This window comes from Micromonospora sp. NPDC047620, from assembly GCF_043205005.1.
Classification (GTDB): domain Bacteria; phylum Actinomycetota; class Actinomycetes; order Mycobacteriales; family Micromonosporaceae; genus Micromonospora.
This window is the reverse complement of the sequence record NZ_JBIDDG010000028.1, coordinates 1-52,909: the sequence shown is the minus strand read 5'-3', so window position 1 is coordinate 52,909 and position 52,909 is coordinate 1. Positions and strand designations below refer to the sequence as shown.

Below are 52,909 nucleotides of genomic sequence, written 5' to 3'. Positions count from 1 at the left end.
GTGGACAGCTCAACCCTTAATGCTGTAGGATTATAAATGTGAGGGAGGGGATAGCAGCCCCCAACCACACAACCAACAGCCCCACAACGAAAGGCAACGCCAGTCATGACCACCCTCGCACTGCCGGACGTCAACCAGAAGTTCGCCGACGAGCGGGCCGCGCAGATCAACCGGGCCGCCGACAAGCAGGCCGCAATTGACAGCCAGGTCGCCGCCGGAAAGCTGCGCAACCTCGGCAACGGCCGCTACCTGATCACCGACCCGGATAGCTGGGACAACGGCGAAGTCCTCACCATGAACCAGGGCGAGTTGCTGCCCGAACACGGCCTGGACGAGACCACCGGTCAGGTCGCGCTCTACACCACCACGCCCGCCTGGCACCAGCTCGGCAACGTCATCCCCGGCGGCACCACCGACATCGACCAGGTGCTCACCCTCGGCGGCATCAACTTCAACGTCAGCCGCCGCCCCGTGCTCTACCAGGCCAGCCCGACCGACCAGCTCCGGATCCTGCCGGACCAGTTCGTCAACATCCGTGAGGACACCAACGCCGGTCTCGGCGTGGTCGGAGCCCGCTACGAGGTGCTCCAGAACCGGCAGGGCTTCGAGTTCCTTCAGGACCTCGTCGACGACTACGCCGTGACGTGGGAATCCGCCGGAGCGCTGCGCGAGGGCCGCAAGGTCTTCATCTCCATGCGCCTGCCGCAGACCGTCACCATCGACGCCGGGGGCGTCAACGACGAGATCGTGCCGTTCATCGTCGCCCTCAACAGCCACGACGGGTCGAGCCTGTTCCAGGTCGTCGTCACCCCGTGGCGTCCGGTCTGCGGCAACACCGAGCGGTTCGCCGTCCGCGACGCCCTCACCCGCTGGGGCGTGCGCCACACCCGCAACGCCCGCGACCGCATCGAAGAGGCCCGCCGCACCCTGCGCCTGTCGGTCGACTACTTCGACCACTTCGCCGCCGAAGAGGAAGCCCTCGCCCGTACCGAGATCGCCATCAACGAGTTCCACGAGGTGATCGGCGACCTGTGGAAGACCCCCGACGAGGACGCCCCCGTCCGCACCCGCAACAAGCACGCGAAGCGGCTGGACCTCCTGACCGACCTCTTCGACACCAACGCCGCGCGCCTGGGCCGCACCGCCTACGCCGCCGAGCGCGCCATCACCGAGTTCGCCGACTGGAAGACCACCATCCGCCCGACCGGATCCCTGCGCGGCAACAACCTCGCCGCCCGCGCCACCGCCATGGTGGAGGGCAGCGCCGACGAGCTGAAGAGCAAGGCCCACCGCCGCCTGCTCACCCTCACCCACCGCTGACCCCACCCGGGGCGGGCACCGGCCATCCGGTGCCCGCCCCGGCCGCGCGACCGACACCGCGTCGGCGCGCATCGAGCGCGCCGACGCGGGCTGCCGCGCCGCGCCGCACGGCCGCACCACGCGCAGGAGAGACCATGCCCAAGCCCATCGGACTGCCCCACGGCGTACGCCTACCCCGCACCTTCACCGAAACCGACGCCCGCGACGTGTTCGCCGCGCTCGCCCGCGCCTACGGCTGGACCGGCTACCTGTTCGGCCGCGCCGAAGCACAAGCCCGAATCAGTCCCCTCACCCTCACCGATGCCGAATGGCGACACCTGCACACCACCGAAGAGTGGACCCAGGTCAACACCACGGCACGCCGCGCCGTCGACCACGCCGACGCCATCGGACACGCCCTACGACAGGCCGGATTCGGTTGCATCACCTGCCCCGAATTCGTCACCGGGTCGCCCGCCGCAACCTGGCGACGGTGCCCGCGCTGCCTGGCAACCACCACCCTGGCCGAGCTGCAACGCCAACCCTGCCCGGCCGCCAGCGATCCGCCCGCCGCCCACACCTGGCACGCGGGCCGGTGCAGCGCCTGCACCATGCCCGCCCCGACACTCCGCCTCACCGCCGTACCCGACGCCGCCTAACACTCTGGTGGACACCGGCTACCGCCGGTGTCCACCACCCACCCGCCGCCGCCCGGTCACCCCGCCGCGGTCCGGACACCCGGGAGACGAGATGCACAGTCAGCCCCAGCAACCAACCGCCGACGTCATGGACGACCTCACCCACGCACTACCACTCATCGGCCTGCACCTGGCCGCGCCCGCCGCCGGCACGGTCGACGGCGTGGCAACGCCAGTCGTCGCCATCACCGGACCGCACACCACAATCACCGTCGAGCGCGGCCCCAATGCCAGCCATCGAATCACCATCGACATCCACACACCACAGGCCGCCTGACCACCACACCGGCAACCCGCTGGCCACCCGGCGCCGCCGAGAATCCCCAACCCGGTTTTTGTTCCTCGGTGCGTCGTGGTGGCGACCGTTGCTCCCGCGAGCACCGGGCAGGCCGGACGCTCGCTACGCTCGCACCCATCCGGCCCGCCCTTCCAACTCCGCACACAGTCACCCTCGTGCCTCAAGGCCGGCACAGGGCCAAGAACCTCACAGGAGCGGCCTACGGCCGCGCTGCCCAACCCCTTTTCGGCCGCCGGCTGCGCCGGTGATTATCGGTCCCAAACGTCGGAAGTAAAATCCGCCGCGGGCTCAGAAAACATCATGCAAACCCCGCATGATCTTTTCCTCGAAACCCCCGCGTCGGATTTGACTGCCGCCGTCCGGTACCTGGGCGAGCAAGCTCGCCCCCGACGGCCGAAAAAGGGGTGGGGCCGTGACGTTATCACCGCGCCGAGCTGATCGCGGCCGACACGGTCCGCCGGGTGATCTTGGAAAACCACTCGTGGGGAATTGGATCCCGGGTGGACAGCTCAACCCTTAATGCTGTAGGATTATAAATGTGAGGGAGGGGATAGCAGCCCCCAACCACACAACCAACAGCCCCACAACGAAAGGCAGCACGATGGGCGAATCTCCCGCCACCTACGAACAGGCCGACCGGATCGCCGCGCTCGTCCGCGTCGTCCGCGCCCGCCACCTCGCGCACCTGCGCCTCACCACCGAGGCAATGCGAGACATCCTGACCGTGCAGGACATCCACGAGCGCAGCCGCCGCGTGGTGGTCGTGTTCCTGCACCTGACCATGAGCAAGACCCACCCCGTCACCCCCGAGTGCGCCAATCAGATCATCACCGCCGCCGCCTACGAGGCCAACGGCATCGATTGGGCCGCCACCGAGTTCACGATCCGGTGGACCGAACACGGACGGTTCTACCTCGACACCATGAGCGGCGGAGCAGGCTTCTGCATGCCCGTCAACCTCACCGCTGACCCCGTCAACATCGAGCGACACCCGAACGTCTACCTCGCCCCGGCCACCCAGAGCTGACGCCTACGCCAGGCGGCCGGGACCGCCCCCGCGCCCCGGCCGCCTCCGGCCCAGCCAGCCACACCCCACGCGCCCCGGCCGCCCACGCCGACGACGCGCCGAGGTGAACACCCCGGAGGCTCCCCCATGCTCGCGTACAGCCTTACCGCGCTCAACCTCGCCTTGACGATCACCATTACCTGGCTCGCTCATAAACAACGACTGACCATCATCAGGCTCAACACGCAATTGACGATCGCGCAGTACGACGCCGCCCACGACGACCTCACCGGCTTACTCAACCGTCGCGCCATCCTCGCGCACCTGGAAAAGCAACTCGACGCCGCGCGCCCCGTTTCCGTCGCGCTACTCGATCTTGACGACTTCAAGGGCATCAACGACACCCACGGCCACGACGCCGGAGACGCCGCACTCACCGAGGCCGCACGCCGACTCAAGGCCCTGCCTGTGACCATCGGTCGTCTCGGTGGCGACGAATTCCTCATGGTCACCACTGCCGATGAGCGAACCGGATTCGCTCACGCCGCCGCCGCGCAAGCCGCAATCGCCAACGCCCGAATCGACGCGGCCGGGCAGACCGTCCAGTTGTCCGCCACCGCTGGCGTGGCCCACGCCACCGGGGGAGTCAGCGCGCCGGAACTCCTGCGCCGCGCCGACCGCGCGATGTACGGAGCCAAGATCGCGGGCGCACCGATCCGGGCCTACCACGACCAGATCCCCGACGTGCCGGCCCACGTCCCCCAGCGCCGCCGCACCTACCGCCCGTAACTCATGCCGGGCCGGTGGCCGGGCACCAGCGCCCGCCCACCGGCCCACCACACGAGGAGCCCGCATGAACGCGCTCACCGCGCCAACGCGCATCCTGCCCGCGCTGTCCGCCCCCGACCGCCGCCGGGATGTTCGCCCCCTGCTCGACACCGCTACCCGCACCGTCGCCACCGCACTGGGCCGACTCGACCTCTGCGCCCACGTTCCCTCGTGGCCAGCAGATCCTACGGCAGCGACCTACCACCTACCCACCATCCGCGCCGCCGCCGTCCAGGTCGCGCTGCACGCCCGCGACGACCGGTGCGACCGATGCGCCGACCGCCCCCATCAGATGCGCGCCGCCGCCCGACTCGCCGAACTCTGGCTAGAGCTGCTGCGCGCGTGCATCCGCTACGCCACCCAGCCCCAACGGTTCCCGCTCCACCTCGCGCAGCGGGCCGCCGGATGCCTGGCCGATTACGTCGCGTGGGTCATCACCGGACGGCCCCACTACCTGCTAGGCCAACCCGCCTAACCCGGGCGGCCCGGCCGGGCCAGGCCGCGCACCGGCCAGGCCGCGCGCGGGACGGCGTCGACGCGCATCGAGCACGCCGCCGCCGGCTGCCGCTCCCGCCCCTCACCCACCGAGCACCGATCCGCAGCCCCACCCGGAGCGTTCTGATGAGTTGGCACATCCGCCACCCCCGCGACGTACGCCAATCTGTATGCGGCCTGCCCGCCGCCGACGTACGCCGCTGGGAGACCGAACACCCACCACGCATCGACTACACCTGCCCGGACTGCTACACCCTGCTACCCGAGGCAGCGCGACCCGACGACGCCAACCACCCGCCAGGCGACGCCACCCTCATCGACACCCTGCGCCGGATCGCCGCCGACCACCAATGCGCCAAGATCGACGGCGCGATCGTCGACACCTGGTCGGCCGCCGTCACCGTCCTCATCTGGGACCACCTCCACGACGACAAACGACAGCGGCTCCTGACCCTGCCGTCGCACGAACTGATCCTGCGATGCGTCGCGATCTACACCCGGCTCAACGCAAGGAACAGCGACCAATGAACCACAGCCGGCTACCCCAGTGGTTCCACTTCGGGCCGTGGGTGTTCGACATCGACGCCGCCCAAGCGCTGATCGCCGCGACCCCCCGCGACACCAACACCGTCGACGTCAACGCCTGGGCCACCGCCTACGGCCTCGTGCACCTCGACAACCCGAACCCCTACGCAATCAGCCTCATCGGGCCAGCCCACAACGCCCTCAACCGCGCCCACGCCATGACCACAGACCTAACGCGACCGCTGATCGTGGCTCAAATCGACATCCCCGACGCAGCACCCGCACCGCTGCTCATCGACGGAACACACCGGCTATACCGAGCCTGGCGCGAACACCTGCCACAGCTACCCGCGCACCTGCTCACCGTCGCAGAAACCCGCCAAATCAGAACCGAGCGCTAGCCCACGCGGTCGCCCGACGACCAACCCAACCCGGCGCGCGCCCGGCCGTCCACGAGGCGGCCGGGCCGCCGCACCGCTACGGCATCGGCGCGCATCGAGCGCGCCGTCACCGGCTGCTGCTCCCGCCCCTCACCCCACGTCGCACCGTCAACCGAAAGGCAGAACCTTGAGTTCCCTCAGCCGCGCCGATCGGATCACCATCGCTCACGTCTGCCAGGACTGGGCCGCCGCCTACTCCGCCCCTCCAGTGAACCTGCCGAAGACCATCACCGTTCGCTACCTCACCGACGACCACCTTGAAGCCCTCACCGCGCGCCACGGCCGAGAAACGATCTCGCGTGCCGTCGCCGCACACCTCGACGCCCACCCCGAAGACTTCACCGCGCCCCGCATCAACCACCGGGAACGCCATACCCGCCAGGCCGCCCGCAACGCCCGCGCGGACGCCCACCTCAGCGCTGCACTACATCACCACAACGCAGCCCAGCCGTACGAAACGCTCGCCCTGATCGACCGCGCGGAACTCGCGTCACCCACCTACAAGGACTTCGACCGGTTCCGCCGCGCCGTACACGGGAATCTGCCGCCCCTCACCCCAACCGACCTCACCGGCACCAACCTGCGCCACCGCGCCACGCTGCCCCTGGCCTACCCACACCCCGGACCGCCCGTGATGTACTACGGCAGCACCGCCCGACGCTGGGTCTACCCCGGCCACCGGGTCATCGAAGGCAACTGGCCCGCCGCCATCCCAGAACACTGCACCGCCACCGACGACGAACTCATGGAATGGAACATCGACGGAACGGTTCACGTCTGCACCGGCTGCGGACTCGACTGGACCTAAACGCAGCAACCCCAACGCTGGCCGGCTCGCATCACAGCCCGGACCGGCCAGCCACACCAGCTCACGACCCGACGCCCCCAGAGACACCACCAGCAGAACCCGAGCCCACATTCCCAGGCACCGGAACAGCCGTACGCCGACGACGAGGCACCACCTCACCAAGCTCAGCAATCCGCGCACGCACCGCAGCACCATCCGCGCCACGCCGACACGACCGCACGCGAGCGACATCCACCCCGGTCAAGTCCGCCGCCAGGCCGTCATCCCGCAGCACCGTCGCCAGCACCGCCACGGCCAGACCGTGCGCCGCCGCAGCCGCGCCGACCTCCTGATCCAGCCGCGCCACGGCTTCATGCCGCCGCCGCTGCGCATCCTGCACGGTGCCGGCGGCCTGCTCGACCGCCCGCACCGCCCGCCTCTCCAGTTCCTGCCGTCGCCGCAACGCCCGAGTTGCATCATTCCCCGTTTTACTCGTCATTCCTCGACAGTAACGACTGCCCAGATGCACCCACCAGACCAAACCCCACACCAATTAGCAGAACCGTTCGAACCTAGCCATGATTCCTAACCCACTCACCGCACCTGTTCAGTTTTGGCTACAGCACGGCTGGCCTGCCCAGACCTTTACCGACCCGCCTCTTGTTCAGTTACAGGGGACACACCCCCTTGCATTCTCGACTGCCGAATCCCTAATTGATCTTCTACGGTCGAGGCATGTTGACCGTCACGCGCATCTCGCCCGGCGACGGTTACCGCTACGTCATGGAGCAGGTCGCCGCCGGCCGTCATGACCTGCGCCCCCTCGGCGACACCGGCCCGACGCCCTACTACATCAACCACACCGCACGCGGTGAAAGCCCCGGCTGGTGGGCCGGCAACGGCGCCGCAGTCCTCGGCATCAGCGGCTGGGTCACCGAACAACAGATGCGCTATCTCATCGGCCAGGGACGTCACCCCACAACGGGGTTCCGGCTTGGCCAGAAATGGCGGATCTACACGCCGATGACCGACGAATACCGCGACGAAGCAGTACGACGCGCGCTGATGCACCTACCCGATGACGCCACCGTGGAACAGCGCGACAGGGTGTGGCACCGCATCATGAACGCTCCCGAAAGGCGGGCCGTCTCCGCCTACGACGTCACCGTCTCCCCCGTGAAGTCGGTGTCGCTGCTGTGGGCTTTCGGCGACGACAGGATCAAGCAGGATGTCGTGGCCGCTCACCATGCCGGGGTGCGCGCGCTGCTCGATCACCTCCAGCGGCACGGGGCCTTCACCCGCGCCGGCGCCGCCGGTGTCCGTCAGCTCGACACCGCAGGTCTGGCCGCGCTGGTCTTCGACCACCGGATGAGCCGCGAGCGCGACCCGCAGCTGCACTCGCACATCGTCGTCTCCGCGAAGGTCAAAACAGTCGACGGGAACGGTGAACCGCAGTGGCTGGCATTGGACGGGCGTGCCTTCTACCGCGCGACCGTCGGCGCCCGCGTCGCCTACGAACGCGCAGTGGAACTGGAGTTGCGGCAGCGCCGCGGCGTCACCTTCGCCGCCCGCGACGACTCCGGAATCCGGGAAATCGTCGGCTTCAGCGAGGCGTCGTTGCGCCACTACGGCAAGCGGCGCGGCGCCATCACCGAGGAGATGGACCGCCGTGTCGACCGCACCCGACCGGCCGCCCGTTCGGCAGCGGCGCAGTGGCGTCGACGCGCCCAAGACGCGACCCTGCGGACCCGCCGCCCGGCCAAAGGCGCGGAGTCCACCGACCAGGCCATGCAGCGATGGCAGGCCGAGGACCGCAAGGCCCGGCTCGACACCCCCGGTCAGGTACGCCGGATTCTCACCGGCAATGTGTACGACGACACCGCCGACACGGCGCGGCGCGTCCTGCGCCGCGCCCGCCAGCTCAACCCGGACGGCGTGGACGAGGAAGCGCTGCGCACGGCCGCCGCCCAACTGCGAATCGCAGCCCCTGAACGCGACCGGGTCATCGACGCGGCAGTACGCAGCGACGTGCACCTGGCGCTCGCCCGCGCCGTGCACACCCTCGGCCGCGAGCGGGCCGTGTTCGGCCGCGAACACCTCGAACTGGCCATCGGCCGGGTCCTCGACATCACCCCCGGTGACTCGCCGCACGCCGACTGGCGGAAGGTGCAGACCCTCGCCGGTTCGGCCATCGCGCAGAACCTGGGTGGGTTACGGGTGCTGACACCACCCGCCCTCGTGCAGTGGGGGCCGACGCTGCTGCGCAGCAGCGACCAGCACAGCGAATACACCCGCCACCGCGACCTGCAGATGACCACCCAGACCGTGCTCGCCGCCGAGAAAGAAGTCATCACCTACGCCAGCCGCCGCGGCGCCCGCCCCGCCTCCGACACGGCGATCGACGCCGCCGTCACCGCATTCCGGTTGTCGCCGGAGAAGGCCGCGGCGCTGCGTTTCCTCGTCGGCGATGACCGGCGCGTCACCGGCGTCGTCGGACCCGCCGGCACCGGCAAGACCTACCTCCAGCGCGCCGTCGTCGCCGTCGCCCGGCACACCGGCGTGCCGGTGCTCGGCCTCACCGTCGGACAGTCCGCCGCGCAGCTGCTCGCCGACGCCACCCGCCAGCCCGACGGGACGACGCTGCGCACCGAGAACATCGCCCGGTGGCTGCGATCCCACGACCGGCCGCCGCCCGGCACACGCGCCGCCGACTGGCGCTTCGCACCCGGGCAGTGGGTCATCATCGACGAGGCGTCCCAGGTCTCCAGCCACGACCTCGCCCGCCTCGTCACCCACCTCAACGCCGTCGGCGGCAAACTCATCCTCGTCGGTGACCCCGCACAGATCTCCGCCGTCGGACCCGGCGGACTGTTCCGCTACCTCGACAGCCTCGGCGCCACCACTCACCTCTCCCAGGTGCACCGCTTCACCCAACCGTGGGAAGGAACGGCGTCGCTGCGGCTGCGCACCGGCGACCTCACCGTCCTGGCCGAATACGACCGCCGCGGCCGGCTCGTCGGCGGGCACCGCACACTGCTCATCGGCCAGATGCTGGACCGGTGGGCCGCCGACATGGCCACCGGGCATCCCAGCATGATGCTCGTCGAGACCGGCGACGAAGCCGCCGACATCGCCCGCCGCGCCCGCGACATCCTCCTACGCGCCGGCCTCGTCCAAGCCGGCCCCGCCGTGCGCCTGCGCGACGGCAACCACGCCAGTGTCGGCGACACCATCGTCACCCGCCGCAACGACCGTCGCCTCGGCGCCGGCGCCGCGTTCGTCGCCAACCGCGACCAGTGGCGCGTCGACGCTGTCACCCGCAGCGGGCGACTACACATCACCAACCTGCGCACTAACGCGGGCGCCGTCCTGCCCGCTCCGTACGTCGCGCGGCACGTCCAGCTCGCCTACGCCCTCACCGTCGACTCCGTCCAAGGGCAGACCGTGCACACCGCCCGCGCGCTCGTCGACGACAGCACAACGCTGACCCGCCTGTACGTCATGCTCACCCGCGGCCACACCCTCAACGAGGCGTACGTCGTCACCGACGACCACCCCCGCGAAGGCACCCCACCACAGCCGCCCACCGCCCGCATCGCCGTCCTGGCCGACATCATGCGCCGCGCCACACCCGACCGCTCCGCCACCGAAACCGAACACCAGCTCTGGGCCGACGTCGACGCCCTGCACGCCTGGACACCCATCTACGACGACCTGTCCGCCCGCGCCCGCATCCCCGAATACCTCGCAATCGTCGCCCGCATCAGCGGACGGACCGTCGCCGACCGACTCGCGCAGGACCTCGCCTTGCCCGCGCTCATCGCCCGGCTCACCACCCTGCGAGAAGCCGGCCATGACCCCGCCGATGTCCTGCGCCGCGCGATCCGGCCCCGGGAACTCGACTCCGCCGACGACATCGCCGCGGTGCTGTCCTGGCGCATCGACCGCATCATGAACCGCGCCACCGCCGACCCCACCATCGCCACCACACCGGCGCTCGCCGCGTCCTACACCGACCGCATGCCCGCCGACCTCACCGGCGACGTCGGAGACGCCCTGCGCCAGGTCGCCGCCATCTGCGACCGCCGCGTCAGCGCTCTCGCCGACCTCGCCGCCGAGCAACAACCCACCTGGGCCCGCGCCCTGGGAGCCGTACCGCACGACGAGGCGGGCCGCGACCAGTGGCTCGCTCGCGCCGAGATCGTCGTCACCTACCGCGACCGCTACCAGCTCACCAGCGACCACCCCATCGGGCCCGAGCCCTCCACCGGTGACATCACCCGCTGGAACACCTGGCACCGCACCCGCGTCGCGCTCGGCGCCGCCACCCTCGCCGGACACCTCACCACCATCGACGACAACGAACTCGCGCAACTCGTCACCGCACAACAGGCCATCGACGCCACCGCACCGACCTACGTCGCCGACCAACTCCGCAGCGCGCACCTCGACCTCACCGACGCCGAGCACCGCCACCACGACCTCACCCTGCTCCTCGCCGCCATCAACACCGCCGGCCAACGCGCCGCCACCCACGCCCAACACCAGCAACCCCGATGGTGGCAACGCGGCCCCTCCCGCGCCCGCATGCTCACCGCCCAGCAGGAAGCACACCAGCGCGCCGTCGCCGCAGCGGGCCACCACGCCAGCCTGAGCGCGCAGCTCGCCACCCTCAGCGCCGGCATCGACCAGCACCGCGAACGCGTCACCGAACTCGAGGCCCGCCACGGCCAATGGCAGCGCTGGTACACCAACGCCCTGCCCACCCGCTACGCCGGACTCGCCGCCGCCGCCGAACAAGCACGCCGCGCCGCAGCCCGCCGCGCCGACCTGGCCAACGCCGTCGCCGCCACCACCGCGCGGGTCCGCGCCATCGACGACACCCGCCCACAACCCCACACCGCACCCGTCACCGAACACCTCACACACCACGCCGACGCCGCCCGCCGCCGCACCGACCCCACGCCCGACCACACCGACGCCGAGGGAACGGAGCTCGACTGATGCCCACCCACCCGACAGCCTTCGTCGACGAATCCTGGCTGCAACAACGCGGCAGCCCCGGCGCCTACCTCATGGCCGCCGTCATCATCGATCAAGACGACGTCGCCGCCGCCGAAGCCGCCGCTACCACCGCCGCCGGCATCCACGACGCATACCACTCCAGCGTGCTGTATCACCGGGGGCACGTCGGCACCATCGAAGCAATGCTCGACGTCGTCGCCGAACACGCCGGCTGGAGCGTCGTCTCCGCGCAGGTCCCCCTCAACGCGGGCACCCCCCGGAACCTCTCACCACCCGGCCCTCAGCACATCCGCTCCCACCTTGAAGACCAACGCGAGCACGCCCGACAGGTCAGCCTGGAACGCCTCCTGCGCTACCTCAACAGCCAGCGGGTCCGCGACGTCTACCTCGAAAGCCGCGCCAGCCCCACAGAGTGGCAGCAAGCACGCGACGCCGGTAGCCGCCTTCCCAACACCGACCGCAACGACATCCGCGCCTACCGTCGGCTACTCGACCACGGCGCCATCAGCCACCGCATGCGCCTCATCCACGTCGACGGCCGCAACGACCCGGGACTGTGGATGGCCGACGCCGTCGCCTGGTCCGCCGGCCGCGCCATCCGCACCGACGAACCGCAATGGTGGAACCGCATCGCCGACGTCGCCACCATCATCGAAGCGAACACCGGCACCGAACTGCGCCTCAACGCGAGAGGGGCCGCTCCACCAGATGGCGAACGCGACCCCCACAACCTGAGCCAAAGAGCCCAGACCATGTCCTCACCAGCAGTGTACTCCGCCAGCCCGGAACCGCACCAGGCCGGCGCGATCTTGCAAAGCCTCGTCGCACAAGCCGACCAGGCCAGAACACCAGCCCCCGATCAATTGACCCGTCAGATGCTCGGCTACGTCCAGCAAATCGCCGCACGCGTTGAACAACTCAGCGAAACCGTCCACCAAATACTTCCGCGACCCACCACAGCGCCGGAGACACCGTCCACACGACCGCCGGCACCCCACCCCCGCAGCGATCTGCGCGATGACGTCAGGCCGGCCAGTCAACCTGAAATCGGAGAATAGAAACATCGCCCGGCCTCAGCCAGATGCCGCCTCACCAATAGCCGACGTTGCGGCACTTCTCCGGCAGACCTGGACCGAGGAGCGCCGCGCCGCACGGATCGTTGTTGCCTACCGCGGCGATGGAGGCTAGCCCTCGATCGCCGGCGGCTGCTCCGGATCGGGATCCGATCGCCGTGGTCCTTCGGGGCCGCCTGCGGACATGCGGAGCAGGGTTTCGATGCGGGTGACCCGGAACTGGCGTCCGAGCACGGTGAGGTCGTCAACGGGGTTGGCGTCGAGGTCGTCGGCGGCCTGCTGGTAGAGGGCCGCCTGCTCGTCGGTGAGCCGGAGCAGGCGCGGTTCGAGGTAGCGCAGACCGAACGCGATCTCGTCGCGGGCCAGCTGCGGCGTGGCCACCGCCCGGCTGTAAGGCCGCCACGACCCGCCAACGCTCTCGGCAGCGGTGTAACGGACCGGCAGCACCACCCCGATCGGATAGGACGTGACGGCGCCGACACTGTCGGCGTAGACATCGGCGGGCACCTGCGCGCGGGGATAGTGCGCGGTCATCAGCTCCGCCCGCAACATCGCCTCACTCGCTCCGGTCGGCGCGCCCGGGTCGACGAGAATCTCCTCGTCAAGGAAGCTGTCGTGGTCGTCGGCGCCACGGGGATCCCGGTCGGTGGGCCGGGGCGGCTCAGGCCCGTCCGGACCAAATCTCGCGAACGTGTCCACTCGCACGATCCGATGCTCCCTGCCGGCCACCACCACCTCGTCGGGCTTCTCCCGGTCCAACACGTTGACCACGGCCGTCAACTCCGCGGCCAGCCCGGCGTCGTCGGCCTCATCCAGTCGCTCCCGCAGCCGATGCGCGAGGGTGTCCCGCGCCGCCTGCGGCGTGTCTGACACCACGGCGTACACCTGCCAGCACCCGGCATCGGCCTGTACCGCATGCCCGAACAACGGGGCGCCGATCCGGATCCGCGGGTAGGCGACAGACCGCCGCGCCGCGTCGTCCTCCGTGACCGCACCGACCGGGTCGTCGCGCCGATGAACCCGCAGGACTACCGGCATGGCCTTCTCCTCGTCACCCATGGAGACCATTCTGTGACGGCTACGGGCAATCGGAGGCGCTGGCGCGCCCACGCGGCGTCGCCTCCTCGTCACGCGGTGGCGGACCGACCGTTGGCGAGCGGGAAGCAGACGCTCGATATCCTCGCTGGCCGGGCGCCGACGAAAGCCTCATCCTTGCCGAAACGTGCTGGCCCGCGCGCACCGCGAGATGTGCTGGCCTCGCTGACGGCAAACCGATACTGCACCCGAGTTCTGAATCTGAGAAGGTGTGCCCGCACGAGTCGGACCGGCGTGGACGGAGCCACCACCCTTGATCATTCTGGACACCAACATCCTCTGGGGCATGAAGCCAGACAGCAGCACCGCCGACCTCCTCCGGGCGCTCAAGGCAGCCGGAGTCCGCGTCGCTGTCCCGTGGGTGGTCTTGGAGGAACTGGCCTCACACCGGGCTCTCGCGTACGCCGCGGCTCACGCTGAGGCGACTTCGAGGCTCAACGAACTGAAGGGGCATGTTCCGTGGGGAGGAGTGCCCAGCCTCGGCCAGGTCGACACGGAGCGGCACCGGATGCACTGGCGAAACATGTACCGGCAGATGGTCGAGGTCATCGAGCCGAGCGTGGAGGTACTGCGGACCGCGCTCTTCCGGGAGTCCAACGTCCTCGCGCCGTGCAAGCGGGTCGGCCAGAAGGGCGACAAGACTGGTTCCCGGGATGCTGCAATCTGGCTGACGGCCATCGAGTACGCACGTGACCACAAGGACGAAACGGTCTACTTCGTTAGCGAGAACACGAAGGACTTCGGCGACGGCACGGAGTACCTGGAGCCAATGAAGAGCGACCTCGCGAGCATAGAGGACCACTTCTATCACCTCACCGCGCTGGACGCCGTGGTCGAGCGCTTCGCGAAGCCGGCCGAGGTCGACCCAGAATTCCTCCCTGCGCTCCTGGCAGGCAAGGATTCGATCGAACTACTCACGGACGCGCTGTCCGAACATCTGCCGACGTTCGCCCACAAGAACGACTCGGGATGGATGAACGCGGGTCTTGCCCACACCCGACTCGGGGACGGCGAGAACGTGGGGGAAGTCCCCGCCGGGTTGAGGTGGGTCTTCTCGCCCTCGCTCACCTTCGATGGTGTCTCGGACGTGACGGCCCACAGTATCGGCGGACAGGACTGGTACATGGCCACGGTCCGGTTGATCGCCTCCGGCTTGATGGTGCTGCCCGGACCAAACCTCATCCCCGCGGCGAACGCTCTGGAGGCCCGCGTACTCGTGACCCAGGACGAGACTGGCGCACGCCCGTCGGTGCTGCGATGCAAGCCGCCCCGTGCACTTACGGCCGAGGAAGTCAGCCGGGTTCCGAGCACGGAGGTCAACCAACGACAGAAGTTGGCAGCGCGATTCCTATCCAACGGGCTGTCAAGGCAAGCCTCCGCCGCGACATCGGAATTTCCGCAGCCCGGCTCGCCAATCGACGTTCTCTCCACTCTGTCCATGTGGGCCATCGCTGCCTGGGCGGTTCGGGATGGGTTGAAGTAGGGCCGTCTCCTGGAATCCTTGGGCTGCGACTAGGGCCTGTGTCAAAGTCCCTGGCCAGCCTGCGGCGGGCCCAGACGACGACTGGCTGGACTCCGCCTCACTCGACCGAGGACTTGACACAGGCCCTAGTTCGGGAATCGCTGGAGCTGGAGCTTGATTCCAGTGTCCTTGACCAGCTGGAAGGGCTCGCCGGTGAAGGCCTGAACGGCGTCGAATAGCTCGCGCTCGTTCCGGCCGGTGAGCTTGTGCTCGATGATCTGGAGGAGCTGGGCCCACTGCTGCTTGCACAGCGGCCGGTGCAGCTTGGCTATGACGTCGGGATCCGTGAACGACCTGAGCGCCAGCGATGCCTGCTCAGGGGTGAACTTTTCGATCAGCCCCTGATAGATCGAGTCGGCGTTGACCGCGACACCGTTGCCATTGGTCAGGAAGACCTCGACGAGATCGAGGACGTATTTCCGGTTCAGCCTGGCTGGGATGTCGCTCCTCATGCCGACGAGCTCATGGAGACGGCGGGCAATCGGCGGCTCGTTGTAGAAGTTGTTCCAGGCGTAGTGCGCGTCGCGAAGCTCGTCGAGGGTGCTGTCGATCTCCCAGAACCGCTCCTCGGTCGGCAGGTACGCGGCTCCGTTGACGAGATCGATCAACTGCCGGGCGAGTGCCGCCTTATCCTGGTCGCCGTTGGCGCGGAACCGGCCGAGCCTCAGCCCGAAACTGTAGCGAGTCTCCTCGGAAACCCGGTTCCAGAGCTCGGGCCAGAGCCGGCGGATGTTGTCCAGGGTGTCCTGTGTAGTGGTCAGATCGGTGTATCGGCCGAAGAGGCCAGAGGCGAGCGGGTCGGCCTGGACAGGCGGGAGGTTCACGAAGAAGGTAGTGATCTCCCTGATCGTGCTGTCGTCCAGTCGCTGCTCCCGAACCTTCACCAGGAGCCGTTTCACCTGGGCGGTGATCTGGTCGTAGGGCAGCGTGATGACGTGCCTGATGCAGACGCTCAGCCAGTTGGCCAGCTGGAGGCCGTTCAGCTCGGCCTGGTTGGGATGGGCAGCGCTGGCCCAGTTCCGCATGTAGCGAATCAGTTCCAGCTCCTGGAAGCCGATTTCGCTGATCAGACCGATCTCACGGCAACCAGTGAGAAGCTTCTGGTCGTCGAGCTTGGGCAGGTCGTCCTCGGTCTTGAGCTCCTGTCGCCTGCTGTCGGACTTCTCGGCGACCTCGTAGAAGTACTGCAGGTCGAAGTTCACGACGCGCTTGCGGAGTTCCTGGACGGTTTCATCCCAGAGGTAGTTCAAGGCCGCGTCGAACAGGCCGACGGACCCGGCGATGATCATCTTGGAGATGTAGCTGGACTGGCTCAGCTTCTCGGGAGTCAGCCCCGTGAGCGCGAACGTGGTGGTCTGCATCAGCACGTGCCGCTGGCTGAGATCGACCAGGATCCCTTTGGTCGGGAGGCCGGCCGCGGCAAGGCGACCGAGGACCATGACCTCGAAGGACTCCAGTCCTTCCAGGGCAGCCTCGGGCGACACGGTCGTGACAGCGCCGGCCGGGCGGGGCTCCAGTGATCCGCTCATGACGCCGAGGGTAGTACCCTCGACCAGGCTCGGACGGAGCTGACCATCGGACGCCGTGGTGGGTCGAGTCCCGGCCCCCTGTCACCGCCGATCGGGGGGGGCCGGGGGCCGTCATCTGCGCCGGTTCAGGCTTGACACCAGCTCGCGGTTTACTCTGCGTGGATGTCGGCCGTACCCGGCCGACCAGGCCCCACAGCGCCGGTACAGGCGTCGACGGTGGCGCTGTATGTGGGGTCCGGCGTTGGCCGCCGGGCGCCCAGTGGAACAACCTCACCCATCGCGGGCGTCATCAATGGTCTCACCGAGGGCGGCGCCGAGGCGATGCAGGTGATGCGAGGTCCGCAGCAGCATTTCCGGCGTGTGGGCGGGCTGCGTAGGTGCGTGTTGTCGCGGCTGGTCGCGGTGAGCGTGCGCCCCTCGCCGCCGGCGACCTTCACGGTGACGATGTCGTCGGTGAGGGCGTCAGGGTTGCGGGTCACCTCTATCGCCCCGGCGAACGCGGCGACCGGCGCGACCGCCTTGATCTGGATGGAGAAGCCCCCGGTAATGCAGTTAACCCTCCATGGCGGGGGCCGCCCGGCAGAACGCGTGCGGACCTGATCCGCCGCCGGCGCCGGACGACGGCCCCATTACCGTCGTAGTCATGACGCGACGTCCCGACCTGGTTCTGCTTGGCGATCGGATCTGGTACATCCCGGATGGGGTGTACGACCTGCAGTGCATTGCCCGCACGCGCCGGGGACTCCGCTGCCGACGGCCTGTGGAGTCGGGCCAGATCACCGGCTGGACGGAGCTGCGCTCGACTCACGGCCTCATCACTGTCTACGACCTCGGTGGATTCGAAGCCGCGACGTTGCGGCGTTGGCGGGAGCAGCACTGCGAACTACACGACACCCCTGACGTGGTGGATTTCTCGGCGCCAGAGTGGGAGCCGTTCGACCCGGTGCGACACGCCGCCATGGTCACCACTTTGGACGAGAAGATCGCGGAGTACACCCGCCAGCTGCGCGAGGGCGCGACCGAAGAGTGGCAGCCCTGGTATCCGGCTCCGATCTAGCTACCCTCCCCGTGATCTATCACCCTCGTGGCAGCATCCGCCCCCGCTCCGTACTGGACGGGACTCCCCGGAGCCAGATGACCGTCTACCCGACGGGCCACTAGGCTACCGATCGTGGGCAGCATCGGTGTAGAGCAGGCGCGGGCGGCGGTGGAGACGGCCGAGCCGGGCACGACGTTCACCTTCGACGAGGGCGACTACGTGGTGGGTCTGCGAGTCCACCACGAATACCGGTACATGGAGCCGGGCGGCTCCCCCGTCGTCACGGTGGGCCTGTTCGTCGGTAACGATGACGACGACTCGCCCCCGGTGCAGATTCGACTGCCGCGGCTGTTGCTCGACGGGCCGACAGCACGGCAGTTCGCCGAGACGCTGCTCGCCGCGGTCGACCAGGCCGAGCGAATCGCCGACGGGTTGGAGCCCGGGCCCGCCTGAGTCCGGTAGCTGACCAGTTTTTGCGAGGTGGCCGTGGGCGTCAGCCAGGACTGGCACGTGATCGGGGTCGTCGACATTCGCGAGCCCGGCTCGTACGAAATCCTCTTCCAGAACGGCGGCGTCGGCGTCGGCATCCGCCGGGTTGGGTCTGCGGTCGGCGACCCGGAACCGATGGTCCTGGACGCCGAGGGAGTAGCGCATCCCTGCACCCCCTGCGCCTGCTGTGGCGAGTGCGGCTGTAGCCACCCCGTCGGCGGGCGGGCCATGTGCGGAGACTGCGCTCAGTACAGCCGGTGGGCTGCCGAGACACGGCCGCTACTTGAGCGGTATCTGGCAGCAGTCGGCTCCAAGGATGCCTTCGTCGAGACCAACGGCCGCACCCACGGCGTGGGCTGCCCTTCCCTGAAGAGGAACATCAACGCCGCCTCCGACGCGTTGACCGGGGGCTGCACCCATCGGCAGGAGTGGTACGTCCGCGTGCCGGACGTCCTCGGACCGGAGGCACCGCGACGCAAGCGGTGCGCCGTGTGCTGCCCCGACGTCATCGTGCCGACCAAGTAGGTTCCGAAAGCATTGGCGGATGACAGTTGTTGATCCAGTCGTCGGCAGTTGCCTCACGTCTGGCACTCTGCTCAGCGACGCTGCGGCGTCCGTTCGCCGGCTAGTGGTTGCGTACCGTCGGGGCATGGACGTGTTGCTGCGAGGCGGGCCGGGGGACGGTCAGATCGTGCCCGCAGGCGGCGAGACCATCGTGTGGAGGGCCTGCCTCTACGAACTCACCGGGCGACCGGCACTACCAACGCAACGGTCAACTCCTGCGCATCTACCGGCACCGTCCCGACTGTTGTGAACCCCGCGACCGTGGTAGCCAGGACCGATGCGAATGACCCCTCCCACCTGCCACTTCACCTCCACGGCGCCATCGAACGTGTGTACGATCTTGGGTGTGGCGGAGGAGGTTGCGCAGCGGTGGTGGAACGGTCTCTGGGGACGGCTGAGCCGGCGCGACGTGTGGCTGATCCGCCAGACGCGATGGAAGGTCGTCGCGCGCGCCGGCGACACTGAGGCGGGGAAGATGCTGCTCTGGACGTACGACTCACGCGACGAAGCCGACGCGATGGTCGACCGTCTTCTGCACGCTGACGCCGCCGGCCAGTGGCGCGAACTGCAGGGCGGCACACCTCCTCGCCAGGCCGACGGCGACAGCGACGACATGCCGCGACGGCGAGCACGCTGACTGGTCCCGCCACGGATCGAAGGCGCCGCCGCGTCATTGGCCGCGGACGCGGCGGCACCTCGGAAGTCACACAACTGGGCGCCTGATCAGCGCCCTGCCCGCTCCTGATACTCGGCCACGATATCCCGCGGAATCCGTCCCCGATCCGACAGCTCCTTGCCGACCCGCTTTGCCCAGTCCCGGATTGCCTTGTTCTGGTCCCGATTAGCGGTGACACTGGGGCGAGCACCCCGCGAGTTGCCTGCGACCACTGAACCCCGAACTGCTCGTCCCGCGACGGCGATTGCACCGCGCCCAAATTTCGTGCCATGGCTGATGTAGGGGGCAAGGAGATCCCGCATCTTCTCGGCGTTGGGAGCCGACAGGTCGATCTCATACTGAACACCGTCGAGGGCGAACTTCACCGTCTCGTCGGCGTCACCGCCATCCAAGTCATCAACCAGCTTATGAATGATTTGCCTAGCCACCGCGCCGTCCTTTCCAGTCCCAGAAGCGTGACCCGAACAATAGCCTCCTGCGCGAGGTGACGAAAGTTTGAGATTTTTCCAGGCAATGCCCACGTTCGTTCCTCTCGCCGTCACCATCTCCCCGGCGATCAGTCGCCGTACCGCCACGAACGCAAGCAGGGACGAATGCGGGCGCGAATCCACCCGGCCTCGTCCCCCGGGCGACCTAAAGGTCGGGCCGACCAGGGGCCGTCAGCGTCTCCGTGAAGTAATGCCCAACCCCGGTAGGCACCATGAGCACAGCGCACCTGCCGGGCACACCTGAACGGCTTATTCGCTAGGTGGCGAGCAGCCAACGAAGCCACTGTTGGGGGCCCGACATCGCGTCGGCCGGGATGCCGAGTGCTCCTGGATATATTCGCTCATAGGCCGCGCTGACAGCGGCGGCGGTGCGCGGGTTTCCCAGAAGCCAGGGAGCAGCAGCGCGGTACGGCTCCAGTTTGGCGTGCGGGCCGCTACCGGAGATCGTTCCCTCGAGTAGGCCACGCCCCCGCAGGGCGTGCCACATCTGGTCAGCTGGACCGTCGTAGCTGTCGCCCCAGTTGCCCTGCCCCCAGGTGCTCATGGCGTCGATGCGCAGCGGCAGCGCCTCGATCTCTACTTCGGCGGCCATGATCGGTAGCCCGAGAATACGGAGAGCGTGCGTGCGGTGGGTGCCGTTTCTGCCGATGCGGTGCAGAGGTCCTGCGGGACCGTTGTAGCGCAGCATGCAGGCGTGCCCAAGGTCGGTGAGAATTTCGGTGAAGGCGACGCCGGCGTCGTCGGCCGTCAGCAGTTTCTTGATGATCAGGCCGACTACTTGCGGGCGGTGAGACGCGAAGTCGTTCCAGGATGAGGCGTTGCCGCCGATGACCGTGTCGAGGTCGATCCAGTCGTTGAAGGCGATGCTGCCAAGGTAGATGTCGTCGTCGGAGTCGGGCATGCAGTCGATGACGTCGGGGGTCAGCGGTGCGGTGCGGTTGAGCAACTCCGCGCGGGCCGTGATCTGCTCGGCGAGGTTGAGGCCGCTCCACCGGCTCCTGATCTCGACGAGTGCTGCGGTGACCGCCGAAAGCGAGGCGGCGTTGTCGCGCACGAAGTCGGCGAGCGGCGGAGGACCGTCGTAGCCTTCGTCTGAGATTCGACGGCGTCGGGGGGTCTGAGGTGGGTTGGTCGTCCACCGCACGACGGCGTTGGCACCCGCAGGCGTTGACAGCTGCCTCAGCAGATCCTCGGCGGCAAGTCCGTTGACAACCATGCCGCTGACGTGGCGGTCGCCCTCCTGGGCTGTAAAGGATGTTGGGCCGGTGGTCACAGCCGTCCAGGACACCGTGACGTCAGCGGGCGGGGCGTGATCGGCTCTGCGGACCAGCCGCTCGTATAGAACCGCGGCCCACGCTGCGTAGTCATTCGGAACCGATTCTGGAAGCGGACCGTCGGCATCGACTCGCGTTTGTACCGGGGCGTCCGTAGGCTCCGGTAGCGGGATTGCTGCGCCGCTAGGTGGCGCCGGTAGCACCACTACCGGGGAGGACCGGCGCCTGCCGAAAGCGGGGACTGATAGCAGTACCCACCAGACACCACTGACAGCCGCCGCGATCCAGCGCCCGTCCCCAGGCGTCGTAGATGCCACCATCGCCGTCGTAGCCGCCCCGTACAGAACCCATCCGATGCGTGCGGCGACGACATGCAGCAGGCACATGGCCAGCAGCACCATGCCCGTGATGCACCACGTCCACCACAGGGTGGCCGCGGGAATCGGTAGGCCCTCAGCGTGGGTGTCCAGGTATCGGCGCACCGGCGCGAGCACGATCTGCGCGTACGCCTGCTCGTGTGCCCAGCCGCTGAGCGCCGCGATCGCGTCACCTGCGGCGAACAGCAGTCCTCGCACGACCGGCACGATCAGCATCAGGACGACGCCGACCCCGGCCCCAGCGACCGCTAGGACCAGCCACAGGGGCGGCCAGTTGCTGCCTTGCGTGTCCCGTGCCTGCTCCCACAGGTGCTTGCTGATCGTGAGCAGAACGTCCCGTGGGCCGGGCGCCGGCTCGCCGGTCGTCTCGGGTTCGCCTTCGCGGTCCTTCGCCGCGGTGCCGTGGCTCATACACACCTCACTTCATCTATCGTCACTGATCGGTTACAGGATGCTATGGAAGGACGACGCGGCGGCAGCCCGGCGGCTTCGAGGCCCGCGCAGCTCGTTCACTGAGCTTTCGGCAACGCAGCATGTGCTCCTGCTACGGCGACCGCCGGCAGCGCCGCCACGGCGGCGAGTGCGGCGGGCAGTCCCCACGGCTGCCACAGCGCCGAACATGCGGATGCGCCCACCGCGCCCCCGATGAAGTACATGAGGTTCAGCAGGCCGAGCGCGCCACCTCGTTGCCGAGGGTCGACGCGAGCGGTGATGGCGGCGGTCAGGGTTGTCTGCGCGATGGCGAAAGCGGCGAACCCGACAGTTGTCGCACCCATCAGTGCTACCGGGCGATGGTCCCACGCGGCGAGCAGCAGGCTGACGCTGAACAACGCCGTCACGCCGACCAGCACCCGCCGCCGCGCCGAGTTACCCGCTGCGCGACCGGCGAGGCGGGCCGTCACCGCCGCAACGATCGCGCTGGGCACCAGCAGCAACCCGATGCCCTCAGCGGAGTAGCCGAGGCGGGTGAGCATCTGCGGGACGGCGTACACGCAGCCGAACAGCCCGCCGTAGACGCCAGCGCCGGCCAACCCGGCGAGGACGAACCGTCGCTGGCTGATCACCGCGGGGACGAAGCCGTCGGGGTTCCGCCGGCGGTGGCGATTCACCAGGACGACGAGCGCACAGGTGCCCGCGAAAAGACCGACGACGGCCGGCGGCGGGAAATGCAGGGTGGTGGATTGGATCGTCAGGAGCAGTCCCGCTGCGGTGACAACCAGCAAGCCCGCACCGATCCAATCGACCCGTGCCGGCAATCTCTGACGGGGTTGGGCGAGCGGCCAGCACAGGGGTAGGGCGGTCAGCGACAGTGCGGGCAGGACGAGCGCAGTTTTCCAGGACGTGGTAACGGCCAGTGCCCCGGCCAACGGTGCAGTGGCCGAGAACAACGCCATCGCGGCGCCGAGGCGAGCCAGCACCGCCGGCCGTTGCGTTGGCGGCCGGCCGGCGGCAAGGGTGAGGGCGGTCGCGGTCATCGCTCCCGATCCCATGGCGAGCAGTCCGCGGCTCGCGACAGCTACGGCGATGAGGGTCGCGAACGCGCAGAGGATCGTCCCTGCCGCAAGGAGCACCGCCCCGAGGCTGAGTGTGCGCCGTGGTCCCCAGATGTCGATGGCACGTCCGGCGACGGCGGCGCCGACGCCGAGGCCCAGGGCGTGGATGGTCAGGATCCACACGGCCGTTGCCGGCGCGGTGTGCAGCTCGTCGGCGGCGACGGGCAGAGCGACGGCAGCGGCGCTGACGCCGTAGATCGCTGGCCCATAAAGGGCGCCGAGGCGCCATCCCACGCTTGCCGCCGAGGCTGCAGTGGGTACGGCTGTTGTTGTCACCGGACAGCTCCCTTGCCAGATCGGACACGAGGTGACGGCGGTCGCCGGCCAGGGAGGTACCGGCGACCGCCGCCGAGCATCACCGCTCGCTGGCGGGACGGCTTCGGGTGGACGCAGAAATCCCCGCACCCGGATTCACGAGGTCGTACGACCGGCGGGGTTGGACATCTACCACCGCGATTCGCCGTGACGTCGTACCCACGGCGGGCCTCGTCACCGGCGTACCGGCCGGCAGTTCGCGCGGCGCCGGGTGGTAGCGCCGCCACGCCAGGGCCGCGACGGCGACCGCCACCGCGAGTAGCACCAGAGGGCCTCCGCACACGGCGAGCCCCAGCAGGGTGACTGATGCCACGAGGACCGAGAACGCGCGCATCAGCAGGTCCACGTCGACCACCGTCGGTGCTGCCAGCGCCGCGACCGCGACCGGTGCCGCGCCGCTTGCTTGGACGACGAGGCTGCGCCCGTCGGCGCCGGTGACGCCGAACCAGGTCGGGAAGGCGCCGTCGCGGCCCAAGGCCGCGCCGGCGCGTGCCGCAGCGGCGATGAAGGTGAAGCAGGCGCCGAAGGTCAGCAGCAGCGCGCACAGCGCAGCCGCCGCCGAGGCCCGACGCCGGCCTGCGGGCCGAGTAGGCGCAGCAGCGGCACTTCACTCTGCCCGCCGGCCACGCCGAGCACGCCGACGGTGCAGATCGCCAGCCCGGCGTAGAGCACCGCGATGATGCTCAGACTTGCGGCTGCCACGATCGGCAGTTGGCGGCGGGGGTTCGCGAATTCGCCCGCCAGGTGAGCGGCGGCTTCCCATCCGCAGATCGCGACGAAGAGCACCGCGGCGGCGCTTGCGATACCCGTGAGGCCCTGCGGGGCGAACGGTGTGAACCGGCTGGCCGCGATGTGCGGCACCGCCACGACGATCACGGTGACCAGGAGCGCGCAGAGGCCACCGGTGAGCATCAGGTGCAGGCGGCCGGACAGATGCAGCCCGATGAGGTTCATCGCGTAGGCCGCCGCGAGCATGCCGGCGGTGATCCCCGCTGCCGTGCCCGGTCCGGCGCCCAGCGCGGTGGCGGCCGTCGCGCCGGCGACCATGCCCATCGGCACCGCCGTGTAGAACCACCAGCGACCACGGTTCCGGCCGTGGGTCCGAACGCCCGTCGGGTGAAGGTGGCCACCCCGCCGGAGTCGGGGTATCGGATGCCGAGGGCGGCGAACGCCGCCGCGATCGGCACCGACACGGCCAGCATGGCGGCCCAAGCCAGCAGCGACGCGGGCCCGGCGGCATGCACGGCGAGCGCGGGCAGCACCAGCACGCTGGGCCCGAGCACCGCCCCGACGTACAGGGCGGAGCCGCGAGCCACACCGATCCGCCCGGTCACCGGGCCGCGCCCGGCCCGCCGGTGGTGCCGTCCTGCTGCGAGCGGGTGGCGAGGGCCCGCAGGACCCGGGCCAGGCTGTCTCCCGACGGCATGCCCGGCTCGCCGAACAGCCGCGCCTGTTCGGCCTCGACGAGGCCTTGGACACGGCGGGCCAGGTCGATGCCGGCCTGGGTCGGGCGCAGGACTACCCGCCGTCGGTCGCCCTCCTGCAGTTCCCGGCGTACCAGCCCTCGGTCGACGAGCGACACGAGGGCGTTGGTCAGGGTGGCCTTGGCGATGCCCACCTCGGCGGCGGCCAGGCGGGTTTCGACCGCCCGCCGGGCGCACACCAACACGAGCACGTCGTAGGTGGTCCAGGTCAACCCTTCGTCGCGCAGCACGTCGCGTTCCACCTGGGCGCGCAGGGTGTTGGCGGTGCGGACCAGCTGCGCCAGCGGCCCGGGCCGCGGCGTCGGCATCCGGGCGGCGTTTACCGGTGGTCGGTAGATGCCCGCGACTCGTCGTGGCCGGCGGTCCGTGGCGGCGCTCATGGCATCCACCTGCGCCGTGCCGGGCGCCGGTTGGGCTTGCGGTTGCGGCGCTGGCCGATCTGCCCGCCGCGGTCGGACGGCGGTGGCGGTTGCGGTGCCGGCCGGCGCGGACGTTCGGTGTCCTCATCCTCGTCGTACATGTCGTCTCCCCCGTGCTGTGGCTGATGACCGATCTGCCGTCTCCTGCTGGCGCCTCACCCCCTTTCACCGAGTGCCGCGCCGCGTTGGCGCATGAACGGGACCGGGTTGACGGAGTTGGAGTTGTCCAGGTCGCATCTCGACCCGGAGCAGACTCGCTGGTGGGTTTGGAAGTGCAGGTGCGGGCCGGATGAGTGGCCGCTGGTGCCGACCAGGCCGATCTGCTGGCCGGCCTGCACGGTGTCGCCTTCGGTAACGTCGGGTCGGCGGATCATGTGGCAGTAGCGGGTGCCGTACCCGTCGGCGTGCACGAGGTCGACGTACCAGCCGCATCCCTTGGTGGTGGGGCTGCCGTCGATGTCGCAGTTGCCGGTGCTTGGGTCGCAGCCCGCCCACACCACTTGCCCGCCGCTGGCGGCGTGGATGACCGTGTTGCGTGGCACGCTCAGGTCGACTCCGGCGTGCAATCTGCCGTTGCGCGGCCCGTAGCCGCTGCCCACTGCGGCGCGCAGCGGCACCGTCCACCCCGACTCCGCCACCGTCACCGGACCGCCCGCGCACACGGCGAGGCTGGCGCCGGGTAGCTCGGCAATCGTGGCGACACCAGCGACCGCGGCGACGACCTGCTCGGCGTCGTGCTCGTACTCGCCGTACTTGTCGGGGAACGCGGAGACCTGGACGCGTTGGGCGACGACGGTCAACGGCAGGTTCTCCCACCCGTCGATGCGCTGGAGCTTGTCGTAGAACTTCGTGGCGGCGTAGACGGGGTCGAGGATCTGCGCGGGCGTGCCCCACCCCTGGCTGGGGCGTTGTTGGAACAGCCCGAGGGAGTCGCGATCACCACCGCGCAGGTTGCGCAGGCTCGACTCCACCATCGCCGTAGCCACCGCGATGACCCACCCCCGGGCCGGCACACCGCGCTCCCGTCCCACGGCGACGATCTGCGCAGCGTTGCCGACCTGCTCGGCGTCCCACCGCCCCACGGGCCCAATCCCATTGGCGGGTGAGCGCGACGGTCCGACAGTGGTGCACGCCGCCGCCGGTGTCGCATCGGTGAGCACCACCGTCACGGGAAGCGCGCACAGCAGCAGCGCGGCGATGACCGCCACACCGAGCCCGATCCGCCCGCGGTTCACCGCGACGCAACCTCCTCCCGGACACCGAGCGTGGCGACCAGCCACCGGGCGCCGCTGCGCACACACACCACCCGCAGCACCCCGGCATCGGTGCTGACATCGACGTCCACCCGCTGCGCCGTGGCCGTCACGACCCGCTCGACGCCGGTGACCCGGGTGGCGGGAACGTTGGCCGGTTCCACCGTGGCGAGCAGATCCGCGTAGGCGGGGACGGCGTAGGGGCGCACGCCTGCCAACCAACTGCCGGCGGGCAGGTCCGGGCGGGCCCAGGCGCGCACGAACCGCAGCGCGGCCGTCACCGCCGCCGGATCGGCCGTGCCTGATGTGGCCGGGAGGACGCCGTCAGGATCGGCGGGCAGCGTCCCGGCCGGCACCGCCGGCTCCGCTGAAGAGCCGGTGGTGGGTGCGCTGCCTACCGGAGCGGGATGGGTTCCGGCGCACGCGCACAGCGTCAGGCTGGCCACCCCCGCGATGACCCTCCTGACGACGTGGCGTCGTGTCACCGCTGCTCCTCGGTCGGAGTGGGCTCGGTGGGCTGCTCCTCGGACGCGACGGGCTCGGTGGGCGACCCGAGGGCGGTATTCAGTTGTTGTCCCAGCAGCCGCACCTGGTGGTGAATCTCCACGAGTTGCGGGCGCGCCTGCGGGTGACGGGCCACGACGTCGACCAGAGCGTCGATGTCGTGGCGCAGCTGCTCTAGGCCGACACTGATGCGGGCCAGCGGAGCCTTGGCAGTGCGCACGGTGACGCTCATTCCTCGACGCCGCGGGTGTAGTCCCCGTCGAGGTGCCCGTCGCTGGAGAAGTCCAGCTCCGTCTCCCGCCGCATCATCTCGTCGAGTTCCGTCCATCGCTGCCTGTCCTCCTGTTGGTCGTCGCGCCAGGCGTGGCGCGCGTCGTGAATCTCGGCGATGTAGTCCTGGAGCGTGTCGATGCCCTCGCGCAGCCCGAACAGCGCCGCTTCGAAGCGTTGCCAGTCCCACACGCTGGTGACCTCGGCCGGCTGCGTCATGTCGTCCCCCCTTGCGGTCGCGCCGCCGCGCGCTGGCGGGCGCCGATGTCGTCGGTGACGGCCCGCTCGGCGTCATCCGGCCACGGCTGCGACCAGACCGTGTCGCCGCTGCGGGGCGTGTGGTGCCCGTGCCGGCAGCGGGTGGTGTCCCAGCCCTGCCACCGGTGCCGGGCGCGGTGCAGAGCCTCGTGCCAACGCAGCGGCGCGTCCGGGTCGGCCTTGCCCGAGTAGGCGTGGTGCCAGGCCACGCTCAGCGCGGTCAGCTCCTCCACCAGGGCCGGGTGCGCCGGCCAGCACGCCCCGAGATCCTGCGCCAGGCCGTAGCGCTCGACGAGCCACCGCGTCCAGGCGATCAGCCACGCCCACAGCTCCCGCGCGGCATCGGCGTCCAGGTCGCGCCAGCAGTGACCCGCCGGCGCCCACCCGCCAGGGGCGTCCAAGGCGTCAACGCGTTCGGCGAGGGCCACGTGCGCCTCGGCGAGCTTCTCCACGCTGCCGCGCAGGGTGTCGATGAGTTCGGCGAGCTCAACAAGTGCCCACTGTTCCTCCGATGCCTGCTGCGGCAGCTCGAATTGGAAGGTGCGCTGCGACATCACTCGCGCCGCCCTTCGAGGCGGGCCGTGAAAGCGGCCTGCGCGGCGTGGAACCGGTCGGCGTCGGGGCGTTCCCACCACGCCGGCTGGGTCACCTCGACCGGGGGCATGTTCCCGAGTAGCACCAGGGCGTGGCCGGTGGGCAGGGTGCGCAGCTCGGCGAGGTCGAGCAGGTTCTCTCGGCGGCTGTTCTCTTGCACGCTGGCGCGCCCGCCGCCCCAGGACGCGGCCGACGTCAGCTCCTGCACCTGCCCGAGCAGCGACTGCGCGTCCTTGAGCGCCGACACGTCCTGGGTGCCGCCCATGACGAACTTCGCGTTCGCGCCGTCGCGCAGCGCCTGGCCCCCGTCGCGGCCCCACCGTTCCTCCAACTGGTGGGTGTTCTGGCAGGAGATCGACAAGGCGATACCGGCGCCGCCGCCCTCGGAGGCCAGCGCGGGCAGCGACGGCAGCGGCGCGATGTTGGTGATCTCGTCGCCGACCAGATACAGGCAGGGCTCCACCCGACCCCCGGGGGCGACAAACGAGCGTTGCAGGGTGCGGTAAATGATGTCCTCGGCGATCGCGCTGAACAGCGGCGCGACCAGCGCCTGCCCGCTACGGGTGCCGACCAGGTAGAGGGTGCCGGACTCATCCAGCCACTGCTCCGGCCGGAACTGCTCACCACGCGGCGGGGAGCAGGCGTGCAGGATCCGCGGGTTGCTGAACGCATCCAACGCGCCGAAGACGACGGACTGGATGGCGTCGCGGCTGCGGCCGGTGGACTCGCGGTGAAACGCCAGCCGGTCAGCCCACACCGTCTGCTGGTGATGGCGCAGGATCCGCTCGGCGCGCGGGTCGCTGGGGTTGGCCGCCCAACTGGCCACGTCGGTCATGGTCGTTTGCTCATCAAGGGCGGCGGCGTGCAGCAGGCCACGGATGATGGACGCGGCCTGGTCCTGGAAGTATTGGCCGTTCTCGACGTCGCCCTTGAGGCCGGCGCCGGCGGCGAAGCCTTTCGCCCGCAGCGCGGCGATGTCCGGATCGTGGGCGCCCTCGATCGGCGACCACCTGAGCCGGGGGACCCCGGGGACCTGTCCCTGCGGTTCGAAGATCCACGTCGGGCCGATCTCGGCGCGCAGGTCGTAGGTGACGGCGGCGACGTCCAGACGGGTGGAGGTGGAGATGACCGCGCCGCGGGCGTCCGCGACGCGGGGCACGATGTAGCGCGAGGTCTTGTTGGCGAAGCGGGCCGCGCCGGCGAGCAGTTCGGTGTACTCGTTGGCCAGGTACAGCGGCTCCCCGGTCAGCGCGTGGTGGCCGAGGAACCGCGCCACCTCCAGCGGGTCGGCGCGGCGCCGGGTCTTGGCCTGCACGATGTCGGGGCGGTCGGTCGCCCGGATGGTCAGCCCGGGACGCAGCACGTCGACGCGGCGCAGCACCGCGCCCGCGGTCACCACCTGGTCGAGGTCCTTGCGGCGGGCGAATCCGTGCCGCTGTACCCGCCGCTGCGCGAACCGGACCGCCGGCACCGCGAGGCCCACGACGGCGGCGCTGAACAGCACGAGCCACAGCAGGTACAGCAGGCCGGTCGGCGGCAGGTCCGCACGTGCGGCAGCGGGCCACGCCGCCGCCGGGTCGCCGCGGTGGACGACCATCCGCGCGGCGATGCCGGGCGCATCCGCTGGTGTGCTGTGCGGCCACGACAGGTGGGTGAGCACCCCGCCGAGCTGCCCGGCCAGCCACAGGGTCACGGTGCCCAACACCACGACCGTCGCGGCGATGCCCAGCAGCGTCAGCCGGGCCAGGATGTCGGCGCGCGCCATGCCGCGCTTGGGTAGCCGGTGCCCGGGGGACATGAGGGAGCCGGCCATCACTGCACCTGCCCCACTGCAGCGGACTCCCGCGCCTCGTACTCCGCCTCGGTCAGCTCCCGCCCCTGCCGGTCGGGGCCGACGCGCATACGGCTGTCGGTGTCGACCATGGCCTGCTCCATCGTGGAGAGCTGGTGCTTGACGACGTAGGAACGCAACCCGACCTTCCACAGCCCGACGCCGCGGCGCAGGTGCAGCAGCAGATTGGTCTCCACGTCGGTGGTGCCGAGGAATTCGCGAGCGGCGTCCAGCGAGCCCGCCGCCTGGCGGTAGGACACCCGCACGCCGGTGTCCTCGATCAGCCCGCGGGCGATGCGCACCTGCTCGGAGTCGGCGCTGCCGCTAGCCGCCAGATCCGAGAATCGGTGAAACGCCAGGATGTTCTCCGTTCCCAGCGCGCGGGCGAGTTTCAGTTGCTCGCGCATCCGCCGAACGAGGCCGAGGTGGCGGGTGATCAGCGCGAACTCGTCGTACAGGCACACCCTGGGCGGGGCGTCGGGGCGGGTCAGCTCCGCCTCCAGCCAGGACTGGGCGCAGGTCATCGCCATCGCCGTCATCTGGTCCGACGTGCGCACCGCCCGCAGGTCGAGGATCGCCCCGGGCTGGTCGAAGTCCACAGTCAGCGCGGCGGCGGTGGGGGCGTCGAAGATCCCGCCGAGGGCGCCGGTGATCAGCCGCTCCAGCGCGAGGCGGACCCGGCGGCTGTCGGCGGCGAACTGGTCGACGCCGTAGTGCACTCCGGCGAGGCGGTGCGCCCACACGTGCGGGTCGCCCATCGCGCGCAACACCAGAGAAAGGGTTGGGGTGGCCAGCCGGTCGGCGCTGGTGCCGTCGTCGCCGCGGGTCACCGCGTCGAGGGCGTATTCGGTCAGCGAGCGCTCGGCTTCACTCAGCGGCCCGCCGAGCTGGATCTCCAGCAGCCCTTCCAGCAGCAGCAGCCGCCGGGCCCGCTGGATCTGCAGCCACTCCGCCTCCCCCTGCCCCGGCTGGCGGCGAATGCCGGCGAGGGGGTTCATCACGACCCCGGCGCCAGGGCCGATGCGTACCGGTCGAATCCCAGCCGCCTGCGCGAGGGCGTCGTACTCGCCCTTGACGTCGACGATGTAGAAGCGGGTGTCGAACGGGATCCCCCGGAACGCGATGGTCTTGAGCAGCGACGACTTCGCCGATCCGATCTCTCCGGTGACCACCATGTTCGGCGCGCTGAGCACCCCGGCCCGGTACAGCTCCCGCATCGAGAACACGAACCCGGTCCGGGAGTACACCTCCTGCCCAATCAGTGGTCCGTCCACCCCGAGGCCCGGGTCGGCGACGAAGGGGTACACGCTGCACAGCTGCGCGCTGGTGGTGACCAGCGGCGGGAGCCGCAGCCGCCAGAAGGCCCGTCCGGCGGCGCGCCCCAGGGCGCCGCGCCCGTCGACCGGCGGGGCGCCCAGCAGCCGCTGTGTCGCACGGCGCAGAGCGCGCTGCTCGCGTTCCAGGTCGGCTTGCGCCGCCGCCAGGTCCCGCCGCTCTGCCGCCTGCGCGATGCGCTGCGCCAGCGATCCTTCTCGCTGCACCCGTGCCCGGCTCACGCCAGCCACCCCCGCATCGGCTTGAGCCCGCGTGCCAGGGGCAGTGCCCCGGCGATGAACCCCTGGTCCTGTTCGCCGTAGAGCACGACGGCTTGGCAGCCGGTGCGGCCCAGGACGCGTTTGATCGCGCGAACGTCGTGGCGCAATTGCTCTTCGCTGCCGGCGGTGACGGTGACGAGGATCGCGTAGCGGTAGCGCACGTGCCCGGCGGCCTGCTCCCGGTCGACCTGCTCCACCGAGCGGGCTTCCTCGTCCTCCCGCGCGGTGCGCACCAGCCGCATCTTGCGTTTGGTGATCTCGTCACCGGCGCGGGCGACCTTGTCCCGTCGGGTCGCGAGCTGGGCCAGCTGCGCGGGCACCGGCTCGGCGACGACCGTCACCGCGCGCCGGCCGACGGTGCGGGTGAACAGGGCGGTCATCCACGTCATGGCCACCGGCTGGCGCGGCATCTCGTACACCCACAAGGTTTGGGAGAACCCTGAGTCGTGGCGGTAGGACGACCAGCCGATGCATTCGGCGGCGATGGGCCCGGCCATGTGCGGCGCCACCCCGGCCGCGCTCGCGGTCCGCATATCCACGTGCGGCTGGTCCTCGGGGTCGAACTGGGTACGCAGCACCGCCGCGTACTGCCGAGGCGTCAACCAGCCCACGGTGTCGACGCCGGCCTCCCGGACCGCGGCCTGCACACCGCCGAGCTTGTCGAGCACCACGGTGGCGATGGCCGCGTCGGTGCCGCCCGCGTCGGCGATCTCCGCCGACAGCTTCTTCGTGTCGAACACGACGCTGAGGTACACCTCGTGGCGCTGCGTCGACGGGGCCGCCCCGGCGGTCAACTCCGCCAGCGACCGGTAGGCGGCGCTGTCGGTGTCGACCGCCCGCTGCACCAGGTAGCGCTGCGCCCGGTTACCAGCGTCCGGCACGGCGCGCGCCGTCAGCGCCCACCGGGCCAGACCGCCGTCGGTGTACTCGGTGCCGAGCAGGTTCAGCACCTCCGCCCATGCGGACAGGCGCTGCTGCTGCACCGACGTGTCGGCCAGGACCAGGTTGCTGCCCGCGCAGAGCAGGGCCGCGGTGACGGTGTTCTCGCGGCGGTGGTGCAGCAACCCCACCTCGGTCAGCCCGTCGGCGGCGACCGCCGGCAGCCAGCGGTAACCGGCGGCCGGACCGGGAAGGTGCAGATGCGTGCTGCCCGGGTTGGTGGCGAAGACACCACCCCGGTAGCGGTCCTGCCGGGCAGCGCGCTGCGCCAGCGCACCGGCGACGATGGGAGCCCACTCGGTGACACGGCGGCCCCGCAGCCGCAACAGGCCCACCGTGAGTAGCAGCAGCGCCGCCAGCAGCATGCCGCCGGCGGTCCCCTGCCGGCCGGCGGCTAGGAGGTTCGCGGCGATGACCAGGAAGATCACGCCGGCCACGGCCATGCCGATCTGTCCCCACGAGAAGCCCATGATCGAGCCGCGCGTGGACCGCGGTGGGAACTGGAACTGGGTCACCTGGTCTCCTCACCTAGACCGGAACGATGGGTACCTCGGCGGCACCGCCCGCGGCGGCGCCCCCCGCACGACCGGCACCCGCACCCGTGCTGGCGGCGGTGTCGCCCTGCGGGAGTTGGCCTGAGCTGGATGGATCGGCCGCTCCGCCCGACGGGCTGTGCCCGCTCACATCTGGGGTCGGCGCCGGGGGCAGCGGCGGCCCGGCTGGCGGCGTCGCACCGGTCGAGGTGGCTGTGCCCCCGCCGCTCGTTGCCGGCGCGGGGTCGACACTCTCCGGGCTGCCGGATGCCGAGGTATCCGCGCCGGTGGCCTTCTCACCGATGGCGTTCGGTGTTACCGGCAGCGCCGGCTGCCCAGTCGCGTCACCGGGCGCGGTGAGCTGCCCCTTCGCCACATCGCCCTGAGCCGTGCGGGAGTCGCGCTCGATGCCCTCGACCTCGTCGGCGTTCTCGCCACCGTTCTGATCAGCGCACGGCTCACTGTTCGGCTGTCCAATCTGCTCCCCGTCGCCGCGAGCTTGCAGCGCCTCCACCGCCTCGGGCACCGCGCTGGGACGCGCGCCGGGCGGGCCGGCATCGCTGGTGGGGATCGTCGGGATGGCATCGGAGTTGCCCTGCATCAGGGACGCGGCGTCCGTGTCGCCGCCGCTCCCGCCGCTGAGCGGATCGGCCAGGCGTCGCGCGGTGGCGTCCATCCCTACCGCGCCGGCCGCCGAGACCAGAAAACCGCGAGCGTCGACGTCGGCCAGGTAGCCGTCCCACATGCTCGTCAGCCGCAGCAGGATCCACGGCGCCAGCACCATCAGGAGGATGATGAACATGCCGCGCAGCACGTTGATGACGTTGTCGCTCTCGTAGGCGCTGCGCGTGCCGTAGATCCACAACGCGGCGATGAAGAACTTCGACGACGCCAGGGCATTGCAGGTCCAGAACCACTTGCGTCCCCATGAACGGGTCTCGGCCATCACCTGACCGGTCATCGCCATCGCCCCGAACAGCGCCGCGCCGGCAGCCAACAGTGAGCGGAACAGCAGCATCAGGAACACCAGCACCAGCCCGATCACGCTGATCACCGCGACGACGAAGGCCAGCAGGATCGTGCCGGTGTCCGCGGTCAGGGCATTCAGCGCGTCAACCCACATGCTGGGTTGCCAGTCGCGCTGCTGGTTGCGGGCGATCAGCGCCACGGTCGCCTCGTCCCACGCCGCCATCAGGATGTAGGCGATCCCGCCGGCGAACGCGATCCCGAACATGGCCCGGACCAGCCCACCCAGGCTGGACAAGGGTCCGGGGCCGTCTAGGCGCAGTCCGCCGATGGCCGTGGAGATGAGGAAGAACAGCAGCACCACTACGATCAGGACGCCGGAGATGTCGTTGTAGACGCCGTAAAACGGTTCGTCCGGCACCGCGGAGGACTGCTCGAACACCACCTCGGCCAGCTTGCTCAACATCCAGGCAAAGCCCGCCACGGCGATATCCGCCAAGCCCTCGAACCCCGAGCGGGCGGCGTCCTTGACCTGCTCGCCGACCTTGCAGCTCACATCGAGCGTCTTGCAGCCCGGTGCCTTGAAGAGGGATGAAAAGGGCAGTAGCGACGCACGCACCGCCTCGCAACGGTGCTGCTTCGCCGTCCACCGATCGGCGTTGCCCTCGTCCTCGGCGGCGCGGTCGGCGAACCGCTCGCACCTCACCGGCGCAGCACCACCTGCCGGCAGTGACTCGTCGAGGACCGACCGTGTGCCCTCCGGCGGCGGTGACTGCACCGTGAGCGACACCGCGTCACAGCGTTCCTGCTCCACAGCCCCCCCGGCCTTGCCGCAGTCGGTGACCCACCCGTCGCCGGCTTTCCAACGGGCCCACGGAAGACACCAGTTCACCTGCGGCGCCGTCTGCTCCCCACCGGGCTGCGACGGCTGCCCGGAAGACGTCGGCGCAGGGCAAGCCTCGGCTGCCGAGGCAGACGGGACCGGTGTCGGGGCCGCCGCGGCCGGCCTAGGCAGCGCTACCACGCCCACCAGGACCAGCACGCCGACAGCCACGCCGATCGCGCGTCGACAGGTGCTCAGCCACGACATCAGATCAAACCGTCCCCGGCACCCACGAACGCACGCCGAGCACCTCAAGCAACGGTTGAGTGTCGCGTGGACCACCGTCTCGGCGGGCGCCTCGCTGATCCGGCGGCGGCACCGGCACCGGCCGCTGCACCGCCACCACCCGCCAGCGATCCTGTGTCCAGCGCACCGTCACCGACTGCACGAACCAGCCACCCGCAAGACCCGTCTCCGGGCCAGCGACGACGCCATCGGTCATCGACCCGGTGAGCGCACACACCAACAGCCGCGCCGTCACCTCGCCGCCCTGCGGCACCTGGTCGTTGAGGTCCGTGTCGGGGACCCACACCCGGGCGGCCACCGTCTGGGAGATCCCCGCAACGTCGGCCGGCGGCGATCCCGCGCCCATCATCTCGGTCACCGCCGGGCCCGAACCGTCCACAGCGATGATGTCGATCAGCGCTTGCCGCTCGACCTCCGAACGGCCCGCCGCGGCGGACACCGCCACCACGTACGCCGCCGCCGCATCCCCCGCTCCACGCGGCGTGCCGGCGAAGCCGACCGGCACCCCCCTGACGAGACGATCGCTGTAGCCGCCGACCGCAGCCCGTTCGGGTGCGCTGGCGCGCCCCGCAACGAAGACCGCCGTCCCCGCGACCACGACGGCGAAGATGAGCAGCAGCACCGTCGTCGTACCGCGCCGACCGTCGGTCGTCTTGTAAGCCGATTCCCGCATGCGAGACACCTCCTAGATCTCGCTCAGCAGGAACGCGATAATCGACGTCGCCGAGCCCACGACGATCGCCACCAGACCGGCCTTCCACATCATCGACTTACCTCGATCACTGATGATGTGAGCACCGAAAATCGGTCCGATCCCAAACGCAATCGCACCCGCCGCCAGGCCCGCCACCGCGGAAATCACGCCGAGGAACAGCGCGGCGTTGGCCAGCTTGTAGAACAGATCCGAGCGCGGGACAGCCGCAGGGTCAGGGCTGATCCGGCCGAAGTCGAACCCCCCGCCGGACGGCGTTGGCGTCGGATCGGGTGCCAGCACCGCCACCACCGCAGGTGCCCGCGCCGTCAACGCGGCAGCTACCCAGTGCACGATCACAACAAGTTCCTCCCCGTGTGAAGTCGCCGCCCTCAGGCGACAGAAGCCCCCTCGAGCGGGTCAGGGGCAGCGGGACAGCGGTCGACAACCGCTGCGGCGACCTCGGTCAACGCCGTTCGTGTGGCCTTACTCAGCGACCGCGGATCGAGCGGGTCAGGACGGGCGAGAACCGGGTCGAAGGGCACGCGGACGAGATGCGTCGCCGCCTGGCGCGCCAGGTGCTCGACCGCGCGAACCTCCCGCGCGGTGGAGTGGGTGGTCGTCATAACCACCACCACCGCGGACTCCGCCACCTGGTCCAGTCCCGCTGCCTTGAGATGCGCCAGCAGCCGCATGGTGTGCTGTAGGCCATCGACGGTGGCGCGGGTCACCAGCACCGGCACGGTCGCCCACCCCAACGCCCGCCACGTCGGCGTGTTGTCCGCCGCAGGAAGATCCAGCAACGCCATGGCGTACACCGACCGCAGATGGCCGATAACACCGAACATCTCCGACCACGTGGGAGGACGCCGCTGCGCCGTCATCTTGCTCTCACCGACCAGAACGCGCAGACCAGTTGGCCCTCGCTGCATCAGTTCCTCGGCGACCAGCGGGTCAGCCAGCTTCGTCTCCGCGACGCTCGCGTCCCACGCCGAAGCCACACTGCCTCGGACCACGCGGTGACCCAGCCCGCCCCACGCACGTGCGGTCGCATCCACCGCGATGATGGGAGCTGGACTCGCGAGCGCCAGGACACCACCGAGCGCCGCCGTCAGAGTCGAACGCCCGACACCGCCATCGGCTGACGAGACGCTCACCAAGGGGCAGCCCGGGCGCAGCGACGAAGCGCGCAGCCACAGCGACTCAGCCAGGCTGCCGCCACCGAACTCCCGAGGGATCTCCCGTGGCCCCCGCGCCACGCCTGGAGCCCACCACGGCCCGACACTCTTCACACTTACGCCAAGCCCCGCCGGCTCGTCGGGTTCGGCTGGCGGAGCGAGCATCGCCCGCTCCGCCAGCGTCCCTCGCTCGCCGGTGACCGACACCTCCGAAGAAGTCCCGGTGCTGGCGAGGTGGCCTGCTGGGTCAGTCGATGGATCCGACACGTCCGCCTCCCCCGAAGGCTTGCCGTACAGCACTGACCAGCGACGACGAGAAAGCTCCGCCGCGGGCCGGTCCCCCGTTACTGTCACGACCTGGACGTCGACCACACGAGCAGGCCATCAGGAACCGCGTCACCCCAAGGCTTCGCGGTCCCCGATCGAAGCGAATCGGAGCCCCACAACCCCCTCCAGCGAGGCCGACCGATGCGCTACCCTCAACCCACCAAGTTGGCACTCATCCAACTTGGTGTGGCTCGGGCACTGAGAGTTAAGCACAGCTGACGTGGAAGTTCCACACAAAGTTGGGTTCTGACCAACTCTAGTCGTAGTCTGGGGCGTCATGGCGGCACCGCACGAGGACCCACCAGGTGGCTCCGGCTCGGCACTCATTAGAGACCGGCTTCGATACCTGTATGCCCACCACCACCCAAAAGGCCGTGGTCCGTACACGGACGCCGAGATATCTGAGGCGCTGAAAGCCCGAGGTCATCGCATCTCTACGGAGACCCTGCGGAGACTGCGCACGGGCGAGCACAACAATCCGACAGCCGCGACACTGACGGCCTTGGCCGAGTTCTTCGGCGTCGGGCCAGCCTTCTTCCTAGACCCATCGCAGAGCAGCGCCGAGGTACAGGTGCTGACACGGTCCATCGAAAAGCTCTCGCCCGGAGCACGCGAAGGCATCGCCGCGATCATCCAGAACATCCTGACCATGGAGCAAGCCGCGCAAACTCCACCCGACTCGCCCACGAGGAAGCACGGACACACAGCCGAGTAATTAAGGCTGTCCGCAGCCCAGTAGCCGAAGAGACCCACGCCAATCGACGAGCCCCGGCAGCAGGCTGACGAGCGCTCCTCCTCAACCGTCGACGACGGTTGAGCGCGTCCACGCTGCCCGCCTGCAACTGCCTTTCCAGTTGCCAGCCGGCCCGAATCACCAACCGATGCAGCCAATCGTGGCCGCATCTCCGCCGAGGCCGAAACCGCAGGTCACCGTCGCAGTCGAGCACCCAAGCCCGCTCGACAAGCGACTCCGCGCCTGGCCAGAACAGGAACCCACCACTACGGTCACGAGACTCAAGCGCCAAGCGGGATCAGGGCCGCCGACCACACGCGGCGACGGGGGAAGGATGTATTGCATGGTAGAGCGATGGGCCGTGGAGCGCGCAGTTCGAGACGCTGATTGCCGCCTCAGCCCTTCTGGGCGCCACCTTATCCTCACACTCTTGACCTGGACAGATACCTCAACCGCGGTGATCCCGCCGAGGTTTTCACCGAGCTTGACAGACCTGGAACGGGCAACAGGAATGGCCCGCTCCACAATCGCTGTCTGGCTGAACCGGCTTGAGGAGTTGGGCTGGGTCATACGATTCAGGCCGAAGGTGGATGACGCTCGCCGCAAGAAGGCAAGGACCGCATATCGTCTTCGAGTTCCCGCACTAACGGGAGCTGGTTCGGCCACAGAACTAGGGCTAGTCCGACAGCCGGACAAAATTAGTCCGACCACCGGACCGGATTCAAACACCAAACATCGCCCCACCGCACGAGGCTCGTCGAACACCGGCCAGAGCCACCCCTACATCCAGGGAGCCAACGGCTACTGCTCCTTTCCCAGCTGCGGCAGGTCCGCGCCACTCCATTGAGGGACTGAGGTGCACTCAAGCCTATACAGCTTGCGCACTCGCGGAGAGGGCAGATCGCTCGGAGGGGCGCTATATGCCGTCGAGGCTGGCAAAAGCCTGGGCTCTCTAAACAGACGGCGCCCGCAAGGACAGACGCTTGGTTGTCGGCGTTCCGGGACGCCGCCGTGCTGAAGGCGACCTACGGCTACGGGCTGCGCCGCAACGAGGTGCGGATCCTCGACGCGGTCGACTTCGACCGCAACCCGGACGGCCCGGAGTACGGCGAGTACGGCGTGCTCTACGTCAGGCACGGCAAGGCGAAGAAGGGCTCACCGCCCAAGCGGCGCAGTGTGTTGACGGTGTGGGAGTGGGTGGCCGAGATCGTCGGGCAGTGGCTCACCGAGGTCCGGCCGCTGTTCGGCGTTGACGGCAACCCGGCGGCCTGGCCCTCGGAGCGGGCGCCGCGCGTGTGCGTGCAGCACCTGAACAAGCGGCTGGCTGCCTACCGCGACGCACTCGGGCTGGATCCCGGGCTGGACTTCCACTCCCTGCGGCGCTCCTCGCACCCGCACCCTGCGGCGAGCGCCGGACGCCACCGTCGCCCAGGCCCTCGGCCGCAGCGCTAGGACCGCGTCGTGAAGCGGCAGGTCAGCTACACGTGGTGTACGTCAACACTCTGATGGTCCAGGACGTCCTCGACGAGTGCCTGGTCGAACTCACCCCGGCCGACCGGCGCGGGCTGACCCCGCTGTTCTGGTCCAACATCGCCCCGTACGGCGAAGTCCGGCTCAACATGAACAACCGGCTCGCCCTGCGCGCAGCCGCCGCCGCGACCGGCGATGATGGCGCCGGCACACCACCGGCCACCGAGACCAGCGAGGGGCAGCCCCGATGATGCGCACCGGCGCCTACACCGGCGTGTTCCGCGACCAGCACAGCGCCACGCTCACCGACGCCCTGAACGCGGCGGCCGCGGCGGCCGCAGCCGGTAACCTCACCCGAGCCTTCACCCAGGCCCACAGGGCCACCGACGAAGCGGGGCACTTGCACCGCAGCGTCGTACGTGACGCCCTCGCCGCAGGCCTGGACTGGTGGGCAATCGGCGAGCTGCTGGACATGCACCCGCGGGCCGCGTTCGACACCTACGCCAACCTGGCCGACGGCACCCACGCCCCGGCACAGCAGCGCCCGCACCTGGCAGTGGTCTGCACCGCCGGGCTGACCGCCGAACACGACATGCTCAGCGAGCACGGTATCGACCTTGACGACCTCGACCCCCAGCACAGCCTCACCACCGATCCCACCGTGGTGCGGCTGCGCGCGGCCGAGCAGCTGCTCGGCGACGACATCTGGATCGCCGTCAAGCTGCCTGGCGTCTACGACGGCGACGACGACCTCGATGACGACGCGGCCATCCGCAGGTGGACCACCGTGGCGCTCTACCCCGACGAACTGGGCTGGCTGCGCGAGGTCCTGGCCCTCAACGACCGAGGACCCAGCCGAAGAGGACGACGAGGACGGTCTGGAGCCGCTGCGCTAATTGCCGACCGGGCCGGTGGACGCCGGCCCGGCCAGCTGCGCGGGCACCTCGAACAACTCTGGCAGCACGGCGGCGTGGCCACGTGGCCGCGCGGGTTTGTCGGCCTCACCGCTACGATTCGTCGTCGACAACGTGCACGGCCACTACTCGTTCGCACTGCCCGAACTCGCCGGCGGCCGCCGGCCCCTGCGCGACCCCGACGCCCGCGGGCCCGGCGTAACGCCGGGGCCCTGAGCTCAGGCCGGCATTACGAGCAGCCTGAGCGCCAAGGCCTCGGCCGGAAACTGCTCCAGACGGCGGGCTAGCCGCGTGGGAAGGTGCAGCAGCGTCACAGTCACCTTCATCTGGAAATCCGCTCCAACCTCCCGACCCGAACTCGCGACGAGTCCACTTTCACCCAATACCGCCTCGATCTCACGAAACATGCCCTCGGTCCACCGACTCTCGATAACCACCAGCGACTCCCCGAACAGCGGGGCAAGGGCTGCGCGGACCTTTGCGACATCCGTGGCGAGCGCGATGTGCCGTTCATCGCCAGCCCCTCGATCGGCCGTCCACAGGTCCAGCAGGTGACCGTCCTCCAAGAGGGAACGCTCGACAGGCGGCCTACACCGAAGCTGTTTGTGAAGCGCCTGCCCGGTAAAGGACGAGGCGGCATCGTCGGCTCTGCGGGCAACGACAGCGGCCTCGGGTCGCACAATGAGACTGCTCGCGTCATCGATCGCCAGCTTGCGGTCCGTCCAGGCGCCTTGAGCCACAACTGTCTGGCTTTCTAAGCGGTCAAGGTCAATCGATGAGTCAACCACACATAGTTCCACCGGAGTCGACGTAGCGACAATTTCGCTGTCGGAGGTGACCACCGTTCCGCCGTCTGGGATGAGAAGTACCGCATGGCCGAGCCGAATCAGCAGTCCCTCTGCACGGGCTGGCTGCCCCTCGTCAACGACCAGGGGCAGCCACGAGCTACTCACCGAGCATCCCCGGTCTCACGCATTTCCTAACCACATGCAACAGACTCCGAGGCAGTTCTTGTTCTACCCTCAATGCGAGCCGCAGGAGCGCGATCTGCATCCACTTCGAGTATCCAATACGTACAGGGAGGCAAGCCCTCCTCTACACACCTGAGGGCCGACAGGGGGATTTGGAAGGTCTGGCTAATATACTGCTTTCGCGCTAGGCACTTTTCCAGCGTCGTGATGTGAAAACCGTCCCAGGGAACCCAAGTAGCTAGCGGTGCTATCGACGGGGATCTCAACTGGTAGCTAGCTTGTGAGGCGGAAACGGCAGAAGCCGGTGTGGGTGCGTTGCCGCTCGCGATTACCGGGGTGGCCGGCGCTAAGATGAGCGCCGCGCTTACAAGTCCTGCGAGAAGCAGTGATTTTGATCGACGTCTGAGCATCGGCTACCTCTTTCCCCTTAGCACTTCTATTGGAACCAAACTATCAACACATCTGGATATATTCCAGTGCATGGTAGTGCAGTCAACCAGCCCGAACCGGTGGGCATCTCTGGTTCGTTCAGCTAACGATGTATGTACGTTCACCGGAGCCTGGGGGTGCGGCGTGGGGCGCGGCCCGCCGGTCGGCAGGAACGTCAGGCTGGATCGGGCGAAGTTTGGGTGACGATACCCCGGCTCCTCGCCGGCTACCGCAGGAACAGGGCCAACAGCCCATAACCCAGCGCCCCCTTGCAAAGCTCGGCAGAGCATGGATCGGCTGATGCCGAGGTGTTTAGCAATGGCGGTAACGGACTCTCCACGCTGTTGTCGGGCGCGAGCGACAGCCAGGACGTCATCGTCACAGGCGACGGGACGCCCACCCCGGCAACCTGGGCGCGGCTGCGGCCCGCAGGCCGTCCAGGGCGCGTTCGCGGATGAGCTCGCGTTCCATTCGCCTCGTCCGGCCGCCATCGCGCTGCAACCGCCCGGTCGTCAAGCCGACGACCGGCGGTTGCCTCATCGAGCCGCTGCGGTCCCCGCCGTAGCGGCGCGTTCCAGTGCGCGGTAGACCGTCGAGCGAGCTACGCCGAACAGCTCTGCCAGTTCGGCGCTGGTGTGCTCACCCGCCTTGTGCAGACCCGGCCCGAAGCATTGAAAGTTGTCTAGCACGAGGCGTTCAATGAGCAATATTCTCTTCCCGAGAAGGTGATCGCCGTCGGGTCGACAGTGGAACGGCGAGCCTTGCGAGCTGTCCGCTACCCTGCCCGATCCTGCGCTTACCATGTGCGAGAAGGGACCCCCGAACGGGTCTTGCTTCTCAACCTCCGACCCCGTTGGTTCGGCCGAGTCGCTGCACAGCGAGTCAGATCGCTCAGGATCGCGAGGGATTTCCTCCGCAGCGCTCATCGCGGGTGAACGGGATACTCGTCAAGAGGCCCGAAGCGATCTCCTCATATCCATCAATCCGCACGGGCCGGGCGAAGTAGTCAGCGAGCATCCCCAGCCTGTTCTGCGCCTGCTCGCCAAGATCACTCACGTCGCCCCTTTCGAACTGATCTGGCCGAAAGCATCGCGTACCGCCACGGCAATCGCTGGGATCGCCAGCCCAGATCGCTGGGTTCGGCGAGCCACGCTCTCCGAGCTGTACGACATCCCGGCATCGCCACAGCCTGTCCACACGGCTGCTGGCTCCGGGAAGGGGAACGCGGACTGGCGGATTCACCAGCGGTGAAGCACACATACGACTTTGCCGAGGATGATCACCTGATCTGCGGGGATCACTGGATAGCGCGGGTTATGGGGGACGAGTTCGGTCCTGCCGTCACGGATTCGGTACTGCTTGACGGTCGCTTCGCCGTCGAGCATGGCGGCGACGATGTCGCCACTGTCGGCCGTTGCTTGCTGACGTACCACGATGACGTCACCAGCGGCGATGCCCGCGTCGACCATGGAGTCGCCCTGCACCCGCAATGCGAACAGCGTGCCCCGACCGACGAGGTCAGCCGGCAGGGACAGAACGTCCTCAACATGCTCCTCGGCAAGGATCGGCGCGCCGGCGGCGATGACTCCCAGTAGCGGGATCATCGTCTCGCGTCGTGCCTCAGACTCGCTCGACGGATCGCGGCCGGTCATCGGGCGGGCGTTGACCGCTCGCGGTCCGCCTGGAGTCCGACGAATCAGGCGGTGTCGTTCGAGTGCCTTCAGGTGGTGGGTCACCGATGAGGGCGAACCGAGACCGACGGCCACGCCTATCTCCCGTACGGTCGGCGGATAGCCATGCTGCGCGACCCACTCACGAATCATTGTGAGGATTTGTCGCTGCCGCGGCGTCAACCAGCGTGGGTCGGGTGAGGCGTCGCGAGCGGTCACGCATGTACGGTAGCCCAAAGTTGGATCATTTGTTCGAACCAGCAGGGTGTCGCTTCTTCCGAGTCCGCCGGCGAGGGCGACCGTGGGGGCCAAGATCGCGATGGAGCGCACCGACAAGCTGCCGGACGCGTGGCGGTCGAAGCGAGGCCAGCCGGACGACCGGTAGATCTCTCGGCCCGGCTTCCATCGGCCCGCTGTCGGCAGAAGGGCGAGTGGTTTGCCTCCGGGCTGGTTCACGTCGGTTCGCTGATCGCGTCGTCGAGCAGGTGTCCAGGTAGGAGGTATTCGCCGGCGCGGTGACCGTGGTGCATTGGGAGTGGGAGCAGGGTCGGGTCGTCGTAGTGGGCTGCGACGTAGCGGTACTGGTGTGCGGCAGCGGCCCACGCGGCGGGCTTGTCGTCCTGTTGCAGGGCGCCGACGAAGAACTCGACGAGTTGGGGGTTCCACACATCTGAGGCGATATCGAGGACGTCGTGTTCAGTGCCGTCTTTGCGGCGGGCGCGACGCATCTCGATCCGGGAGCCTTTCGGTGAGCTGCCGGAGGCTGTGGCGGGCTTGTCGGGGGTACTGAGGAAGGTGCGGCCGTGGCTGGTTGCTGGCTGCCACAGGCCGGCGCTGAGTCCAATGATCTTGATGGTGGAGGTGGTGCCGTCGTCTTCTTCGACCTTGTGTTCGGCGTAGGCGTAGTGCTGGGTCGTTTCCTGGCTGAGATTGGTGCGGACTCGCACGTAGCGTACGTGCGGATGCTGCGCTGCCGGGACATGCGCTTCTGTGGTGGTCGCGAGGCTGTCGATGCGGATGTTGGTGTTGGCGGTTGTCTTCCACACGCCGCGGGTGTTCTGAGCGAGGTTGATCAGGAGCGTGGGTCCGTCGAGGTCACCGAGTTGATCGATGACGTCGGCGATGAACTCGGCGGCGGCTTTGGCGGGGACGAGGGCGTGCTCGTTCTGTAGGGCGCTGAGCGCAAGGAGCGCTTCGCGCATTGGGCGCCAGGTACGTTCGCCGAAGAGACGTGCCTTGATGACGGGCTGGCGGGGGTCGCAGCACACGGCGATCGGGAAGGAACTGGTCTGTAGGCCGTTCTTGCGGATGAGCCAGATGGCCACCACCCGGGTGGTGTCGGGTAGCGGGTGGTCGTCGAGGCCGAGCCGGGTCGCGCGGGCGGGAACACCGGCTTGACGGACGAGCAGTTCGCGTAGGGACTGTTCGATGCGGGTCGTGCGGTTGGCGTCGGTTTCGCCGTCCTTGGTGGGGGTGAGGAACTGGGTATTGCGGCCGTTGCGGCCGGCGGCGGTCCGGAGCACGAACTTGGGGTCGGTTTCGACGGTGAATGCCTTGTCGTCGTCGAGCTCCACGAGCACAAAGGTCGGCTGGCTGGTGGGGTGGGGTGCGATCCAGTCGTTGACCTGCCGGATGCGGCGGGAGGCGGCGTCGCGGTATCGGTCCGCCTTCTTCGTGATCTCCTTGTTGATATCGAGGTCGCTGGCGAGGGCACCGAGTTCCCGGGTGTGAACGGTGACGGTCAGGTGGTCGTTGGCGGTACGCCAGGAGCCGTCGGTGCCGGTTGGTTCGAGCGCGGGCATTTGGAGGGTGCGGCTGATCGCGGCGAGGGCTTCGTCGCGGATGATGCTTGTCTGCCACCACACCTCGATGGTGATGTTCCGGCCGACGGCGGCGGCAACCGCGGTGGTGGGGATGCGGATGCCGTCCTTCTTTGCTGGTGGGCGAGGCGACACGGTGACCCCGTGGGCACGTGTCGTGAGGCCGTTTGGGGTGAGGTGCGGGCGAAGGGCGTCAGCGAGGTTGTCGAAAATCCGCCAGCGGTCTTTGGCGGATACGCCGTCACCGACGGGATGCTTGTGGGCGAAGCCGGTGCGGTAGAAGACGCCGGCCTCGAAGCCGCCGATAGCGGACGTGCCCGGTTGGGGCAGGTGTGCGAGCGGGTCGGCGCAGAGCTTTGCCGGATCGGGCAGAGCGACGCCATGGAGCCGGGACAGGACCTCGACGATGTCGTCGGTCCAGTCCATCCGTCCTTCCTTCTTGTCTTTCGGTCCAGGGCGCCATTGCAGCCGGGCGCGGGCGATCAGCGGCGGTAGCGGGCCGTCGTCCCAGGTGTTAGGGGCTTTGACAGCGACAGACAGGGCCCGGTCGTTGTTGTTCAGGAACACTTTTCGGCTGGCCCAACGTCTCAGCCCGACGTGGACGTACAGGTAAGGAGTCGGATCGGCGGGCATGGTCTGCACGCTGAGCCGGACCACGTAGGAGAACGACCAGCGGCGTGTACGGCGGGGATGGTCGCGCGGGGGCCAGGACATGAGTTCAGCACCATCGGCGGTGGCGATGCGCTGGAATCGTGAGGTGGCCACACCACCGTGGTCGACAGCCCACTCCTGCTCGGCGAGGTGAGCGGCGATGAGATCGGGCAAGAGGCGGAAAGTGTGTTCGGTGAACTGTCCGTCGTCAGCGAGAAGGGGAACCTGTCGCCAGTCCAGGTCGGTGGAGGGGTTGATCCCGGCAAGTAGATCGGGTAGCCCGTCGACCCTGATGCCGCGACGTGGATAACGGCGGGCCTGGGCGTGGACGACGCTGGTGATGCCGCTGTGGATGAGCGCGGTGAGGACATCGTCGGAGGGCCGGCAGGCTCCGCCGAGCCAGAATCGTTGCCCTCCGCCGTTGCCATCGACGATGATGTCGGGCTGGAACGCGGCAAACGCGGTGGTCAAGGACCACAGCGGCACACCGCGTCGGATGTCGTCGTCGCTGCGGTCCGGGTAGAGCGTGCGGGCAAGGGCAGCCTTCCACGCGCTGGGGAAGGTGCACGCCTGGTAGGGGCGCAGGATGCCGCCCAGTGTCGCTGGGTCGATGGGGAAAGCGAGCTGCTGGATCAGGTCATAGCGCACGGTAAGGCTCCAGAAGGCTACGAAGGGCCTGATGTAGGGGGCGGTACAGGGTGGTGGCGAGGTAGGCGTCGCGTGCGTGCGCGCCGGTGCCGGACATCGCTCGATCCAGTACCCGGTACATTCCGGTGAGCAGGCTGGTGTCGCTGGCCGGGTCGAACGCGGCGTCGCAGAAGTGCACGACGGCGGATTGGCCGCCTCGTACGAGCCGGCCGATCACCTGCCAGATGGTGACGAGTTGGGTCCACATGAACGCGTCTTGCTCGATGTCGTCCATCTGCGACACCATCAACGGGTGGGCGAGCGCGTCGCGCCATCGGGCCCCGGCGACGCCACGGAATATCCGGGCGCGTTCATGGATCGGACGTTCCAGTGCGCCGGCCTCGGGTAGGCCGGCGGCGATCTGGTCGACGCCCCACCGGTTGATGTCCTGCACGTGGTAGGAGATGTCATCCGGTCGCGGGTGCGGGCGCACCAGGAAGTAGGCCGCGCCGAGAGCGGCGACACGGTCGCTGTTGAGGATGTTGTGCCCACGTTCGACTGCGAGCAGCGGGGCGATCAGGAGCCACGCGTTGGTGTGCCGCAGGTCGGCGACGCTGCCGCGGGCTAAGGTACGGCCGGTCCACTGGTGGGTGTAGCTGGCGTCGTCGGGGACGAGCCGGATCACCTGGCCTATCCAGTCAGGTCGGGTACGCAGCAGTTCGGTCTCGACCTGTTCGCACTCGTCGTAGCTGCCGACGAGCAGCATGATCCGTTGCCGGTTCGGCGCGAGGGCGTCGCGCTGCTGTTCGAGGTGGCTGGGTTGCGGGCCCAGGCCGTCGTCACGGATGCGGGCGAGTTGGTGTACGAGTGCGGCGAGCGCGGCAGCGCGTAGCTCTTGCGGTGCACCGGAGACCCGGATCTTGGTGGCGTCATGGTCGCCGTACCGCTGCGGGCTGAAGTGGAATGCACTGTCGGCGATGCCACTGGTTTCGCTGGACGGGGCGATCAGTACGCCGGTGACGGGCACCTGCACGTCGTAGCGCGGCGACGAGCCAGCCCAACTGGTGGCTGACATCATCAGCACTCCGACCGGCGGGTTGTCGCTGTCGGCGTACAGATGGGACAGGTTGAGTAGCAGCCACCGGCCGATGCCGTTGCAGCGGAAGAACCTCAGCGATCCCATCCGGTCCGGGTGCGCCTCGTCGTCGTGCTGGTACTGGAAGCCGATCAGGTTACCCATCGGCGAGTCCGGCACCATCGCGACGTACTCGACCGGTGGCCGGTGCACGAGGCTGGAACTGTGCCCGCGCATGCGCAGTGGCCCTTCCACCTCGGTCCACTGGCCGGTAATGCTGCTGACCCGGTTGGCGAGCATCCCGACGAGCAGGGTGAACTGCAGCCGCATGGCCAGCACAGTGAGTTCGTCGCGGTCGTGCAGGCCGTGGATGTCGCTGCGGCCGGCCAGCCACTCCCGGATCGCGTCGGTCATGTCCTTGTCGCTGTCGTAGGCGCTCTCGTTGCACAGCTGCCGCAATTCGTCCGCGCGGCCATCGTCGATCCGCTTTCTGCCCGCCGGTCGCAGCGACCACTTGGCGAAGCTGGCCCGCCACGACGCTGCCAGCGTCTCATCGATCCGGTACGGCGGTTCCCCCTCGGCCCGGTCCGCATCGTCGACTGGCACCCGGGCGAATCGTGCCGCCAGCCGCACCCCGAGGGTCCATTCGTTGAAGTAGCCGTCGCCGACCCAGCTGCGCAGGTGTGAGGAGGTGCCAAGCAGGTGGTAGATCCGGGTGCCGAGGGTGTCGGCCGTGTCGACCAGGTTGCTCCACCGGGCAACCTTCGGGTCCCTGACGGGTCCGCGGCCCTTGCCGCGGATCTCGCGGTTCTTGGCCGTGTCGACGACGTCCAGCCAGGCATCGTTGCCCTCACCAGTCAGCGTCTGGCTCGGGCTGAACATCCCGTCCAGCTGAGTCTGGACCTGGTCGGCCTCGTCCACGATGATCAGGTCGCTGAGTAGCCACGCCAGTTCCAGGTAGCGCAGATCAACGTCGGTAACCGGCGCGGGTACACGACTGTAGACGAGCCCGGCTGGGGTGCTCACCCACACCTGCGCCTGCACCAAGGCTCGCGACGCCTCGTGCCGCTGGCACCCCGCCCATAGCGGGCACACATGCTGCACGACCTGGCTTCCGCCACGCGGCCCGACCTGTTCCTGGCCCAGCCGGAAGCACGGCGCCTGGTCCAGGTGCCAGGGTCGTGGTTCGGACCGGTGCACGTTCAACGCGCACGCCGACGACGCCCAGGCCAGCATCGGGTTGCCCATCGAGGTCAGCCCGTCGACGCGGCGTGCTCCCGGCCGGTGTAGCTGCTGGATGTGTCGGCCACGGCCGGAGGCGCCAAGGACCGGTGCCGCCGTGACCTGGTAGCGGCGATACAGTTCGACCCTGGTCAAGACGGCCACCACGTCGGCAACGATGATGGTGACCCGGTGGCCCTTGCGCCCGGCCCAGATGGCCAGCAAGTCCATCAAGGTGCTCTTGCGAGCACCGACCATGCCGGCAATGTGGTGCATCTGGGCGAGGTCAATCTCGTCGGCGGGATGGAAGCTGTTGTCCGCCGCGCGCAGGGCCAGGGTCACGTCGACGATCCGGTCGTGCCAGTGCTGCGGGTCCCGTCCCGCATCGGCGTCTTCGGTATCGAGGACGGCGGCGAAGTCCACCAGCTGGCACCAGGTCAATCGCACTGGACGGCGGCGCAGCCGGCGCGGCACGTCATGGGCGGGCACCGGCGCGAAAGGCGGCAGACTCAACGGGATCGTGATCTTCTCCTCGCCGCCGTCGGAGGTGACGATGTATTGCTGCCCGGCCTCGGCGACTGGCATGACGGTCGTTCGGTGGGTAGGCAGGGTGCGCAACGCACCGGCGTAGTCCGCTTCGCGGTCGGCCACGAGCGGCGGCGTACGCTGCTTCGGGATGTCCTCAGCGTTGTCGAGCAGGAACGCGCGAAGCTGTTCCGGCATGCGTAGGTACTCATCAAGGGCCTCCCGCCAGGTTGGCTCCGACTTGAGGTCGCCGACCAACCAACCAGCGATACGCAGCGCCTGCTCGCCGGCCTCGTCAACAGGCAGAAAGCGGTAGCCGCGGAGCAGCGCGGATCCGGCGACCGCCGGCTGTCCGGGCGCCACCATCTCCAGCAACGCCAGTACCAGCTCTACGGTCACCAGTTGCTGCACGTTCACGTTCCAGCCGCGCGCCCGGACGGCCTGCTTCAGCCGCTGGGTCAGGTCGTCGCGCCACTCGCTGCGGTTACGCGCCACGGCAACCCTCCGGGATCCGTTCCTTCAACTGCTTGACGCTCACCGCTTCCAGCTCCGGGTGGGTGCGCAGCGCCTCGCTGTGCCGGCGCAGAATGGTCAGGTAACCGCGCCGCTGGTTGACCCGGTCGGTCGGAATCACGATGAATCCCTCATCCCAGGCGTACTCGTGCCCGCGCCGGTATGTCGGCAGCGGGCGCAGTTTCCGGGCCAGTGGGTACGGGCTACGCCAGTCCTTGACGTCAACGGCCCACCGTCGCCCGTCCGGCCAGACCACCAGCAGGTCGTAGGCGTCGACATCGGGCCACCAGTACACCGTCGCCCCGGCCCGTTCCAGCGTCTTCACCAGATCGGCCTCCACCCGACCAGGGAGGCTCACGTAGGTCACCAGGTCGGCGCGCAGCCGCACCACACCCTTCGCCTCGCGCACGGTGACGGCGGCCGGTCGGGTCAGTCGACGACATCGTGGCGTCGCGCAGCGCCAGCCGCCGCTCGCCGGTCTCGTCAGCTGCCGGCATCGGCGGCACACACCCACCGACGCCCCATCCAGTTCGTTGGCGGTCACCGGCACGTACGCCTCGCCGAGCCACTGTGACCACGCCGGCACGTCGGGGAACTGGTTTCGGCGCTTCAACAACTCGACTGCGGACAGCACCGGCTCATCGACCATCAGCCGCCGCAGCCGGACGTACACCTCCTGGCCCCGGCGACCCAACCCCCTGCAGGTGTCACGAACATCGGACATGAACCGGCTTTCCATCACCTCGCTGATTACATCCGGGTTCGTCACCGCCCAGTCCCGGCAGGTCTCGCTCGCCTCCCCATCGACCAGCAGCCGATCACCGGGCCCGACCGCGCCGTCAGGCAAGTCCAACGGCCACCGTGCCAACGGTTCGCTGCACCATTCACTTACCAGGTCCGCGACGCCACGCGGGGGTTCGATCCGCTCGTTCCAGCACGCCCAAGTCAACCGATCCAGCGCCAGCTGGAGTGCTGTCGGATACGGGTTACGCGGGTCCTCCGGCCCCGGCCAAGCTGTCAACCGCATGACCCCGGACGCGGCCAACGACAACGTGAGTTCGCCATCCGTGACGGCGCCACGCCGCGCGACACCGGACCGACTACCCATGCCCCACCCTCCACCAGACGAGCGCTCGAACGCGCAGACACTAGTGCGGTCTCCCGACACTCCAACCGCCGTGCGGGAGCCGATTCGTCGCATCTTGCGGAGGACGACAGAGGCATCTGATTGCCGTCACTTAATCACCCACACTGCCGTTAGCCCGTGTCTCATTTGGGGTGCTTGACGAGTTTGCGGTAGCAGATGAGGGCGCAGGCGATGGTGGTGAACGCGGCGAAGTGGTCGGCGTGGCGGTCGTAGCGGTGTATTAGGCGCCGGTAGCGCATCAGCCATGACATGGTGGCTCTTCGAACTTGAGCGGGGTTCGTGGCTGGAGCCGACCCGAACGTGAAGGGCTCGCAGCCCGTCGGCGATCATCTGAGTGTCGAGTTCGGATGGTCACAAGTGAAGAGCTGCGAGCATGGTCAACGATACGACCAGGCTGCTGGGTCTGGACGGCCTGGTCGCTGAGCGGGTCGAGGTGGACGCCGCGGGTGTCCCGGTGGTGGACCTGTCTACCGGTTGTGAGCAGGCACGGTGCTGCCCGCAGTGCGGTCAGCGTGCGGTGAGGGTGAAGCAGTGGACCACGACCCGGCCGCGGGACCTGCCGGTCTCCGGGCGTTCGGTACGGCTGCGCTGGCGCACGCGCCGCTGGTACTGCCCGACCCCGGCCTGTCCGCGCAAGTCGTTCACTGAGCAGGTAGCGCAGGTCCCGGCCCGATCCAGGCTGACCACCCGATTACGGCAGGCTGCCGGGGCGGCGGTCGCCGACGCAGGTCGCACGGCCGCACAGGCCGCTCGGGATCACGGCGTCTCGTGGCCTGTCGTCGCCGACGCGTTCACCGCCCACGCGAACGCCGTGTTGCCGGACGAGCCGGAACCGGTCACCGTACTCGGGATCGACGAGGTCCGCCGGGGTAAACCCCACTGGAGCTGGGATGCCCAGGCAGGCTCCTGGGCCACGACCGCGGACCGGTGGCACGTCGGCTTCGTCGATCTTTCCGGTGGACAGGGGCCGGCTCGCCCAGGTCGAAGGCCGCACCACCGCGGCTGTCACCGGCTGGCTGAGCGAACGCCCACCAGCTTGGCGTGAGCAGGTCCAAGCGGTAGCGATCGACATGTGCACCGTGTTCAAGGCCGCGATCCGGCAGATACTGCCCCACGCGCTGCTGGTCGTCGACCACTTCCACCTCGTGCAACTGGCCAACCGCGCGGTCACCGAGGTCGCCGCGGCCGTGGCAGCGACCCGGAATGGCGCATGCGCAACCGGCTGACCCGCTCCGCCGCCCGCATGAGCGGCAAGCACGTCGACCGCCTCGTCGACACCCTCGAAGCCCTGCCCATCGCGATCGGCGCCCCGATCCTGGCCGCGTGGAACGTGAAAGAAGACCTGCTCGACCTGCTCGCGACCGCCCGCACCCAGCCAAACCGCGAACACGTCCACCGGCTGCTGCGCCGCTTCTACACCCGCTGCGCCGCCTCCGACCTGCCCGAACTGCACCGGCTCGCCACCACCATCGAAACCTGGTGGCCGCAGATCCACGCGTTCCTGACCACCGGAATCACGAACGCCGGCTCCGAAGGCACCAACCGGGTCATCAAGACCGTCGCCCGCGGCGCCTACGGCTTCCGAAACCCCGAGAACCAGCGGCTACGCACCCGCACCGCCACCACCCGACACCACCGCGGACACCTCAACCCCGTCTAACTTCGAAGAGCCGACATGGTGCGCTCGATGACCCAGCGGTGGCGGCCGAGGCGTTGTGAGGACTCGATCTTCTTGCGGGCGATCCGCACGGTGATGCCGCGCCGGCGGACCTCAGCC

At 69.0% G+C, this 52,909-nt stretch carries 50 protein-coding genes and 3 pseudogenes; 24 read left to right on the top strand and 29 right to left on the bottom strand.

Annotation, left to right across the window (positions count from 1 at the left end; translation table 11 throughout):
- Positions 1 to 105 precede the first annotated feature (105 nt).
- From ACGF5C_RS27250 to ACGF5C_RS27210, 9 genes are all read left to right on the top strand, one after another.
- Positions 106 to 1,320: a DUF932 domain-containing protein gene (locus ACGF5C_RS27250; RefSeq protein WP_393306101.1), complete on the top strand. Its 1,215-nt coding sequence runs from the start codon at positions 106 to 108 to the stop codon at positions 1,318 to 1,320.
- A 134-nt stretch (positions 1,321 to 1,454) separates the two neighbouring features.
- A complete protein-coding gene (locus ACGF5C_RS27245) occupies positions 1,455 to 1,958 on the top strand; it encodes a hypothetical protein (protein ID WP_393306099.1) in 504 nt (167 codons plus the stop codon).
- Positions 1,959 to 2,085: 127 nt separating this feature from the next.
- Entirely contained in the window at positions 2,086 to 2,274 is a 189-nt protein-coding gene (locus tag ACGF5C_RS27240) for a hypothetical protein (RefSeq protein WP_393306097.1), read from the top strand.
- A 622-nt stretch (positions 2,275 to 2,896) separates the two neighbouring features.
- Entirely contained in the window at positions 2,897 to 3,322 is a 426-nt protein-coding gene (locus ACGF5C_RS27235; RefSeq protein WP_393306095.1) for a hypothetical protein, read from the top strand.
- Positions 3,323 to 3,448: 126 nt separating this feature from the next.
- Positions 3,449 to 4,090 carry a GGDEF domain-containing protein gene (locus ACGF5C_RS27230; protein ID WP_393306093.1) on the top strand — a complete coding sequence of 214 codons (642 nt, stop codon included), beginning with the start codon at positions 3,449 to 3,451 and terminating at the stop codon, positions 4,088 to 4,090.
- Positions 4,091 to 4,154: 64 nt separating this feature from the next.
- The gene (locus tag ACGF5C_RS27225) at positions 4,155 to 4,604 is read left to right on the top strand and encodes a hypothetical protein (RefSeq protein ID WP_393306091.1); all 450 of its coding nucleotides are present in this window, start codon (positions 4,155 to 4,157) and stop codon (positions 4,602 to 4,604) included.
- 146 nt (positions 4,605 to 4,750) lie between these two features.
- A complete protein-coding gene (locus ACGF5C_RS27220) occupies positions 4,751 to 5,152 on the top strand; it encodes a hypothetical protein (RefSeq protein ID WP_393306089.1) in 402 nt (133 codons plus the stop codon).
- A 41-nt stretch (positions 5,153 to 5,193) separates the two neighbouring features.
- Positions 5,194 to 5,550 (top strand): hypothetical protein, encoded by a 357-nt coding sequence (locus ACGF5C_RS27215; RefSeq protein WP_393306087.1) that lies wholly within the window; start codon positions 5,194 to 5,196, stop codon positions 5,548 to 5,550.
- A 247-nt stretch (positions 5,551 to 5,797) separates the two neighbouring features.
- On the top strand, positions 5,798 to 6,397 hold the full coding sequence (locus tag ACGF5C_RS27210; RefSeq protein WP_393306085.1) for a hypothetical protein: 600 nt from the start codon (positions 5,798 to 5,800) through the stop codon (positions 6,395 to 6,397).
- Positions 6,398 to 6,458: 61 nt separating this feature from the next.
- Here ACGF5C_RS27210 and ACGF5C_RS27205 read toward each other — a convergent pair whose 3' ends face one another.
- On the bottom strand, positions 6,459 to 6,875 hold the full coding sequence (locus ACGF5C_RS27205) for a hypothetical protein (protein ID WP_393306083.1): 417 nt from the start codon (positions 6,873 to 6,875) through the stop codon (positions 6,459 to 6,461).
- A gap of 236 nt (positions 6,876 to 7,111) precedes the next feature.
- On the opposite strand from ACGF5C_RS27205, the gene mobF reads away from it, so the two are divergent.
- Both mobF and ACGF5C_RS27195 read left to right on the top strand, forming a co-directional pair.
- Complete coding sequence (gene mobF / locus ACGF5C_RS27200; protein WP_393306081.1) at positions 7,112 to 11,380, top strand: MobF family relaxase; 4,269 nt, start codon at positions 7,112 to 7,114, stop codon at positions 11,378 to 11,380.
- The gene (locus ACGF5C_RS27195) at positions 11,380 to 12,459 is read left to right on the top strand and encodes a hypothetical protein (RefSeq protein ID WP_393306079.1); all 1,080 of its coding nucleotides are present in this window, start codon (positions 11,380 to 11,382) and stop codon (positions 12,457 to 12,459) included. The genes mobF and ACGF5C_RS27195 overlap by 1 nt, the downstream gene beginning before the upstream one ends.
- Positions 12,460 to 12,585: 126 nt before the next feature.
- On the opposite strand, the gene ACGF5C_RS27190 is transcribed toward ACGF5C_RS27195, so the two are convergent.
- Positions 12,586 to 13,533, bottom strand: a complete 948-nt coding sequence (locus ACGF5C_RS27190; RefSeq protein ID WP_393306077.1) for a DUF5954 family protein — start codon at positions 13,531 to 13,533, stop codon at positions 12,586 to 12,588.
- 289 nt (positions 13,534 to 13,822) lie between these two features.
- Between ACGF5C_RS27190 and ACGF5C_RS27185 the strand changes: the two genes are divergently transcribed.
- Positions 13,823 to 15,052 (top strand): PIN domain-containing protein, encoded by a 1,230-nt coding sequence (locus tag ACGF5C_RS27185; RefSeq protein WP_393306075.1) that lies wholly within the window; start codon positions 13,823 to 13,825, stop codon positions 15,050 to 15,052.
- A gap of 125 nt (positions 15,053 to 15,177) precedes the next feature.
- Here the strand turns inward: ACGF5C_RS27185 and ACGF5C_RS27180 are convergent, their stop codons facing one another.
- The gene (locus tag ACGF5C_RS27180) at positions 15,178 to 16,620 is read right to left on the bottom strand and encodes a hypothetical protein (protein ID WP_393306073.1); all 1,443 of its coding nucleotides are present in this window, start codon (positions 16,618 to 16,620) and stop codon (positions 15,178 to 15,180) included.
- Positions 16,621 to 16,836: 216 nt separating this feature from the next.
- On the opposite strand from ACGF5C_RS27180, the gene ACGF5C_RS27175 reads away from it, so the two are divergent.
- From ACGF5C_RS27175 to ACGF5C_RS27150, 6 genes and pseudogenes are all read left to right on the top strand, one after another.
- Positions 16,837 to 17,220, top strand: a complete 384-nt coding sequence (locus ACGF5C_RS27175) for a hypothetical protein (RefSeq protein WP_393306071.1) — start codon at positions 16,837 to 16,839, stop codon at positions 17,218 to 17,220.
- 43 nt (positions 17,221 to 17,263) lie between these two features.
- The gene (locus ACGF5C_RS27170; protein WP_393306069.1) at positions 17,264 to 17,677 is read left to right on the top strand and encodes a hypothetical protein; all 414 of its coding nucleotides are present in this window, start codon (positions 17,264 to 17,266) and stop codon (positions 17,675 to 17,677) included.
- 114 nt (positions 17,678 to 17,791) lie between these two features.
- Positions 17,792 to 18,112, top strand: a complete 321-nt coding sequence (locus ACGF5C_RS27165) for a hypothetical protein (RefSeq protein WP_393306068.1) — start codon at positions 17,792 to 17,794, stop codon at positions 18,110 to 18,112.
- A gap of 57 nt (positions 18,113 to 18,169) precedes the next feature.
- Complete coding sequence (locus ACGF5C_RS27160; RefSeq protein ID WP_393306066.1) at positions 18,170 to 18,673, top strand: hypothetical protein; 504 nt, start codon at positions 18,170 to 18,172, stop codon at positions 18,671 to 18,673.
- A gap of 124 nt (positions 18,674 to 18,797) precedes the next feature.
- Positions 18,798 to 18,999 (top strand): annotated as a pseudogene (locus tag ACGF5C_RS27155) (hypothetical protein).
- Between the two features lie 59 nt (positions 19,000 to 19,058).
- A complete protein-coding gene (locus ACGF5C_RS27150; protein WP_393306064.1) occupies positions 19,059 to 19,349 on the top strand; it encodes a hypothetical protein in 291 nt (96 codons plus the stop codon).
- Between the two features lie 86 nt (positions 19,350 to 19,435).
- Here the strand turns inward: ACGF5C_RS27150 and ACGF5C_RS27145 are convergent, their stop codons facing one another.
- From ACGF5C_RS27145 to ACGF5C_RS27060, 18 genes are all read right to left on the bottom strand, one after another.
- The gene (locus tag ACGF5C_RS27145) at positions 19,436 to 19,816 is read right to left on the bottom strand and encodes an Lsr2 family protein (RefSeq protein WP_393306162.1); all 381 of its coding nucleotides are present in this window, start codon (positions 19,814 to 19,816) and stop codon (positions 19,436 to 19,438) included.
- A 316-nt stretch (positions 19,817 to 20,132) separates the two neighbouring features.
- A complete protein-coding gene (locus tag ACGF5C_RS27140) occupies positions 20,133 to 21,938 on the bottom strand; it encodes a hypothetical protein (RefSeq protein ID WP_393306062.1) in 1,806 nt (601 codons plus the stop codon).
- Between the two features lie 98 nt (positions 21,939 to 22,036).
- Positions 22,037 to 23,356 carry an MFS transporter gene (locus ACGF5C_RS27135; RefSeq protein ID WP_393306060.1) on the bottom strand — a complete coding sequence of 440 codons (1,320 nt, stop codon included), beginning with the start codon at positions 23,354 to 23,356 and terminating at the stop codon, positions 22,037 to 22,039.
- A gap of 79 nt (positions 23,357 to 23,435) precedes the next feature.
- The gene (locus tag ACGF5C_RS27130) at positions 23,436 to 23,927 is read right to left on the bottom strand and encodes a hypothetical protein (RefSeq protein WP_393306160.1); all 492 of its coding nucleotides are present in this window, start codon (positions 23,925 to 23,927) and stop codon (positions 23,436 to 23,438) included.
- Entirely contained in the window at positions 23,924 to 24,448 is a 525-nt protein-coding gene (locus tag ACGF5C_RS27125) for an amino acid permease (RefSeq protein WP_393306058.1), read from the bottom strand. Before ACGF5C_RS27125 ends, ACGF5C_RS27130 begins: the two co-directional genes overlap by 4 nt.
- A 277-nt stretch (positions 24,449 to 24,725) precedes the next feature.
- Complete coding sequence (locus ACGF5C_RS27120) at positions 24,726 to 25,259, bottom strand: MarR family winged helix-turn-helix transcriptional regulator (protein WP_393306056.1); 534 nt, start codon at positions 25,257 to 25,259, stop codon at positions 24,726 to 24,728.
- Between the two features lie 194 nt (positions 25,260 to 25,453).
- Positions 25,454 to 26,533 (bottom strand): M23 family metallopeptidase, encoded by a 1,080-nt coding sequence (locus ACGF5C_RS27115; protein WP_393306054.1) that lies wholly within the window; start codon positions 26,531 to 26,533, stop codon positions 25,454 to 25,456.
- The gene (locus ACGF5C_RS27110; RefSeq protein ID WP_393306052.1) at positions 26,530 to 26,907 is read right to left on the bottom strand and encodes a hypothetical protein; all 378 of its coding nucleotides are present in this window, start codon (positions 26,905 to 26,907) and stop codon (positions 26,530 to 26,532) included. Before ACGF5C_RS27110 ends, ACGF5C_RS27115 begins: the two co-directional genes overlap by 4 nt.
- Positions 26,908 to 27,032: 125 nt before the next feature.
- On the bottom strand, positions 27,033 to 27,275 hold the full coding sequence (locus ACGF5C_RS27105) for a hypothetical protein (RefSeq protein ID WP_393306050.1): 243 nt from the start codon (positions 27,273 to 27,275) through the stop codon (positions 27,033 to 27,035).
- An 8-nt stretch (positions 27,276 to 27,283) separates the two neighbouring features.
- Positions 27,284 to 27,544: a hypothetical protein gene (locus ACGF5C_RS27100; RefSeq protein WP_393306048.1), complete on the bottom strand. Its 261-nt coding sequence runs from the start codon at positions 27,542 to 27,544 to the stop codon at positions 27,284 to 27,286.
- Complete coding sequence (locus tag ACGF5C_RS27095) at positions 27,541 to 28,137, bottom strand: hypothetical protein (RefSeq protein WP_393306046.1); 597 nt, start codon at positions 28,135 to 28,137, stop codon at positions 27,541 to 27,543. The genes ACGF5C_RS27100 and ACGF5C_RS27095 overlap by 4 nt, the downstream gene beginning before the upstream one ends.
- The gene (locus ACGF5C_RS27090) at positions 28,137 to 29,990 is read right to left on the bottom strand and encodes a type IV secretory system conjugative DNA transfer family protein (protein ID WP_393306044.1); all 1,854 of its coding nucleotides are present in this window, start codon (positions 29,988 to 29,990) and stop codon (positions 28,137 to 28,139) included. Before ACGF5C_RS27090 ends, ACGF5C_RS27095 begins: the two co-directional genes overlap by 1 nt.
- A complete protein-coding gene (locus tag ACGF5C_RS27085) occupies positions 29,990 to 31,564 on the bottom strand; it encodes a hypothetical protein (protein WP_393306042.1) in 1,575 nt (524 codons plus the stop codon). Before ACGF5C_RS27085 ends, ACGF5C_RS27090 begins: the two co-directional genes overlap by 1 nt.
- A complete protein-coding gene (locus ACGF5C_RS27080) occupies positions 31,561 to 33,057 on the bottom strand; it encodes an SCO6880 family protein (RefSeq protein WP_393306040.1) in 1,497 nt (498 codons plus the stop codon). Before ACGF5C_RS27080 ends, ACGF5C_RS27085 begins: the two co-directional genes overlap by 4 nt.
- 13 nt (positions 33,058 to 33,070) lie before the next feature.
- Positions 33,071 to 34,855 (bottom strand): hypothetical protein, encoded by a 1,785-nt coding sequence (locus ACGF5C_RS27075; protein ID WP_393306039.1) that lies wholly within the window; start codon positions 34,853 to 34,855, stop codon positions 33,071 to 33,073.
- Positions 34,856 to 35,135: 280 nt separating this feature from the next.
- A complete protein-coding gene (locus ACGF5C_RS27070) occupies positions 35,136 to 35,792 on the bottom strand; it encodes a hypothetical protein (protein WP_393306037.1) in 657 nt (218 codons plus the stop codon).
- A 63-nt stretch (positions 35,793 to 35,855) separates the two neighbouring features.
- On the bottom strand, positions 35,856 to 36,221 hold the full coding sequence (locus ACGF5C_RS27065; RefSeq protein ID WP_393306035.1) for a hypothetical protein: 366 nt from the start codon (positions 36,219 to 36,221) through the stop codon (positions 35,856 to 35,858).
- A 32-nt stretch (positions 36,222 to 36,253) separates the two neighbouring features.
- Complete coding sequence (locus ACGF5C_RS27060) at positions 36,254 to 37,018, bottom strand: MinD/ParA family protein (protein ID WP_393306033.1); 765 nt, start codon at positions 37,016 to 37,018, stop codon at positions 36,254 to 36,256.
- Positions 37,019 to 37,868: 850 nt separating this feature from the next.
- On the opposite strand from ACGF5C_RS27060, the gene ACGF5C_RS27055 reads away from it, so the two are divergent.
- The 4 genes from ACGF5C_RS27055 (at position 37,869) to ACGF5C_RS27040 (ending at position 40,770) form a co-directional block, all read left to right on the top strand.
- On the top strand, positions 37,869 to 38,081 hold the full coding sequence (locus tag ACGF5C_RS27055; RefSeq protein WP_393306031.1) for a hypothetical protein: 213 nt from the start codon (positions 37,869 to 37,871) through the stop codon (positions 38,079 to 38,081).
- 1,005 nt (positions 38,082 to 39,086) lie between these two features.
- A complete protein-coding gene (locus tag ACGF5C_RS27050; protein WP_393306029.1) occupies positions 39,087 to 39,551 on the top strand; it encodes a hypothetical protein in 465 nt (154 codons plus the stop codon).
- A gap of 35 nt (positions 39,552 to 39,586) precedes the next feature.
- Positions 39,587 to 39,820, top strand: a complete 234-nt coding sequence (locus tag ACGF5C_RS27045) for a hypothetical protein (RefSeq protein WP_393306027.1) — start codon at positions 39,587 to 39,589, stop codon at positions 39,818 to 39,820.
- Positions 39,817 to 40,770, top strand: a complete 954-nt coding sequence (locus ACGF5C_RS27040) for a hypothetical protein (protein ID WP_393306025.1) — start codon at positions 39,817 to 39,819, stop codon at positions 40,768 to 40,770. Before ACGF5C_RS27045 ends, ACGF5C_RS27040 begins: the two co-directional genes overlap by 4 nt.
- Here the strand turns inward: ACGF5C_RS27040 and ACGF5C_RS27035 are convergent.
- The 7 genes from ACGF5C_RS27035 to ACGF5C_RS27005 all read right to left on the bottom strand — a co-directional run bounded on the left by ACGF5C_RS27035 (position 40,702) and on the right by ACGF5C_RS27005 (position 51,383).
- A complete protein-coding gene (locus tag ACGF5C_RS27035) occupies positions 40,702 to 41,436 on the bottom strand; it encodes a hypothetical protein (RefSeq protein WP_393306023.1) in 735 nt (244 codons plus the stop codon). The genes ACGF5C_RS27040 and ACGF5C_RS27035 overlap by 69 nt on opposite strands.
- A gap of 983 nt (positions 41,437 to 42,419) precedes the next feature.
- A complete protein-coding gene (locus tag ACGF5C_RS27030; protein WP_393306158.1) occupies positions 42,420 to 42,686 on the bottom strand; it encodes a helix-turn-helix domain-containing protein in 267 nt (88 codons plus the stop codon).
- Positions 42,687 to 43,121: 435 nt separating this feature from the next.
- Positions 43,122 to 43,772 carry a transcriptional repressor LexA gene (gene lexA / locus ACGF5C_RS27025; RefSeq protein ID WP_393306021.1) on the bottom strand — a complete coding sequence of 217 codons (651 nt, stop codon included), beginning with the start codon at positions 43,770 to 43,772 and terminating at the stop codon, positions 43,122 to 43,124.
- Positions 43,773 to 44,005: 233 nt separating this feature from the next.
- A complete protein-coding gene (locus ACGF5C_RS27020; RefSeq protein ID WP_393306019.1) occupies positions 44,006 to 46,672 on the bottom strand; it encodes a pPIWI_RE module domain-containing protein in 2,667 nt (888 codons plus the stop codon).
- Entirely contained in the window at positions 46,662 to 49,967 is a 3,306-nt protein-coding gene (locus tag ACGF5C_RS27015) for a hypothetical protein (protein WP_393306017.1), read from the bottom strand. The genes ACGF5C_RS27020 and ACGF5C_RS27015 overlap by 11 nt, the downstream gene beginning before the upstream one ends.
- On the bottom strand, positions 49,957 to 51,093 hold the full coding sequence (locus ACGF5C_RS27010) for a hypothetical protein (protein ID WP_393306015.1): 1,137 nt from the start codon (positions 51,091 to 51,093) through the stop codon (positions 49,957 to 49,959). The genes ACGF5C_RS27015 and ACGF5C_RS27010 overlap by 11 nt, the downstream gene beginning before the upstream one ends.
- Before the next feature lie 161 nt (positions 51,094 to 51,254).
- Positions 51,255 to 51,383 carry a hypothetical protein gene (locus ACGF5C_RS27005; protein WP_393306013.1) on the bottom strand — a complete coding sequence of 43 codons (129 nt, stop codon included), beginning with the start codon at positions 51,381 to 51,383 and terminating at the stop codon, positions 51,255 to 51,257.
- 122 nt (positions 51,384 to 51,505) lie between these two features.
- On the opposite strand from ACGF5C_RS27005, the gene ACGF5C_RS27000 reads away from it, so the two are divergent.
- Together ACGF5C_RS27000 and ACGF5C_RS26995 are read left to right on the top strand one after the other, a co-directional pair.
- Positions 51,506 to 52,177: a transposase family protein gene (locus ACGF5C_RS27000; protein ID WP_393306012.1), complete on the top strand. Its 672-nt coding sequence runs from the start codon at positions 51,506 to 51,508 to the stop codon at positions 52,175 to 52,177.
- A pseudogene (locus ACGF5C_RS26995) lies at positions 52,089 to 52,792 on the top strand (transposase). The gene ACGF5C_RS27000 and the pseudogene ACGF5C_RS26995 overlap by 89 nt, the downstream one beginning before the upstream one ends.
- A gap of 11 nt (positions 52,793 to 52,803) precedes the next feature.
- Here ACGF5C_RS26995 and ACGF5C_RS26990 read toward each other — a convergent pair.
- Positions 52,804 to 52,909: pseudogene (locus ACGF5C_RS26990) on the bottom strand (IS5/IS1182 family transposase); the annotation flags it as partial.

Coding starts and splice junctions, on each gene's coding strand:
- ACGF5C_RS27250 (WP_393306101.1), top strand. CDS start 106: ATGACCACCCTCGCACTGCCGGACGTCAACCAGAAGTTCGCCGACGAG.
- ACGF5C_RS27245 (WP_393306099.1), top strand. CDS start 1,455: ATGCCCAAGCCCATCGGACTGCCCCACGGCGTACGCCTACCCCGCACC.
- ACGF5C_RS27240 (WP_393306097.1), top strand. CDS start 2,086: ATGGACGACCTCACCCACGCACTACCACTCATCGGCCTGCACCTGGCC.
- ACGF5C_RS27235 (WP_393306095.1), top strand. CDS start 2,897: ATGGGCGAATCTCCCGCCACCTACGAACAGGCCGACCGGATCGCCGCG.
- ACGF5C_RS27230 (WP_393306093.1), top strand. CDS start 3,449: ATGCTCGCGTACAGCCTTACCGCGCTCAACCTCGCCTTGACGATCACC.
- ACGF5C_RS27225 (WP_393306091.1), top strand. CDS start 4,155: ATGAACGCGCTCACCGCGCCAACGCGCATCCTGCCCGCGCTGTCCGCC.
- ACGF5C_RS27220 (WP_393306089.1), top strand. CDS start 4,751: ATGAGTTGGCACATCCGCCACCCCCGCGACGTACGCCAATCTGTATGC.
- ACGF5C_RS27205 (WP_393306083.1), bottom strand. CDS start 6,875: ATGACGAGTAAAACGGGGAATGATGCAACTCGGGCGTTGCGGCGACGG.
- mobF (WP_393306081.1), top strand. CDS start 7,112: ATGTTGACCGTCACGCGCATCTCGCCCGGCGACGGTTACCGCTACGTC.
- ACGF5C_RS27195 (WP_393306079.1), top strand. CDS start 11,380: ATGCCCACCCACCCGACAGCCTTCGTCGACGAATCCTGGCTGCAACAA.
- ACGF5C_RS27190 (WP_393306077.1), bottom strand. CDS start 13,533: ATGGGTGACGAGGAGAAGGCCATGCCGGTAGTCCTGCGGGTTCATCGG.
- ACGF5C_RS27180 (WP_393306073.1), bottom strand. CDS start 16,620: ATGAGCGGATCACTGGAGCCCCGCCCGGCCGGCGCTGTCACGACCGTG.
- ACGF5C_RS27170 (WP_393306069.1), top strand. CDS start 17,264: ATGACGCGACGTCCCGACCTGGTTCTGCTTGGCGATCGGATCTGGTAC.
- ACGF5C_RS27140 (WP_393306062.1), bottom strand. CDS start 21,938: ATGAGCCACGGCACCGCGGCGAAGGACCGCGAAGGCGAACCCGAGACG.
- ACGF5C_RS27125 (WP_393306058.1), bottom strand. CDS start 24,448: ATGGGCATGGTCGCCGGCGCGACGGCCGCCACCGCGCTGGGCGCCGGA.
- ACGF5C_RS27120 (WP_393306056.1), bottom strand. CDS start 25,259: ATGAGCGCCGCCACGGACCGCCGGCCACGACGAGTCGCGGGCATCTAC.
- ACGF5C_RS27100 (WP_393306048.1), bottom strand. CDS start 27,544: ATGACGCAGCCGGCCGAGGTCACCAGCGTGTGGGACTGGCAACGCTTC.
- ACGF5C_RS27095 (WP_393306046.1), bottom strand. CDS start 28,137: ATGTCGCAGCGCACCTTCCAATTCGAGCTGCCGCAGCAGGCATCGGAG.
- ACGF5C_RS27090 (WP_393306044.1), bottom strand. CDS start 29,990: ATGGCCGGCTCCCTCATGTCCCCCGGGCACCGGCTACCCAAGCGCGGC.
- ACGF5C_RS27040 (WP_393306025.1), top strand. CDS start 39,817: ATGATGCGCACCGGCGCCTACACCGGCGTGTTCCGCGACCAGCACAGC.
- ACGF5C_RS27030 (WP_393306158.1), bottom strand. CDS start 42,686: ATGGTAAGCGCAGGATCGGGCAGGGTAGCGGACAGCTCGCAAGGCTCG.
- ACGF5C_RS27010 (WP_393306015.1), bottom strand. CDS start 51,093: ATGGGTAGTCGGTCCGGTGTCGCGCGGCGTGGCGCCGTCACGGATGGC.
- ACGF5C_RS27005 (WP_393306013.1), bottom strand. CDS start 51,383: ATGTCATGGCTGATGCGCTACCGGCGCCTAATACACCGCTACGACCGC.
- ACGF5C_RS27000 (WP_393306012.1), top strand. CDS start 51,506: ATGGTCAACGATACGACCAGGCTGCTGGGTCTGGACGGCCTGGTCGCT.